The organism is Streptacidiphilus carbonis (assembly GCF_000787775.1).
In the GTDB taxonomy this organism is placed as follows: Bacteria; Actinomycetota; Actinomycetes; order Streptomycetales; family Streptomycetaceae; genus Streptacidiphilus; species Streptacidiphilus carbonis.
Genome location: NZ_BBPM01000001.1, coordinates 100,207 through 157,877, shown reverse-complemented (window position 1 = coordinate 157,877; position 57,671 = coordinate 100,207). Strand labels below are relative to the sequence as shown.

The window sequence follows — 57,671 nt, the reverse complement described above, 5'->3', positions numbered from 1 at the left end:
CCCGTAGGAGCCGCCGGGGTAGCGCAGCATGCCGACGCCTGCCTGGCCCAGCAGCCCGGCCACCGCCGGGGTGTTCATCTGGGCGTCCCACACGGCGCTGTTCAGACCGTAGGCGGTGCTCGGGATGGTGCCCAGACCCTCCTGCGCGTTGACGGCGACGTTCACGCCGGGCGTGGTGGCGGCGGCGTGGGCACTGGGCGCGGTCGCGGCGAACGCCGCCGCCAGGGCCACCGCGCAGGCCGCCGCGGCGCGTCCCAGCCGCGCGCGGGCCGATCGGTTTCTCACTCTCATGCGGTCCGGTCTCCCCTTCGGAGTCGGTGCGCCGAGCGCACCGCGGATACCACGGGCACCGCATCGTGGCAGCAGCCGGTAAGTGGCGTCAAAGGGCTGTGTAACTTACATGCCCACTGCCGCGCGCGCGGCGGTGCGGGCACGCGGAGAATGGCCGGACCACACGTGATGAAAACACGTGACGAAAAGCGGACGTGACCGGAAAGCTGCCTGAACGAAGAGGAGCCCGCCATGGCGACCGCCCTGCGCCTCGCCCAGAACCCGGAGGCCGACGCGCTGCTCAGCCGCAGCCCGCTGGCGGCGCTGATCGGCATGCTGCTGGACCAGCAGGTGCCGATGGAGTGGGCGTTCAGCGGCCCCTACACCCTGCTGGAACGGCTCGGCGGGGACGATCTGGACGCGCATACGATCGCGACCCGGGATCCCGACGCGTTCGCGGCGCTCTGCGCCCGGAAGCCCGCGGTGCACCGCTATCCCGGCGCGATGGCCAAGCGGATCCAGCAGCTCTGCGCCTACCTCGACGAGCACTACGACGCCGACGCCACCGCGGTCTGGCGGGACGCCGCGAGCGGCTCCGAACTGCTGGACCGGCTGGAGGAGCTGCCGGGCTTCGGCAGGCAGAAGGCGCAGATCTTCCTGGCCCTGCTCGGCAAGCAGTTGGGGGTGCGGCCCGAGGGCTGGCGCGAGGCGGCCGGACCGTACGGCGAGAAGAGCAGCTTCCGCTCGGTCGCGGACATCACCGGTCCCGAGTCGCTGGACCAGGTGCGCGCCTTCAAGCAGGAGGCCAAGGCGGCCGCGAAGGCGGCCAAGGCCGCCAAGGCCGCGAAGGGCTGAGGGGCTGAGGGGCTGAGGGGCTGAGGGGCTGAGGGGCTGAGGCTCACAGCCCCCAGAGCCCCTTGGCCAGCGTGGTCACTCCGCCGGCCAGCGAGAGCAGCATCACGACCAGCTTGGCCCGCTGCTCGGGCACCCGCTCCGCGAGCGCCTTACCGATCACCGCGCCCGCCGCGATCGCCACCGCGAACAGCAGCCAGGCCGGCCCGGCCAGCCTCGGGAAACCCTTGGCCGCGATCGAGAAGGCGTTCACCACCACCCCGTAGAACTGCGCGTTCGGTACGAACTCCAGGACGGTCCACTCCGCGTTCACCGCATACAGCGACAGCGCCGGGCCGCCCACCCCCGCCGCGGCGTTCATGAAGCCGCTCGCTGCACCGGCAGCCACCGCGCCGCCGGAGCCCCGCAGCGCGGACACCCGGACGCCGCCCATCACCACCAGCACGGCGCAGCTCACCAGCAGGCCCATACCCACCATCAGCTCCGGTCCGGGCAGCCGGGAGGCCACCCAGGCCCCGGCCGGCACGGTGCAGGCGGCGGCGACCACCAGCGGCAGCATCGCCGCGGGCCGGACCCGGCGCCAGGCTCCCGCCAGACCGACCGCGCTGATCGCACCGGCCGCGCAGTTGGACAGCACCACCCCCTGCCCGGGCCCCAGCAGCAGCACCAGTGCGGGCGCCGCCACCAGCGCGAAGCCGATCCCGGCCATCCGCTGTACGGAGGCGCCGACCAGTATGACGCATCCCAGCAGCACTTCACCGACCGACAGCTGGCTCATGCCCCCATTCCATCCCAGCCCGGCTCGGTGACCGCGGCCGGGGTCAGCCGGTGAGGTGCCGGTCGCGCAGTTGCAGGGCGAAGCGGCCGGTGCAGCCGGCGATCTGGTCGGCGTCGGCGGCGGTGGCGAGGCCGGCGAACGCGCCCCAGGTGCGGACCCAGTACTCCAGGGTGACCAGGGTGGTGATCACCGCCTGGACGGTGGTGGAGGGTTGGGACTCCAGCCGGCCCCAGCCCCCTCCCGGACCGCCCCCCGGCGTACCGCCCGGTCCGGCCGCGTCTGACGAGGCGGCGACGGCGGCGGCCCAGGTGCGGGTGTGCGCGGCGCCGGACAGCACCGTGTAGACGCCCAGGCTGGCGTTGGCCGGCAGCAGCCGGCCGATGGTCCGCGGCAGGTCCACGCCGGTCTCGTCCAGGGTGGTCCGTTCGAGGCGGAGCGCCAGCGGATGGCCGCGGCGGTCCTCCAGCATGCTGATCCCGGCCTGTTCGAAGGTCTGCACCATCTCCTGTCTGCGGGCGAGCGCGCCGGTCGCGTCCTGGGGCGAGACCGCCGTGGTCAGGTCCAGTTCATAGGCCGTCTCGGTGGCCCACAGCCCGGCGGCGCGGGCCAGTCTGACGGTCAGCGGCTCGGAGCCGTCCTGCAAGTGGAAGGCCAGCGCCGCGGCCTCCAAGACGGCCCGGGTCAGCGTCACCGGGGAGAAGGCGGGCGGCTGCCGGGTCAGCAGTGCCGCCAGCGCCTCCACATGTCCGCGCGCGTCCTCCCAGGCGAAGTGGGTGCGGACGGTCCCGGTGCGGTAGACGAGTTTCCGCGCCTCGACCGTCCCGGGCGGCATCCGCCCGATCTCGTCGAGGTCTACCTGGAAGGCCGACCGGTCGTCACTTCCGCGGTGCAGCACCGCATCGGCCGTGCCCAGTGCCCCGGCCAGCGCGGACCGTGCGTCGGCCAACAATTCCTCCGACCACACCAGATTCGAGACGGCGGACTTCGGTTGCGGAGAAGCTGTGTCCATGCCACGTCACGCTAGGGCGTCCGACCAGGTCCGCGCAGCCCTTTCGACCCACCGACCGGCGGTGGGTGACGAGGGGTCAGCTGTCTCAGCGGGCGGTCGGCGTCGCCGCCGGCGTGGAGGAGGGTGCGGCCGTCGCCGACGGGGGCGCCGAGGGCGAGGCACAGGCTGTGGTTCCCGGAGCCGGCGAACCGGAGGCCTGGGCCGACGGCGCGACCGACGGCGAGGCGGAGGCCCCCGCGGTCGTCGCGGTCCGCGAAGGGCTCGCGGAGGGCGACGGGCAGCCGGTCGGCGAGGCGGAAGGGGAAACGCTGGGGGAAGAGCTCGGAGCGGCGGGCACCGTCGGGCCGACGGGAACGCTCGGCGACGGCGAGCTGCCGGCGGTCGCGGTCGGCGCTGCGGATGCCGAGGCACGCGGAGCGGAGGGCGAGGCGGACGGAAGGGCCCGCTGCGTGGGGGACGCGGAGGGCGGCGCCGAGGGCGCCGAGGGCGCGGACGACCTGGACGGCTTGGCAGCCGGGGCCGTTGTCGGCGAGGACCCGCCGGAGCTGCCGGCCGGGCTGTCCGCCACCGGAGTCACACCGCGCTCGAAGTACGCCATCCAGCTCTTGACGGTGTCCAGGTAGACCGTCGAGTGGTTGTAGCCCAGGATCGCCGCGTCGAGCTGCGCCGGGTCGGCGAGGTCGCGGCCGCCCGCGCACAGGTAGCGCCCCGCGGCCAGGGCCGCGTCCTGGATGTTCTCGGGGTCCGCGCGCCCGTCGCCGTTGGCGTCGACGCCCCAGGTCTTCCAGGTCTCGGGGATGAACTGCATCGGGCCCACGGCCCGGTCCCAGACGGTGCTCCCGTCGTACACGCCGTGGTCGGTGTCGCGGATCGCCGCGGTGCCGTTCCCGTCCAGCAGCGGGCCGAGGATGGGGGTGTAGGCGGTTCCGGTCGCGTCGACCCTGCCGCCGTCCGCCTGGTCGGACTCCACCTGGCCGATCCCGGCCAGCAGTTGCCAGCGCAGGCGGCAGCCCGGGTCGGAGACGGCCAGCGAGGCCTGCGCGCTCCGGTAGGCCGCGAAGACCGTGGCCGGAAGAGCGGCCCCATGGCCCGTTGGCACGGTCAGCGACGGGCCCGACGGAGCCGACGGAGCCGACGGGATCGCGGATCCGCCGCCCAGGACGGGAGGTTGCGGCAGCGTGACGGTCCCGCCACCGTCGACCGGCGCAGCGCCCGAGGGGTCGACCCCGGCAGCGGAGGACGAGGCCGAAGGGTTCGACGCCGACAGCGCGGATGCCCCCTTCGGGGCCAGGCCGCTTGCCGGAGTCACTCCCTGAGACGCCGTCAGCGCCGCCGACGCGGCCACCGCGGCCGCGGCCACCGCTGTCCGCCTCAACCTGGTCCCTCGCACCCGCACGGTCATCCGCAGGAGTCCTTCCGATGGCTTGTCCGGCCCTGTGCACGAACAGACTGCCAGTCGAACCCGCACTTGTGGAGCCCCGGGCGGCACAGGTGGCCGGATCTGCCCCACCGGCCCGTCAGCGGAACCGGATCCCGGCGGCCGCCGTCAGCGGCTCTGGCGCAGCGCGGCCGGGGTCGTCCCGAGGTGGGCCCTGATCACCCGGGTGAGGTGCTCCTGGTGGGAGAAGCCGCAGTCCACCGCCACCTGGGCGATGGGCGCGGTGCCGGCCCGCAGCATGCCCGCGGCCCGCTCCACCCGCAGCCGGAGCAGGTACCGGTGCGGTGAGCAGCCGGTCCTGGCCTTGAAGCGGCGGGCGAACTGGCTGACGCTCAGTCCCGTAGCCAGCGCCAGATCGTCCAGCGACAGCGGTTCGGCCAGCCGTTCGTCCAGCAGCTCGCGGACCGCCCGGAACTGCCGGTCGCTGAGCCCGGCGGGCCCGCGCGGCGGCGCCTCGGGGCGCCGGACGCTGTGGTGGCGCGCCAGGTGGGCGGCGGTCATCAGGGCGAGCTGGTCGACATAGGCGCGCCCGCTGGGCTCCCACCTCCGGACGGCGCCGTCCAGGGCCAGCACCAGTTGCCGCAGCAGCGGATCCGTACCGCCGACCTCCTCCTTGAGCCGGACCGGGCCGCCGCTGTCCGCCGTGGCCTGCAGGGTCGCGTCCGAGACATAGACGTGCACGGTGTTCAGCCGGTCGCCGAGCTCCACGTCCAGTTCGAGGCCGGCCGGATGCAGGAACAGGCCGCCCGCGGACACCCGGCAGGCCTCGGTCAGCCCGCGCCGTCCGCGCCGGACCGTGACCGGGCCGTCCAGGTGCAGGATCACCAGGTGGCTGCCGGCCCCCTGGAAGGACTCGCGGTAGGGCAGCTCACGCTGGGCCGACACATAGACCCGGTCCCAGCCGAACCCGGCGCTGGTGCGCCTGGGGCGCACCCACGGCTGGGCGAGGATCCCCTGGGTGTCGGTCAGTCCGAGTTCGCGCATGCGGCCACCTTCCGGTTTCCGCTCCAAGTCTCGCCACGCCCGGGCGGGTGGGCAAGTGTCTCCCGCTCCGGGCCCGGCAATGCGCGTTCTGTGCAGGTCGGCGCCCGTTCTGTGCAGGACAGGCCGCGGCGCGGCGTTGGACACTACGTCACAGTCGCACCAGGACCCCACAGGTCCTGAACACCACAGCTTGGAGAGCAGCTCGATGAGGAGCTTCGTTCGCACGGTCGGCCCGAGCCGGGTGCTGTTCGGCGCCGGCACACTGCAGCAGGTACGCGCCGAGGCGGAGCGGCTGGGCGGCACCCGGGTGCTGCTGCTGTCCGGTCCGTCGCTGCGCAAGCACGCGGACCGGGTCCGTGCGGCCCTGGGCGACCTGCTGGTGGCCGAGTTCGACGGGGCCGCGATGCACACCCCGGTCGAGGTGACCGCGCGGGCCCTGGCCGTCCTGCACGAGCAGCGGGCGGACTGCCTGGTGGCGCTCGGCGGCGGCTCGACGACCGGCCTGGCCAAGGCCCTGGCACTGCGCACGGACCTGCCGCAGGTCATCCTGCCGACCACCTACGCGGGCTCCGAGGTCACCCCGGTGCTCGGCGAGACGGCCAAGGGCGAGAAGGTCACCCGGTCCTCGCCCGCGATCCTGCCGGAGACGGTCGTCTACGACGTGGAGCTCACCCTCGACCTCCCGGTCGCGATGTCGGTCACCAGCGGCGTCAACGCGCTGGCACACGCCGTCGAGGCGCTGTACTCGCCGGACGCCGACCCGGTCACCGACGCCATCGCCCTGGAGGCCGTGTCCGCGATCGCCCGTGCCCTCCCCGCCCTCGGTGACGACCCGTCGGACCTGGAGGCGCGGGCCGACCTGCTGCGGGCGGCCTGGCTGGCCGGGACCTGCCTGGGCACGGTCGGCATGGGCCTGCACCACAAGCTCTGCCACACCCTGGGCGGCAGCTTCGGCCTCCCCCACGCCGAGACCCACACCGTGGTCCTCCCGCACGCCATGGCGTACAACGCCCCCGCCGCCCCGGAGGCGATGGCCCGCATCGCGGCGGCCCTCGGCGTCCCCGAGGCGCCGGGCGGCGTCTTCGACCTGATCCGCGCGGCCGGCGGCCCGACGTCCCTGCGGGAACTGGGCATGGCCGAGGGCGACCTGGACCGGGCCGCGGAACTGGCCGCCTCCAAGCCCTACCCGAACCCGCGGGAGCTGACCCGCGACGGCATCGCGGGCCTGCTTCGGGAGGCCTGGGAGGGCCGCCGTCCCACCGGTGCGCCCGCTCCGGCCGCCGCAGCGGCCGCGCCGGACCTGAGCGCCCTGACCGGCGAGGTCGTGGCGAGCTTCGACAACTGCCCGGACCCACGGGCCAAGGAGCTGCTCACCGACCTGGTCCGCACGCTGCACGGATACGCGGTCCGCAACGACGTGACCCAGGCCGAGTGGCAGCGGGCCATCGGCTTCCTCACCGAGGCCGGGCACATCACCAGCGACACCCGGCAGGAGTTCATCCTGCTGTCCGACACCCTCGGGGTGTCCAGCGTGGTCGACGCCCTGTCCAACTCCCGCACCCCCGGCACCACGCCCTCGGCCGTCCTGGGCCCCTTCTACGTCCCCGGTCCGCCGGCCGCGGAACACGGGAGCGACATCGCCCTGGGGCTGGCGGGCACCCCGCTGTGGTCGGACGTCCGGATCACCGACCCGCAGGGAGCCCCGGTCGCCGGGGCGGTGGTGGACGTCTGGCAGTCCGACGCCGACGGCTTCTACGACATCCAGCTCCCCGACCTGGACGGCCCGGTGCTGCGGGCCCGGTTCCACACGGACGACGACGGCCGGGTGACGTTCTGGTCGATCCTCCCGTCCCCGTACCCGATCCCGGACGACGGTCCGGTGGGCCGGATGCTCGAAGCCGTGGGACGCCACCCCTACCGCGCGGCGCATCTGCACTTCCTGATCAAGGCCCCCGGCTACCGGCCGCTGACCACCCAGCTGTTCGTCAAGGGCGGCGCCTACCTGGACGGCCCCCCGGGACAGCGGGACACGGTCTTCGGCGTCAAGGAGGAGCTGGTCACCGAGTTCGCGCCGCGCACCGGACCGACCCCGGACGGGCGGCCGGTCGAAGGCGAGTGGCGGCTGCTCGAGTTCGCCTTCCGCATCGCACGCACAGTTCCGACGGATCCGACGGAGACAGCATGAACGGGCCGGAGACCACAGCAGGCGACACCGGGTACGACACCGACGTCCTGGTCGCCGGCAGCGGACCGGCGGGCGGCGCCGCGGCCCTGCTGCTGGCCACCTACGGCGTGCGGACCCGGCTGGTCACCAAGTACGGATGGCTCGCGGACACCCCGCGCGCCCACATCACCAACCAGCGCACCATGGAGGTCCTCCGCGACCTCGGCATCGAGCAGCAGGCGCTGGAGCAGGGCACGCCCAGCTCGCTGATGGGCGACACGGTGTTCGCCACCTCGCTGCTCGGCGAGGAGATCGGCCGGATCCGCACCTGGGGCACCGGCGACGAGAGCCTGACCGAGTACGCCGCGCAGAGCCCCTGCGGAATGATCGACCTCCCGCAGACCTACCTGGAGCCGATCCTGCTGCAGAACGCCGCCAGGCGCGGCGCCGTCGTCGACTTCAACACCGAGCTGACCGGTTTCGAGCAGGACCCCGACGGGGTGACGGCCGTGCTGCGGGACCGGGTGGGCGGACGCGAGTACACCGTCCGGGCCCGGTACCTGATCGGTGCCGACGGCGGCCGCAGCATCGTCGCGGAGCGGCTCGGCCTGCCGATGGAAGGGCAGATGGGCAAGGCCGGCAGCATGAACATCGTCTTCCGGGCCGACCTCGCCCGGTACTGCGCGCACCGTCCCAGCGTCCTGTACTGGATCATGCGGCCGGGGGCCGACGTCGGCGGCATCGGCATGGGCCTGCTGCGCATGGTCCGGCCGTGGAACGAGTGGCTGATCGTCTGGGGCTACGACATCGAGAAGCCCCCGCCGGAGGTGACCGACGAGGCGGCCGTCGCGATCGTCCGCGACCTGGTCGGCGACGACGGCCTCGACGTGCGGATCGACAGCGCCTCGCTGTGGACGGTCAACCACGCCTACGCGACCCGGCTGTCGCACGGCCGGGTCTTCTGCGCCGGGGACGCCGTGCACCGGCATCCGCCGTCCAACGGGCTGGGCTCCAACACCTCGATCCAGGACTCCTACAACCTGGCCTGGAAACTGGCGGCGGTCGTCAAGGGACACGCCGGCGCCGAACTGCTGGAGACCTACTCGCAGGAGCGGGCCCCGGTGGCCAAGCAGATCGTCGAGCGGGCCAACCTGTCCCGGGACCAGTTCCTGCCGCTGTTCGAGGCGTTGGGCGTGGTCGGCGGGGACGACGACGGCATCACCAAGGCCCTGCTCGCGGCCCGCCGGCCGGACGCCGAGGGGGCCAAGAAGCGGCAGGCCATCCATGACGCCGTCGAGTTGAAGCACTACGAGTTCAACGCCCATGGCGTGGAGCACAACCAGCGCTACCGGTCGACGGCCGTGGTCCCCGACGGCACCGTCGAGGACACCTCCCGCGACCAGGAGCTGTTCGGGCACCCGACCTCACGCCCGGGCGCCAAGCTGCCGCACGCCTGGCTGGTCGACCCCCGGGGCCACCGGGTCTCGACCCTGGACCTGGTCGGCGGCGGCCGGTTCTCCGTCCTCACCGGCCTGTCCGGAACCCAGTGGGCCGACGCCGCCGCAGCCCTGTCCCAGGAACTCGGCCTCGACCTGCGCACCGTCGTCGTCGACCGCGACGCCCGCGACGCCTACGGCGAGTGGCACCGCCGCGCCGAGGTCGCCGAGGACGGCGTACTCCTGGTCCGCCCGGACGGCTACGTCGCCTGGCGCCGCCCGACCGGCGCCGTCAGCACCGACGAGGCGACCCGGCTGCTGCGCCAGGCACTGACCGCGGTGCTGTCCAGGGAGTGACCGGGAGCGAACCGGGTCACCCGCACCCAGTCCTACCTCGCCGACCCGACCCGACTCCCCTGAGCCGTCCTGCGGTTCCGCGCCGTGCCGCCCGTCCCCGCGGGCCGGCGGCACGGTGTGCAGCGGGCCGCCAGCCGATTCCTTCAGCAACTGAACGCGGACACGTCACCCGGTGCTTACCTGCCTACAGACCATTGACGGTCCATGAGCCAAGTGCTTCACTTCCCCCTGAGAGCGCTCTCTGATCGCTCCCGCAGCACCCGCACCTCCCTCCCCACCCACCATGCCAGGGAGAGCCATGCCCGTCAGCCCCAACCGCCGTTCCGTCCTCCGCGGGGCGGCCGTCGCCGCCGCATTGCCGCTGGTCGGCACCCTCGCCGGTGGACCGGCGTTCGCCTCGTCCTCCGACCAGGGCCCCTCCCCGGCTCACGGCGGAGGAGCCGGCCTCGGCCCCAATGTCCTGGTCTTCGACCCGTCCATGGGCGACGCGGCGATCCAGGCCCAGGTCGACGCCGTGTTCAACACTCAGCAGTCGAACCAGTTCGGCACCGAGCGCTACGCCCTGGCCTTCCGGCCCGGGACGTACAACGTCGATGTCAATGTCGGCTTCTACACCCATGTGCTCGGCCTCGGCGACAGCCCCGACGACGTGGTGATCAACGGTCATGTCACCGTCGACGCCCAGTGGTTGCAGGGCAACGGCACCCAGAACTTCTGGCGCGCCGCCGAGAACCTGTGCATCGTGCCGCCGGACGGCCTGGAGCGCTGGGCGGTGGCCCAGGCCGGGCCGATGCGCCGCGCCCACATCAAGGGCGACATGACCCTGTGGCCCAGCCCGCCCGGCAACCGGTGGTCCAGTGGCGGCTTCCTGGCCGACAGCGTGGTGGACGGCCAGGTCGACTCCGGGTCGCAGCAGCAGTGGCTGTCCCGCAACGACAGCTTCGGCAGCTGGGTCGGCTCCAACTGGAACATGGTCTTCGTCGGCACCGAGGGCGCCCCGGCGCAGCACTTCCCCAACCCGGCCTGGACCGTGGCCGACCGGACCCCGACCGTGCGTGAGAAGCCGTTCCTCACCGTGGCCCGCGACGGCTCCTACAGCGTCTTCGTCCCCTCACTGCACAGCAACTCCGCCGGGACCACCTGGGCCTCCGGCCACACCGCCGGACACAGCATCCCGCTGTCCCACTTCCATGTGGCCCGCCCCGGCGACTCCGCCGACACCCTGAACCAGGCCCTGGACCGCGGGCACCACCTGCTGTTCACCCCGGGCGTCTACGCGCTCTCCTCCGCCCTGCGGGTGAACCGGCCCGGCACCGTGGTACTCGGCATCGGCCTGGCCACCCTGCAGGCCACGCACGGCAATTCGCTGATCGAGGTCGCCGACGTCGGCGGAGTCACCGTGGCCGGCGTGCTGCTGGAGGCCGCCTCCGCCAACTCCCCGGTGCTGCTCCGGGTCGGCCACGGCCGCAGCCGGACCCGGCACAGCGCGGACCCCACCGTCCTGTTCGACGTCTACGCCCGTATCGGCGGCGCGCTGGCCGGCGGCGCCACCGTCAGTATCCAGCTCGACAGCAACGACGTGATCTGCGACAACCTCTGGCTGTGGCGCGCGGACCACGGCGACGACGGCACCGTCGGCTGGGCGGTCAACCCGGCCGACACCGGCTTCCTCGTCAACGGCGACCGGGTCACCGCCTACGGCCTCGCCGTCGAGCACTACCAGAAGTACGAGGTGCTCTGGAACGGCGAGGAGGGTCGCACCTACTTCTTCCAGAACGAGCATCCCTACGACGTGCCCACCCAGTCCGCGTGGGTGCACGGCAGCACCAACGGCTACGCCGCCTACAAGGTCGGCGACCACGTCCGGCACCACCAGGCCTGGGGCCTGGGCAGCTACTGCTTCTTCGACCTGAACGCCGACATCTACACCGACCGGGCCTACGAGGTCCCGGACGCCCCCGGTGTGGTCTTCACCGACCTGATGACCGTCTGCCTGAACGGCCCGGGCGGCGGCGGCATCCTGCACTGCATCAACAACACCGGCAACCCGGTGCAGAACGGCTTCGGCACCTTCAACATGACCGGCTACTCGAACGGGGTCGGCAGCGTCTGACCCCGGGCGGCGGAACAGCAGGCAGGGCCTCCGGTGGCACCCACCGGAGGCCCTGCCTTGTGCCTCAGCCGACGGCCCCGTCGCGGAACTCGTCGCGCCAGCTGTGCTTCGGGTCGTAGCCCAGCAGCCTGCGGGCCTTGTCGATCGACAGCAGGGTCTCGTGCGGACCCACCTCGCGGCGCACCGGCACGTCCGGGAACACCTCGGCGATCAACTCGCTGGTGGGGCGCGACATCACCGTGTCCGGACTGGCGATCACGAACACCTCGACCCCGGTGGCCCGGTACTCCAGCGCCCGGCGCACCGCCTGGGCGCCGTCGCGGGCGTCGATGTAGGACCACAGGTTCCAGCTCCGCAGCCGGGCGTCCGCGTCGAAGCCGGGGAACTCCGCATAGTCGGCCGGATCCATGACATTGGAGAAGCGCAGCCCGACCATCTTCAACTCGGGGTCCCAGCGGCAGAACTGACCCGCCATCATCTCTTCGAGGTGCTTGCCCAGCGAGTAGACGCTCTCCGGGCTGGGCGGGTACTCCTCGTCGGCCGGGATGTAGGGCGGCGGGGTCTCGAAGGGCAGCCCGAGCACCGTCTCGCTGGACGCCCACACCACATTGCGGATGCCGGCCTGCTTCGCGGCGGCGAAGACGTTGTAGCTGGCCGGCACGTTGTTGCGGAAGGTCGCGGCGTTGGGCACCAGACCGGGTGCCGGGATCGCCGCCAGGTGCACCACCGCGTCGACCCCGTGGTAGCGGTCGTCGATGCCGGTGAGCGCCTCGACCGTCTGTCCGAAGTCGGTGAGGTCCACCCGCACGAACGGGCACAACGGCTCGGCGGGCGCCGTGCTGTCGGCGTTCACCACGTCCCAGCCGTGCTCGACCAGGTCTCGGACACAGGCCCGCCCCAGTTTGCCGCTTCCGCCGGTGACGACGACACGCTGCGCCATCCGCACACGCTCCTCTCGATCGCGCCCCACCGCTCGGGGCCCTGGCCAGCCTATCCGGACGAACCGGAAGGTCGGCCCTCCGCACCCCCCGCGTCGTCGGCCGACGCGGCATCAGCCAGAGGGGCGGTGCGGCCCGACGGTCCCGGGCGACGCTGCGGCGAGCGGCCGCCGACCGACCGGCGAATGCCCGACCGCCCGCCGGCGCGGACTGTCGGGCATTCGGTCAGGAGGCCGATCGTTCAGGCGGGCGATCGCCGGACCGGCTCAGGTGTTCCAGACCTGGAACTCCGAGAGCTGGCCGGCCGGCCAGCCCGTGTTGGCCGTGATGTTCACCCGGAAGTAGCGCTGGGTGGTCGCCGGGAAGGTGATGGTGACGGTGTTGGCGGCGGCCGGGTCGAAGGTGTAGGCCGCCGACGCCTTCACCGTGCTGAAGGTGGAGCCGTCGGTGCCCGCCAGCAGCGACAGCGTCTGGGTACGGGCGCCCCAACCGGCCGTCGGCAGTTGGAGGACGACCCGGGACACACTCTGCGCGGAGCCCAGATCCACCTGGACCCACTGCGGGAAGGCGTTGTTGGCGCTCTCCCAGTAGCTCGACCGGTTGCCGTCGGTCACGTTCGACGACGCATAGCCCTGGGTGTGGCTGGACTCGCTGGTCGTCCTGCCCGCCGCGAGGTCGGTACTGGGCGGGGTGCCGCCACCGCTCGCCGCGAAGGCGAGGCTGTTGAGGTTCCAGCCGCCGGCGTCCTGGTTGACCGTCAGCACCTGCTGCCCGGCCGGCAGTGTGACACCGGCCGTCACGGTGGTCCAGGTCTGGAACCCGCCGGTGGCCGGTACGGCCACCGCGCCGCTCAGATCGGCGCCTGACGCGTTGGAGATGTGCAGCGCGCCGGACACCGCGCTGGGAGCGGCGAGCCGCAGGCTGACGGCGTAGGTCCCGGCCGTGGCGACGTTCACCGTGTAGCGGAACCACTGGCCTCCGGTGGTCCAGCCGAGGTCGTAGCCGCCGCCGGTGTCCGAAGTCGTCTCCAGGTCGACGCCGTCGGCCCGGTAGGCGTTCCCGGATCCGTTGACCGAGGTGACGTTGTAGGCGAGGCCCTGGCCGCCGGTGTCGTAGTTCTCGGCCTGGACGGTGCCAGGAACGGCGGCCGGGGTCCCGCCGTAGGGCGCCTCGACCGGTCCGGTGCCGCCCTGCCAGCTGTTGTTGCTCTGGGTGGCGGTGAAGCCGCTGGAGTTGTCGACGAAGCCCGAAGCGCCGGCCTTCAACCCGGTGACGGTGTTGCCGGTGACGGTCGCCGACCCCGTGGGCGCCGGGTAGAACGGCGGCGCGATCACCACGCCGTTGCGGCCGGGGGACGTGACCGTGTTGTTCTGCAGCAGCGTGTTGGTCGAGGTCGAGAAGCCGATCCCGTCGTACAGCGAATCGACCACGGTGTTGCCGGTCTCGGTGACATGGTCGACCACGCCCACGTTCTGGCCGTCGCCGCCGTTGCCGATCTGCATCGCGGGCTGGCCCTGGCTGTAGGCGTTGCCGCCGGACCGGACCACGACGTTTCCGGACACCGTGGCCGACAGCAGGTCGCTGCCGTTGACCCCGAACCGGCCCGCGCCCAGGCCGATGTAGCGCGCGGTGTCGCTGATGTAGTTGTCGCTGACCAGATGGCCGCTGCCGCCGTAGATCCCGATGCCCTTGCCGCCCCAGGGGGCGATCGTGGTGTTGTTGGTCATGGTGATGTCGGTCATCGGGTTGTAGTAGGTCGTGGTGCTGCCGTTGGTGTTGTAGTTGACCGAGTTGATCGCCATCGCGTCGTCGCCGGTGCCGCGCACGAAGTTGCCGGTGGCGGTCAGGTTGTTGCCGGTGTCCGCGTTGAGCGAGACGTTGTTGAGGTTGATCCCGTCGGCCCAGATCGAGGTCAGCCGGCTGTTCTCGACCTTGCCGCCGGTGCCGGAGGCCCAGAAGCCGGACTCGGTGTGCTGGGACCAGATCCCGTCGGCCACCCAGTTGGTACCGGTGGTGTCCATGGCGCCGCCGTCGCCGCCCGCCGTGCCGCGGCTGGTTGCGTTGGCGTCGATGTGGAAGTCCTCGACCGCGCACGAGGTCACCGAGAACAGCGCGGCCAGCGGAGTGCTGTTGGGCAGCGGAACGTCACGGTAGACGGTCGTGTACCACATCCCGGCACCCGCGATGGTGATGCCCTGGGCCTGCAGACCCGTCGTCCCCTTCACATAGAAGGTGCCCTGCGGCAGCCAGAGCGTCTTCCGCTGCGACTGCGCCTGGTTGATGCAGTTCTGGATGGCGGCGGTGCTGTCCACCGCCTGGCTGTCGGCGGCCCCGTTGGTCGGGTTGTCGTCCGCCACCGCGCCGCAGCTGGTGATGGAGATCGAGTTCGCGGGCTGGGCGATCGGCGCCGGCGGGTTCTCCACGTCGATGGAGTCGATGTCGTAGGAGGAGGCGCTGTTGGCGGCGTCCTTCTGCAGCGAGAAGGTGCTGCCGGCCGGGATGGGCGTGCCGGTGACGAAGGTGTGCGACTCGTCGAAGAACACCCGCGGGTCGCCGTCCGCCGGGGTCTGGTCGTCGCTGTTGTTGTAGTTGGTGCCCTCGTAGACCCAGGTCTGCCTGGAGTTGAGGTTCAGCGCCTGCCGGAAGGTGCCGTCGACATAGAGGTCCAGCGTGCCGGTGATGCCGCCGCCCGAGGCGGAGTCCGGGATGCTGGCACGGACGTTGATGAAGCTGATGGGCTGACCGGTGTTGTTGGTCCACCGCACCGACTGCCCGGTGGCGCCCAGATGGACGTAGGCGTGGCCGGACGCCTCAAGTGCGGCGCTGGAGTACTGCGTCGTCGGCGCCGCGGTCAGCGACACCGCGGCGGCGCCACCGCCCAGGGTCCCGGCCTCGGCCTCGTAGGTGGCGAACGGCGTGGTGGCACCCGCGGCGGTGCTCGCAGCGGTGCTCACTGCGGGCGCCGCCCCGGCGGCGGCGGTGCGGGAGGCGGCTTCGGCCGGTGCGGAGGCGGTCCACACCAGGCCGAGCACGGCGACAAGGGCCACCAGCAGGCGCGGGAGGAACCCCGTGCCGAGTAAGCGTCCTCTGGTCTCACGCATCTGGCACTCCTTCAGGGAACTCAGGTGGCGGGCGCCCCGACCGTACAGAGCACACTGAAATGCCGCAAGGTTCTCATCAGGAATGGAAAATCTTACGCAGCACCTTGGAAGAGAGCGTGCTGCTGGCGCCTCAGGACGATCCGGTGTGCCTCCAGAGGTAGTCCAGCACCAGTGCCCACTTGAAGGCGGTCTGCTCGTTGTTGGACGCGCCGCCGTGACCGCCCTCGGTGTTCTCGTAGTAGTCGACGGAGTGGCCCAGCTCCAGCATCCGGGCCGCCATCTTGCGGGCGTGGCCCGGGTGGACCCGGTCGTCCCGGGTGGAGGTGGCGAACAGGACGGGCGGATAGCCGGGCTGCGCACGGAGGTTGTGGTACGGCGAGTACGCGCTGATGTAGGTCCACTCGGCCGGGTCGTCCGGGTCGCCGTACTCCGCCGTCCAGGAGGCCCCGGCGAGCAGCCGGTGGTAGCGCTTCATGTCCAGCAGCGGGACCTGGGCGGCGATGGCCGCGAACAGCTCCGGGTAGCGGGTGAGCATCACGCCCATCAGCAGCCCGCCGTTGCTGCCGCCCTGGACCGCCAGCCGCTCCGGGGTGGTGACGCCCCGTCGGACCAGGTCCCGGGCCACGGCCGCGAAGTCCTCGTAGACCTTGTGCCGTCCGGCCTTGACCGCCTGGGTGTGCCACTCCGGGCCGTACTCGCCGCCGCCGCGGATGTTGGCCAGCACATAGGTGCCGCCGCGCGCCACCCACCCCCGGCCCTCGACGGTCAGGTAGTCGGGGGTCAGCGCCACCTCGAAGCCGCCGTAGCCGGTCAGCAGCGTCCGCCCGCCGGCCCCGGCCCCGCCGGCCCCGGCCCCACCGCCCCCGGCCCCGCCGCGGGGGCGGACCACGAAGTAGGGGATCCGGGTGCCGTCCTCCGAAATGGCGAAGTACTGCTCGACGTCCGTCCCCTCGGCGTCGAAGAAGGCCGGGTTCTGCTTGAGCACCTCGACACCTCCGCCGACCACGCCGCGGCTGAGCACCGGCGGCGTGGTGAAGCCGCTGGTGACGGTCAGGTACTCGTCGTCCTCGTCCGGACTGGTGTCGATGATCCCGGCAGTGCCCAGCGGCACCGCCCCGGTCAGCGGCGCGGACGCCCAGGGGCCCGCGGCGTCCGGGGTGAGCACCCGCAGCTCACTGGTCACATCGCGCAGCACGGTCAGCAGCAGGTGGTTCCGGGTCCACCGGTAGTCCTCCAGCGAGGTGCGGGCGTCCGGGGTGAAGACGGTGGTGAAGTCCCGTCCCCCGGCCAGGAACTCCTCGAAGCCGATGGCCAGCAGCGCGCCCGCCGGATGCTCCCGGCCGCCGACCCGCCACGGCGAGCGGGTCCGCACCAGCAGCCACTCGCGCCGCACCGACGCCAGCGCGTCCTCGGGCACCTCGATCCGCACCAGGTCGCCGCCCCCGGCCGGACGCAGATGGAACTCGGTGCGGTAGAAGTCGATCGACCGGTGCACGAAGTCGCGCTCGAAGCCGGGCGTCGGGTCGTGGTGGGCGCTGACCGACACGTCCTCGGGCCCGCCCTCGAACACCGTCACCGCCTGGTCCGGCGGGGTGCCGCGGCGCCACTCCTTCGCGAACCGCGGATAGCCGGAGTCCGTGAGCGAGCCCTCGCCGAAGTCCGTCCCGAGGTAGACCCGGTCGGCGTCGATCCAACCGACCGTGCTCTTGGCCTCGGGGAGCACGAAGCCGTCCTTGACGAAGCGGCGCTCCTCCAGGTCGAACTCCCGCACCACGGAGGCGTCCGCACCGCCGCGGGAGAGGTGGACCAGGGCCAGCCGGTGGTCCGGGCGCAGCACCGCGGCGCCGTGCCAGACCCAGTTCTCGTCCTCGTCCCGGGCGAGCGCGTCGACGTCCAGGAGCACGTCCCAGGCCGGGGCGTCGGTGCGGTACTCCGCCAGGGTGGTGCGCCGCCACAGCCCGCGCGGGTGGTCGGCGTCCTGCCAGAAGTTGTAGAGGTGCGCGCCGCGGCGCGTCACGTAGGGGATCCTCTCGTCCGCGTCCAGCACGGCCCGGAGGCTGTCACGCAGCTCGTCGAACGCCTGGCCGGTGGCGAACCGGCCGGTCGACTCCGCGTTGCGGGCGCGCACCCAGTCCAGGGCCTGCTCGCCGGTCACGTCCTCGAGCCACAGATACGGGTCCTCTTCGGTCATGCCCAAGTGTTTCATCCCGCGCAGCGTCCAGATCGATGTGATCCGGGTCACAATGCGTCACAGCCGAGGGGGGCGTCCTGTCCCAGAGGGCATGACGGACACGGAGCAGACCTCGGATTCGGACATGAGGGCAGGGAAATGAGCACCGGCATGCGCGTTGACGACAGGGAACCCGCTTCCGAGGCGGCTGACGACGACACCCTCGGGGCCGGCTACCGACCGCTGCTGTTCTCCATCGCCTACGGGATGACCGGCTCCGTCGGCGACGCCGAGGACGTCGTCCAGGACGCGTTCCTGGGCATGACCCGTGCGCGCCGGGCCGGGACCGTGATCAACGATCCGAAGGCGTACCTGACCACGTCGGTGACCCGACTCGGCATCAACCACCTGCGTTCGGCACGGGTGCGGCGGGAGACCTACGTGGGGGACTGGCTGCCCGAACCCGTCGTCGTGCCGTCGGACGGGCAGGGCCCGGCCGAGCACGCCGAGCTGGCCGACTCGCTGTCGATGGCGTTCCTGGTGCTGCTGGAGTCGCTCTCCCCGGTGGAGCGGGCGGTCTTCATGCTGCGCGAGGTGTTCGGGTACGGCTACCCGGACGTGGCCAGGATCACCGGCAAGACCGAGGTGAACTGCCGGCAGGTCTTCGCGCGGGCCCGGCAGCGCATCGGCACCGCAGAGCAGGGGCGCGACAGCGCCCCTCGCCCGGAGCGGCGGGCGGCAGGCGAGGAGCTGGCCCGCCGGTTCTTCGAGGCCGCCGCCGGCGGCGACATGGACTCGCTGCTCGGCATGCTCGCCCCCGACGTGGTCTTCCACGGGGACGGCGGCGGCAAGGCCCGGGCGGTCAGGAAGCCGGTGGTCGACCCGCAGCACGTCGCACAACTGCTGGTCGGCGGGCTGCGCCGAGTCCGGATGATGGAGATCTCACTGCGGCCGGCCTGGGTCAACGGCCGCCCCGGCGCCGTGCTGTGCGACGCCGGGGGACGGGTGGCCAGTGTGGTCGAGCTGGAGATCGCCGACGGAGCGGTCCGGGCGATCCACTCGGTGTCCAACCCCGACAAGCTCGCCCACCTGGGGCCGGTGTCGGACGTGGCACGACGGAAGGAGCCGCGACCCAAGGGGCAGTGACCCCGCCCCCACCGCGGCGGCATGAGCAGTACGGCGGAGACGCCTGTGCAGGGCGCCACCAACACGCGTCCTATGCTGCTGATCGTGATCACGGAGACAGTGCGCAGGGTGCGGCGGGCGACGGCGCTGCCGTTCTGGGGGGCGCTGCTGGCGGCATCGGTGCTGCTCCCCTACGCGGGGGTGGCCAGGGACGGCAGCGCGAGCAGCGTGGTGTCCCTGGCCGCTGTGCTGATCGTTTTCGTGCTGTTCTGGGTGCGCTTCGTGCCCACGCACCGCTTCCTGGCCGGGTTGCGCCAGGGCCATGGGCTGGACGAACGACCGAGGGCGCTGCCGGGCGAGCGGCTGCCGCAGGTGCTGCTGGCCGGGCTGGTGCTCGCGCTGTCACCCATGCTGTGGAGCGGCCCGGTCAACGCCTTCGCGCAGTACCTGGTGGCGACCCGCCCGGCCACCGCGACCGTGACCGACTGCTCCGGAGGCACCAAGGACCCCTCCTGCGAGGGTTGGTGGGTGGTCGACGGCCACACCTACCGGGGCGTCCTGCCGACGACCGCCCCGCCCGGACACCGGTTGGCTCTGCAGGTGCGCCGGGACGAGCCGGCCAAGGCCTTCCGGGCCCCGGACTCGCGGAACACCGCGGGATGGGCGGCCATGGGCGTGGTGCTCGTCGCCGCGGACGCCGCGGCGGCGGTCGAACTGTTCCGCCGCGGCCGCTGGCTGGGCGCCCTTGTCGATGACCGCGCGGCGCCGACGAACCGACCGGCGGCCCGCACCGGCCCGGGTGAACGGGTCTGAACGGGGCTGAACGGGTCTGAACGGGGCCGACGTCGGGATCCGGATCCGCGCCTTGCGTGCACACCACGCCGTACCGCCGTGCCGCACCTGTCGCCACATATTCGCTCGCTTGTTCTATTCTGGGGTTCGAGAAGGCGGCGAACCACACCCCAGGAGGCGGCATGCGCTGGCAGAACCTCAGCGCCGGGAACGGCGAGAGCGCCGAGAACACCGCGGCACCCGGGCTCTTCGGCCTCGACGCGGTGACCCGCACCTTCGACACCCCGGAGTTCCGCGGCATCACCTTCCACGAGGTCCGGGCCCGGTCGATCGTCAACAAGGTGCCGGGCGCGTCCCGGATGCCGTTCGCCTGGACCGTCAACCCGTACCGGGGCTGCAGCCACGCCTGCGTCTACTGCTTCGCCCGCAACACCCACCGCTATCTGGACCTGGACACCGGTCATGACTTCGACAGCCAGATCGTGGTCAAGGTCAACGCCCCCGAACTGCTGCGCCGCGAACTGGCCGCGCCGCGCTGGGAGGGTGCGCACATCGCCATGGGCACCAACGTCGACTGCTACCAACGCGCCGAGGGCCGCTACCAGTTGATGCCCGGCATCCTGGGCGCACTGCGCGACCGGGAGAACCCCTTCTCCATCCTGACCAAGGGCTCGCTGATCCTGCGCGACCTGCCGATCCTCGAACAGGCCGCCCAGGTCACCGAGGTCTCCGTCGCCGTCTCGGTCGGATTCACCGACCGCGAGCTGTGGCGCCGCGTCGAGCCCGGCACCCCCTCCCCCGGCAAGCGCCTGGAGGTCTGCCGGACGCTGAACGACCACGGCATACCCTGCGGCGTACTGATGGCACCGGTCCTGCCCTTCCTCTCCGACTCCCCCGAACAACTGCGCGCCACCGTCCAGGCGATCGCCGCCGCAGGCGCCACCTCGGTCACCCCGCTGGTACTGCACCTGCGCACGGGCGCCCGCGAGTGGTACTTCCACTGGCTCGCCGAACACCGCCCCGACCTGGTCCCCCGCTACCAGGCCCTCTACTACGACAACGCCTACGCCCCCACCTGGTACCAGCGCCGCATCACCCGCCAGGTACACGCCCTCGCCACCGAATACGGCATCGGCCCCACCCCCCGGCCCCACCCGGAGCCGACGCCGCAGCCAACCCCGGATCGGCACGCCGAGGAGCCCCCGGCCCCGACCCAGCTCAGGCTGATCTGAGCCGGGCCACCGACGGCCGGCCGAAGCATCTCTCGCCAGCGCCCGGGCCGACGTGTCCGTCACGCTGCAGACGGCCGTGGTCTGCTCCGGCGCCACTCCGGCCGACGCGTTGGAGGCGTGCGCAGCGTTCGTACGCGAGTCCCCGCGGGTCGAGGTCCACGCCGTCGCCCGGGCCCGCGTGCCCGGACCCGTGGACGGCAGTGAGGAGTTCCAGGCCGCCATGACGCTCTCGTACCCCGACCGGAACGGCGAGTACTCCGGCACCACCGACCAGGCACCGCCGCGGAACCGCCTGAGTGCGACCCGGCCCCCGCACTCGGGGCCGGGTCGCACTGGCGCGCCATGCTCGCGGTCGCCGTTCGCGGCCCGGGTGCGCTGCCTTCGACAGTACGAGGAGGGACTGACAGCGAGGCCCCGAGACCGCGGGCAACGGCGCGCATCCGACCATGCCCGCGGCCCCGCACGGGGGTGCAGTGGCGCTATGTACTTAGGTATGGCTAACCTAACTACATCTGCTCCCTCTGCACAGCGAGGTCGGCCACCCATGCCCCTTACCCTGGTTCCCCCTGCCCTGCCGCAGTTCGCGGCGGCCGCACCCTCGACACCGCTGGGCCCCTTCGCCGACAGTGCTGTCACCTGGACCGCCTGGGTCACCCTGATGGGCTTCGTCGGGCTGAGCGCCCTCGCCCTCCTGGCCGTCGGCCCCGCGGCCGCCCGCACCGCGCCCGGCGCGATTCCCGCCCTCACCGCGCGGCTCGCCCGGGCCGCGGTCGTCGTCGGCCTGCTCGCCGTTCCCGCCGTGCTCACCGACCTCGCCCACGGCGCGGCGAAGAGCGGGGGCTACGACTACGCGGCGGCCTGGGGCTCCCTCTACGACGGCAGCAACGACGGCCGGCTGTCCGGTCTTGAAGTGACCTTCTCCCTGCTGGGGGCGGCGCTGCTGGCTCCGCTGACGGTTCGCCGGATCGCCGCCGGACGCGGGCGCGGGACGCTGCTCGGCGCCGGCCTGGCGGCGGGTGCGATCGCACTCGGCACCACCAAGTTCCCCGACAAGGCACCGGACGACTGGGGCCGCACCGTCTTCAACACCTTGATGTGGCTGCTGCACCTGATCGGCGGCGGCGTCTGGCTCGGCGGGCTGGCGGGCCTGCTGCTCATCGCCCTGCCCGGCGGCGGACTCCCCAGCGGACTCGGCGCCGCGGAACGCACCGCCTTCTGGTCGGCGACCGTCCGGCGCTTCTCCGCCTGGGCCATGGGCTGCGTCGCCGCCATCACCCTGTCCGGCCTATTCCTGTACTGGGAGCACGTCGACGGCCCCACCCAACTGGTCACCACCATGTACGGACGGGTGCTCGGCGTGAAGATCCTGATCTTCGGCGCGCTGCTGCTGCTCGGCATGTTCAACCAGTTCCGGTTGCACCCCCGGATCGAGGCCCTGCGCGCCGCCGGCGACCAGCGCCCGCTTGCCACCGTGCTGCTGCGCACCTTCCCGGCCGTGGTCGGCGTCGAGGTCCTGCTCGCACTCGCGGTGCTGTTCGTCGCCCCCTTCCTGCACGGTTCCGCCCGCAACCAGGCCTACCAGGCCGACCTGGCCAAGCACGCCGCGACCAGCCCCACCGCGGGCGAGGCCGAGCAGTTGCCCAAACTCGCCGCCAAGCAGCCCACCGCGTCCACCTGGGTCTGGGGCACCACCGAGACCATCGCCGTGATCGCCCTGATGGTCGGCGGCTACCGCGTCTCCGGCACCCTCGCCGCCCGCCGCACCTCAGCCGCCGCCCCGGCCCCGAAACCCGCGTCGGAGCCGGTGCGCGACGCCGGCTGAGCCGTTGTCAAGGACTACTCGGACTGCTCGGTGATGCTGTCCACCCGGTCCGGGTAGAAGGCGACATGGCCCTTGATCTCGGCGACGGCCGGGTACGGGGACTCGTAGACCCACACCGAGTCGACCGAACGCTCGCCGCCGACGGGGATGCTGTAGTAGGTCGCCTCGCCCTTGAAAGGGCAGTAGCTCTCGTTGTCGCTCGGCTCCAGCAGGGCGAGGTCCACGTCGGCGCGCGGGATGTACTGGACGGCGGGGTACTGCGCCTCGCGCAGGATCAGCGCGTTGCGTGTGTCGGCCACGGTGCGGCCGGCCACCGTGACGACGACGCGGGCCGGGTTGGCCGAGACGGTGATCGGGTGGCTGGCGCTGGGCTGCAGGACAGGACGGTCGGTCATGGCTGGGCTTCTCTCTCAGGAGTGGCATGCGGACCTGGTCCGTTAGGACGCTACCCGGATCCAACACTCCCGCCGACCGCTTCCTTCCCCTGCGGCGGAAGGAACCCGCCCCGCCTCACCCGGCCGGCGCAACCCCGGAATCCCGCGTGCTCGGGCGCCGTTGCTACCGGCATGACCGATGACGCAGGCAAGACCGAGCAGTCCCTGCTCCAGCTCCTCGCAGACACCGACGGTGGCGTACTGGTGACGCTCAAGCGCGACGGCCGACCCCAGATTTCGAACGTCACCCACCATTTCGACGCCGAGCAGCGCCTGATCCGGGTCTCCCTCACCGACGACCGCGCCAAGACCCGCAACCTGCGCCGCGACCCGCGCGCGAGCTACCACGTCACCAGCACCGACCGCTGGTCCTGGACCGTCGCCGAGGGCACCGCCGAGCTGACCCCGGTGGCCGCCGACCCCCACGACGCCGCCGTCGAGGAACTCATCGACCTCTACCGCTCCGTACGCGGCGAGGACCACCCCGACTGGGACGACTACCGCCGCGCCATGGTCGCCGACGGCCGCCTGGTCCTGAAGCTCCACGTCGACCACGTCTACGGCCAACCCGGCCGCGGCTGAGCCGACCGGTCGGGCATCAGGACCACCACCACGACTCCGCCGCGGGCCCGTCAGGGGCCCCGCGGCGGAGTCTGCGGTCACTGCAGGCTGTCCCGCTGGCGGCGGAGCGCTGCGGCTGCCTCCGGGAGGCCCGCCTTGTCGGCCTCGGCGGCGGCGCGGTCCAGGCGGTCCCGTGCTGCCGGGGTCCGGTCCATCAGCCGGGCCTCCACCAGCGCGGCCCTGCGCAGCGCCTCGAACCGGGGCGACGCCTCGGCATAGCCCGCCCGGTCGTACTCGGCGGCTGTCTGCTCGAACGCTGCCAGCGCCTGGTCCGGGTTGCCCACGGAGGCATGCACCTGGCCGCGGATGAAGAGGCACTGCGCCCTGTCGACGTCCACGCTGACGAACTGCTCAGCCGCTGCCTCCGCGAACTCCTCGCGCAGGCGGTCGGCCTGGTCCAGGTAGCCGAGCGCCTCCTCGGCCGCCTCCGCGCCCCGGGCGTCGATCGCCTCGCCGGCGAGGGTGCGCAGGGTGTCGGTCAGGTCGGGGATGCACGGCGCCTCGGCGTTGGAGGCCAGCGCGCGCTCCAGCGCCGCCCGGGCGCCGTCCCAGTTGCCAGCCTGCGCCAGGGCGCCGGCCGCGCCTGAGGCGGCGGAGGTCAGCGGCCCCTTCTCGGGCCAACGGCTGACGGCGTCGGCCAGTTGCAGGAACTCCTTCGCGGCGTCAAGCGGCTCCCCCAACTGCAGCAGCGCATTGGCCAGGTCGACCCGGATCTGAGCCGTCAACTGCTCTGCCTCAGAGGGCTCAGCGGGTTCAGCGCCCCGGTCCGGCGCCGCCGGACCCACCGGGTCCAGCAGCGTCTCCAGCACGGCCACCGCGTCGCCGGTCGAGCCCTGGGCGCGCAGCGCCCGGCTCAACTGCCAGCGTGCCTCCAGCGCTTGCAGCGCATGACCCTCGCGGTCCAGCCGCGCGGCCGCCTCGGAGTAGGCGCGCACAGCGGTCGGGTACTGCTTCGCCCGCAGCGCCATATTGCCGAGCATCCGGTGAAGCGGCGTCAACTCCACGTCAGGGACGTCCGACGTGGCCTCCGCGAGGCCGCGCTCCAGCTCTCCCACGGCCTCGTCGTACCGCCCCTGGGCGCCGAGGGCGAGGCCCAGCAGCAGCCGGCCCCGGTGCAGCCGCCAGGGCCAGCCCTGCTCGGTGAAGACGGCGACGGCGCGGCGCGCGGAGGCCTCGCCCTCCACCGGTGCGCCGTGGGTGGCCTGGAACTCAGCGAGGATCTCGTGGGCCATCGACACGTGCGTCGGCGGGTCCACGGCCGCACCCTCGGCGATCAGCGTCTGCGCCTCCGCGGTGAACACCTCGGCCCAACGGGTGTGCTGCTCCGGCCCATCGGTCCGCAGCAGCGCATGACGCGCCGTCAGCACGCGGCTCTGCCGAACCACAAGCCTGCGGAGCAGCGCCTCGCGCTCCTCCTCCGCGGTGTCGAACCCAGCGTCGATCAGGGCGCCGATCCGCGCCAGCAGCCCGTCGAGGACCGGCCAGGCCGCCGCAGCCGCGGCTGCGGCGACGTCCTTGCCGGTGGCCTCGCACCAGGCCAGTCGCGACTCGGAGGCGATGCTCCGAGCCGGGCGACCGGCCCGGGTGTAGTGCTCCACGGCCTCGCGCAGCCGGGCCGCGCAGCCGTTCCAGTCCTCGTCCTTGGACGCCCGCTGCGCCAGCTCCGAGGCGATCTCGCCGCGCAGCAACGCGTCCAGCGCATCCGCGTCCGGCTCCGCATCCGCAGCGGCAACCCGGTCCAGCAGCGCGTCCCACAGCGTCCGCGCACGGGGGTCGCCGGTCCGGTCCAGCCGCCTGATCTCGGCGACGAGTTCGGCGAAGTCCTGTGGCACCTCGACCGGGACGGCCGAAGCCGCCGGCACCGCCGGCCTCGCGGACGCTGCGTCCGCGGACGCCTGCGCCGGCGCCGACGTCTGCACACCCAGGTTGAGCTGCGCCGTCAGCGGCCGGACGGCCAGTCGCTCCCGTCGACGCGCGGACACCGCGTCGTTCCCGTTGCGGGCGTCGAAGCGCGACGCCAGCTCATCGGCCTCCCTGGTCACCTCCTCCCGGATCTGGGCGACCGTCCACTCCGGCCGCGCCAGCGGTCCGGCACACGGCAGCTGGCCGTGCCCGGTCTCCGCCAGCCGGGCCAGCAGCACCTCGACGCCGGTGAGGAAACGCAACCGGCTGGACGGAGCAGCGGTGAAGTCGAACAACGCCCGGTTCTGCGCCAGCAGTTCGAGGCCGCGGGCCTCGTTCCCGGTCAGCGCGCAGAACTCCAGGTGCTGGCCGACCGCGCTGAGTTCCGCCTCCTGACCGCGCACCTTGCGGTAGCCGGTGAGGTGGGCGGCGCGCGCCCGGTCGAACTCTCCGAGCCGCAGCAGCGGCAGCAGTGCCAGCGCCTGGCTGTTGTGCGGCTCCTCGTCGCAGCCCTGCCGGCCGTCCAGGGTCGGCTCCAGCTCCGCCAGCGCCTGCCGGTCCGCGCCGTTCCGGATGTGGTGGTCCGCGCGGTCCCGCGCCTCGCAGGCGGCGCAGTCGCTGAACCGGCTCCGCCCCCGGGTGGCCCACAGCTCGTAGGCCAGCTCCTCGCCCTGGTCCAGGTGCCGGGCCAGCGAGTACTCCTGGGCGTACACGGGCTGCAGGTCATGGCCCGCCTCCGTGTAGCGGCGGCGCATCTCGGTGATCCAGCCGCGGATCGACGCCAGCGGCACGTCCGGCGTGGACAGCAGCCCGGCGCCGACCCACTTGAAGAACCAGAACAGCCGATGGGTCTCGTGCTCGTCGAACGCCTGCGGGTTCTCGTCCCACAACCGCAGCAGCCGGGCGAAGGCGACCGGGTACTTCACCGACTCTCCACTGCCGTGGTAGGCGCCCATCAGCTCCACCAGCGCCGACACGGTGACCTCGGGGTCGCCGAACGCCTCGGCGGCCTCGACCAGTTCCTCGGCGATCGCGGCGGTGGCCCGCCCCTTGGGGCGGTCGCGGTTCTCGCCCAGGGCCTGGAAGAACTCTTCCTTCGTGGTGGGTGCGGTCATGACGGCACGTTCCCCTGTCCGTTGCTCGGCCCATTGCTCGGCCCACTGCCTGGCCCATTGCCCGGCCCACCGACCGGCCCGTTGCCGGCGGCCTGGGTCGCGAATTCGAGCAGCCCCAGGAAGGAGCGGTTGAGCAGCGCGTGGTCGCTCGGCCGCAGCGGCCGCCGGGAGAGCAGCAGCGCCTGACCGTAGAGCGCCTCGATCGCCGTCTCGGACAGCTGGGCGTCGGCCGTCCCGGCCAGCTCGACCAACTTCCTTATCAGCGGGTTGAGGTGATTGAGGATCAGCTGAGCCCGCGGCGCCGACGAGCTGAGCGAGCCGAGGATCCCGGCCCACAACTCATCGGCGTCGGACGACAGTTCGGCACGCCGCCGCTGGTGGCGGGCCTCCCGGTTGTCCACCAGCATCGCGGGCACGCCCACCGGCTGGAAGGAGCGCAGCGCCACATCGGTGTCCATCCGGTCCGCGACCGCGCGGGCCCGGGCCAGGAACGGGGCGGCAGCGAGCTCGGCCCCGGGGTCGACGCTGTCCAGGTGCGCGCTGACGGTCTCCGGGTCCAGGTCGGTGACGGTGACCCCGGGCCGGACCTGCGGGAGCTGGTGCACCAGCTCCCGGTCGTAGACGTAACCGCCGTTGACCACGCCGAGCCCGGCCGCTGCCGCGATCGGCGCGACCTGCCGGAACTCCTCGACGGTCTGCGTGACCAGCACCACCGGGTGCGCACGGGCGAACTCGTCCAGGCTGACGGTGCCGTCCGTGGTCTCGAACGGCAGCCACGGCAGCAGCAGCGCCAGCAGCTGGTCGTCGTACCGGGCCAGCGCCTTCACCGCGAGGTGGTGCACGTCCAGGAAGCGTCGCAGCAGGGCCAGGTCCGAGGCGGCCAGTCCGGTCAGCCACTGCCGTATCCGCTCGCCGATCGCGTCGCGGACCGCGGCCAGGGTCTCGTCCTCGTACAGCGCCTCGCGCGAGGCGGTGGGGCGCAGGCCGGTGGTGTCCACCACGCAGGAGACGAAGAAGGCCCAGTCCGGGACGAGTTCGGTGGCCTGGTCGGACAGCAGCATGCCCTTGAGGTGCACCCGGTTGCCGGACCGCTTGGTCGGGTGGGCCGGTGTCGGCAGCACGAAGGCCACGCCCTTGAGCCCGACCAGCGGGATGTCCAGGTCGATGGTGTCCAGCGGGGTGAAGTCGAAGACGGACTTCCCGTAGGCGGCCAGCGCCTCGCGGCGGGCGAAGGGTGAGCCGTACTGCCGCTCCCACACCGGCGGGGTGTCGTTCACCTGGACCACATCGCCGTGCCGGTCCACCACCTCGACCTGGTAGCGGAGCAACGAGCCGAAGTGGCGCGCCAGTTGGACCACCCGGCCCGGCTCCAGCCACTCGCTGCCGTCGCCGCGCGGGGTCAGCGTCACGGTGGTGCCGGGCTGGGCGACCGAGCCGGCCGGCAGGGTGCGGATGCTATAGGTGCCGTCGCTGCGGCCGTGCCACTCGACGGCCGGCGCACCGGGCTCGCGGGCGCTGCGGGACACCACGGTGATCTCGTCGGCGACCACGAAGCAGGCGAGCAGCCCGATGCCGAACTGGCCGATGAAGTCGGCCCGCGCGGCGGACAGGTCGATGCCGCCGTCCTCGGTGCGCTTGGAGGAGCGGCCGATGGTGGCCAGGAAGGTGTGCACGTCCGACTCGGTGAGCCCGACGCCGGAGTCCTCGACGACGATGCCGCCGTCCGTCCCGGTGCGGATGGTGATCCGGGCCGGGGCGGCGGGGTCCAGCAGCCGGCGCGCGGTGATCGCGTCAACGGCGTTCTGCATCAACTCGCGCAGATAGACCTTGGGTGAGGAGTAGAGGTGGTGCGAGAGCAGGTCGACGAGGCCGCGCAGATCGACCTGGAACGTGTGGCCCGGCTGGTTGGTGGTCACTGGAGTGGTACCTATTTCCCCTTCTTGCATTCCTGCCGTGCCCTGGCGAACACTTTGCCGGCGTTCCCGGCGTAGCCCCATGGGAGGCTGGTCGGACGGTCGCCGAGACGCCGGAACAGCTCCGCGGCGGTGGCCGGATCGCCGGCCAGCCAGAGCGCCATCGCGAAGGTGTTCAGCGCGAGGCAGGGCGTTTCGGTGGGCGCGTACGCCGGGTGCAGCACCGAGGCGTCGGCGGCCGCCTTGAGTTCGGCCCTGACCTCGCCCCGACGGATGAAGCCGGCCCGCTCGCCCTGCGGCAGATCCAGCCAGTGCTCCAGGTACGCGTACGGGACCAGGGCGCCCAGGTTGCTGCCGAGCGGGGCCTTGGCGAGTGACTCCCGGGCGAAGTCGTGCATCTGCTCGTGCGAGCCGCTCCACTTGGCGCACAACTGCTGCATCATGGCCAGGTGCAGGGCGAAGTGGTGCGGCGCCCGGCGGACGCCGGCCTCGAACCGGCGCCGGGTCACCTCGTGGCCGTGCTGCAGGCCCCGCGCGGAGTTCGTGAGCGAGTGCCAGGGGGTGGCCGTCCCCGGGTCGGCCTCGACGGCGGCGTAGAGGTGCTTCTCAGCGGTGCGGAGCCGCTCGTGGAAGGTCTGGAACTGCTCCTGGGACACCTGGGCGGCACGGGCGCCGGTGCGCGCCTCCCAGGCCCAGGCCACATGCCGGGCACCGGCGGCGGTCAGGGCCAGCGGATCGTCCGGTCGCCGGTCGGGCAGCCCGAGCAGGAAGTCGCCGCCGATCTCCACGACCCCGCTGATCAGCCAGGTCAGCCGGGCGTGGTCGCCCCGGTCCCGGCAGGGCTGCAGGATCGCCTCGGTCGCGGGCCAGTCCGCCGCGGTCACCGCCTTGCGGAGCGCGGCGAGCTCCGGATCCCCGTAGCTGGGGTCGATCGGCACCGGCCGCGGTCCGCCGACAGCGGCAGCGGCAGGTCCGGACGGACTGCGCGGGCTGCGCTTCGCGAAGACGCGGACGGCGGCGGAGCCCACGAGCACAGCAGGCACCAGCAGCGAAAGGCTTGACACGTGTTCCCCTCCAACGGCCGACCCGGCGGTACGCGTGATCGGCAGCCGTAGGCTAGCCGACTCCCGGCACGCCGCAACACCGTCTTTCCCAGGCTCCACCGCAGGTAGGAGCGCCGGGCCGAGGGAACGCGGTCCGAATGCCCGGATCTGCCGGCGTCCGTCTGAATCGTCCTCGACGACGCGGACCGGCGCGCAGCCGGCCGGGATGCAAGACTTCGGGCAGCGGATCAACGGGGCGGGTGGGGATGGGCGACGGAGCGGTACGACTACGGGCACTGGCGATCACGGGGATCGTCACGGTGCTGATCACCCGGGCGTTCCTCGCCGCGACCGGATATCCGCAGGTGGGCGGCGGCGGGCTGCACATCGCGCATGTGCTGTGGGGCGGCCTGCTGATGCTGGCCGGTCTCGGGGTCGCGCTGACCCGCGGCGGCGCCGGGGCCCGGACCTGGACCGTGCTCCTCGGCGGCGTCGGCGCCGGGCTGTTCGCGGACGAGATCGGCAAATACCTGACGCAGACCAACGACTACTTCTACCGTCCGGCCGCCGCGCTGATCTACTTCCTCTTCGCCTCGCTGCTGGTACTCGCCGCACTGCTGCAACGGCAGGGACCGGGCGATCCCGAGGCACGCATCACCGCGGCCGCCCGGATCGCCGCCGAATCCCTGCACGGCGGCCTGACCGACCGTCAACGGCACTGTGCCGCTGAGCTGCTGGACGGACTCCCCGTCGGACCGGGTCCCGACGACGAGCGGGCCGCTGCCGTACACGCCCTGCTGGCGCTCGCGCCGTCGCGCCCGCCCGGGCGGGCGGAGCGGCTCGGCGAGTCCGCCACCGCGCTGGCGGCCCGGGTCACCGCATGGCGCTGGACCGAGCCGGTAGCCGTCTCCACCATGACGGTCAGTCATGTCGTGGTGGCCATCGTCTTCCTGACGCAGATCGGCAACGGCGGGACGGTGATCCCCACCGAGGCCGCCGTGCGGGTCGTCACGGCGCTGCTGGTGCTGGCCGGCCTTCGGCTCCGGTTCGCCGGCTCTCCGCAGGCGCGCCGGCTGTGGCGGGCCGCCGTGCTGATCGACCTGCTCATCGTCCAGGTGCTGAACTTCGACGACAGCCAGTTCCGGGCCGTGGGCGAACTCCCCTACCAGCTCCTGCTGCTCGGCTGGCTCAGTGTCGGGAGGTCTGCGGCCTCGGGCAGGTCCCGGTCACCACAAGGACGTTCCCCTCTCATCGAAAACCGGTCGGGCGAGGGGACCGCGACTTAGACCGCCTCGGGGGTATGCGCTCGAAGGACCAACGGGGAAGCGGGGAACCGTGCGGAGCAGCAGGACGAGTCGACGGATCCGTACGGCCGCCGCGGGCGCGGTGGCAGCCGCGGCGATGGTCGCGGCGCTGTGCGGAGCCGCACCGACCGCCACCGTCACCGGGCCCGGGGGCGGCGGCCCGCAGGCCACCCCGCAGTCGCCCGCCGCGGCCGCGGCGGTGGACAGCGGGAACCCGGCCGAGGTGCTCTCCGTCCTCTTCCCCGCCGACCAGCTCGCCGCCGCCCGCGCCTACGGGCTGGCGATCACCCGGTACCCCGGCTACTACCAGGCCCCGGTCGCCGTCAGGACCGCCGAGGAGTCCGCGATCCAGCAGTGGATGACCGGAGCGGACCCGGCGGGCCGGGCACCCGGGGCGGATCCACGTACCGGCGCTGGTCGCTGACGGTGCGTCGGACGCGCTCGACCCCGCGCCCAACGCGACGGTCCTGGCCCACAGCCTGCGCCACGCCCACGCCCACGCCCAGGCCCTGCTGTACCCGGACGCGGGCCACGCCTTCCTGTTCCAGGACGCGCCCGACTTCACCGCGGCGGTCGAGCACTTCATCGGGTAGCGCCGCGCCAGGACTCCGGACAGGACCTAGCATCGGCGGCATGGGCGCGAAGGACGCAGAGGGTGCGAAGGACGGGGCGACCGACCCGATCGACGGCGTGCAGGTCCTCGCCTTCGCGGACGCGGACGCGTTCGACGACTGGCTGACCCGGAACTGGACCCGGCAGGAGGGTGTCTGGGTCAAGGTGGCCAAGAAGGCCTCCGGGATCCCGTCGATCACCGCCGACGAGCTGGTCGATGTCGGCCTGTGCCACGGCTGGATCTCCGGTCAGCGGCGCAGCCTGGATGCCGACCACTACCTGCAGCGGTATCTGCCGCGGCGTCCCAGGAGCCTGTGGTCCCAGGTCAATGTGGACAAGGTCGCCGCACTCGTCGAGGCGGGCCGGATGCGCGAGACCGGACTGGCCGAGGTACGCCGTGCCCGGGCCGACGGCCGCTGGGAGGCTGCCTACGCGTCGCAGCGGGCGGCCGAGGTCCCGGACGACCTGGCCGCGGCGCTCGCGGCCGACCCGGCAGCCGACCGTGCCTTCAAGGCGCTCGACGGGACAGCCCGCTACCAGCTGATCCTTCCGCTGCTCCAGGCACGGACCCCGGAGACCCGGTCGGCACGCCTGCGCAAGGCGGTCGACGCCCTGACCGCTAACCCGGCCCGCCCGACCCATCCGACTGACCCGACCGGCCCGACCGTTCCGACTGGTCCGACCGACCCGACCGCAGAGTGATCAGCGTGATCTCGCTCGGCGCGAAGACCCGGAAAGGCGGTCCCCAGAAGCCGGTGCCGCGGCTGGTGTAGAGCTGGGTCCGCTCGCCGTGCCGACTCAGGCCGTGGACCACCGGCTGGTCGATCCGGACCAGGAAGTTGAACGGCCAGATCTGGCCGCCGTGGGTGTGCCCGGAGACCTGCAGGTCGATTCCGGCGTTCGCGGCCTGGCCGACGTACTTGGGCTGGTGGGCGACGAGCAGCACCGGCAGTTCCAGATCCGCGCCGGCCAGCGCGCCGTCCAGGTTGGCCCAGTGTCCGGCCAACCCGGAGGAGGCCGCGGTCACGTCGTCCACACCCGCGAGGACGAGGCGGTCGCCGCCCCGCTCGACCACCACATGGCGGTTGTGCAGCGGCTCCCAGCCCAGCTCGGCCATGTGGTCGAGCCAGCCCTGGGCCTCGCCGAAGTACTCGTGGTTCCCGGTGACGTACACCTTGGCCAGCCGCGACCGCATCGTCCCGAGCGGCGATGCCTGTGTCCGACGCTGTTCCACGGTGCCGTCGGCGATGTCGCCCGCGTGGACGACGACGTCGGCGTCCAGCTGGTTCACCGCCTCGCCGACCCGTGCCGACCAACCCGCGCGGTCGATCGGGCCGTAGTGGGTGTCGGCCAGCACAACGACCCGGGTGCCGTCCAGGCCGGGGCCGAGCCGCGGCAGGGTGATGTCCAACCGGGCCACCCTGGGCACCCGCATGGCCTCGCCGTACCCCCACGCCAGCAGCACGGCCGCGACCACCGCGACGGCGACCGCCACGATCCTGGACCGGTCCGGGTCGCCCACCCCGAGCAGGAAAAGGACCAGCCGCAGCAGCAGGCTCAGCACCGACCAGGCGAACAGCACCCAGACCACCCCGAGCGTGGTGTCCGCAACCCGCGCGGCCCCGTCCAGCCGCCTGGCCCCGTGGCCCCGGCCCATCAGCACCGGAAAGGCGATCAGGGCGGCGGCGAAGACGACCGTGCCGACCACGACCACCGGGAGCGGCCAGTCGGTGCCGCCGGAGAACAGCGTCCACCAGGGCAGCACGAACAGCAGCACCAGCACCGCGAACACCACGACGGTGCCCAGCCGCCGACGCCCGCGCCGGCCGCCCCCGGTCCCGGCCTCGGTCCTGGCCCCGGCCCCCGCTTCCACCCCCGCCTCAACCGGCGAGGGCTCCACTACAACCCGCTCCGAACCCTGGGTCTCGCTGTCCGTCACTGCGCTGCCCTACCCTCACATCCGCCGCTGCCCCGCCGACTCCCATCATCCGGCATCCGCGGCGGCGAATCAGGCGGCGGCGGCATCCCCGGCCGCCAGCCACAGCGCCTGCGCCCGGGTGGCCTCGTCCGCCGGGAAGAAGCACTCGATGCGCAATTCCTGGAGGGTGACGTCCTGCGGTGTGCCGAGCGTCGTCACGGTGGAGAAGTAGTCGAAGCGTCGGTCGTCGCGGGCGTACCGGACCGGCACGATCGGGAGCAACGGCGTGGTGCCGGTGTCCGCCGAGGCGAGCGAGGCGGGAACGCCGGGGTAGGCCAGCACCTCGTCCAGGATCCGCGCGGCCCTTTCGTCCGCGACGCCGCCGATCGCCTCCCGGCGCGCGCGTCGGACCAGGGCCTCGGCGACCTCCGGCCAGTTGGTGACATGGCGGCGCAGGCCGTCGGGGTGGAACATCCGGCGCAGCACATTGGCCGGTCCGGGTGGCGCGGCGGTGCGTCCGGCCTGCAGGAAGGCGGCGAACCGGGCGGCGGCGGCGTTGCCGTGGCGGATGTTCCAGTCCCGGTCCATCACCAGTGCCGGATAGGGCTCCTGCTGCACGAGGATCGCTTCGAGCGCGTCGCGCACGACGGCCAGCTCGGGCGCGTCGAGTGAGGACTCCTTGTACACCGGCGCGAAGCCGGCCGCCAGCAGCATCGCATTGCGTTCGCGCAGCGGGACGTCGAGCACCTCGGCGAGCCTGAGCACCATGGTCCGGCTCGGGTTCGCCCGTCCGGTCTCCAGGAAGGACATGTGCCGGATCGACGCGTCGGCCCGCCCGGCCAGCGAGAGCTGGCTCAGCCGCCGGGCGTGGCGCCAGTGGCGCAGCAGCGGACCGAAGTCGGACATGGCGCTCAGTATGCCCCGACCGCGTTCCCGTTCCCGCTCCCGCTCCCCTTCGCGCTCCCGCTCCCGTTCCCGTCCCAGGCCTGCGCCTGGAAGGGCGCTTCCAGCGGCGGCCGGGTGACATGGGCGGTGTAGTTGGCCATCGCCGAGATCGCCACGCCGGTGATCACCTCCAGGATCTGGTCGTCCTCGAAGCCGGCCGCGGTGAAGGCTTTCGCGTCGGCCTCGTCGAGCCGTCCCCGCTTGTCGATGAGCGTTCGGGTGAGCGCGGACAGCGCGGACAGCCCGGGGTCCTCGGGCAGTTCGCGTCGGCGGATCGCGTCGACCTCCTCCTGCGGGATCCCGTCCTCCAGGGCGAGCGTCGAGTGGAACGCCACCGCCCACGGGCAGTCGTTCGCCACCGCATTGGAGAGCAGCAGCACCTGCCGCTCGCCGGCACTGAAGGTGCCGAGCCCACGGAATTGGCCGAACGCGGCGAAGAACGCGTTCACCAGCGCCGGGGAGTTCGCCATGGCGCCAACGGCGTTCGGCACGAACCCGAACGCGGCGGACAGGCCGGCGACGGACTGCCGCGCGGATTCGGGTGCGGTTTCCGCAGTATGGATCGTGTAGGTGTTCATGACCCCAACCATTCACCCGACCGCGCACCGAACCAATTCCCTCACAGGTAAACAGGCCGCGTCGCGGCTGACACCCGGTCCGAGCCGGGCCTGGCTCAGTGACACGGATCACTGTGGACGCACTCGTCTAGGGTGAAAGCCGGGCCGTGTCGACCTGGTCGTCCGTCCCGGCTGCACGACTGCCCGCTGTCGAGAGGGAATCCAAGGATGACGAGGCCTGAGCCGCTGGTCGGTACCGCCGTACGCAGGGCGAACCTGGTGGACGTACCGGCGGTGGTGCGGCTCTTCGCCCCGACTGCGGCGGCGCTCCGGCTGCCGCCGGTCGAGGTGGCGGGCGAGGGCAGGGGCCAGGACGGGCCCGGTGTGGACTGGGAGCAGGCTCAGAGCGCCATGCGGCTGATGATGGCGCACCACGCGCTGGAGGACGGCCAGGTCTGGGTGGTCGAGCGGCCCGACGGCACGTTCCTTGCGGCCGGAGTCTGGCTGCCGCCGGACGACGGTACCGAAGCCGCCCACTCCCGCCTCGGCAGCCTGCTCTCCCGGGAACTCGCCACCGACTCCCCCGAGCTTCCCGAGCCGCCGGAGGCCCTTCAGGCGGCCTACCCCGACGAGCCGCACTGGAAGTGCGTCCTGGTCTTCGCGCCTGACGACGCCGGGACCTGGGACCTCGGCCTGGCCACCCGGCTGCTCACCCCGGGCCTGCACACGGTGGACGAGGACGGCGTCACCGCCGTCGCGATCACCCGCTCCGCCGACCGACTGGCCCCGCTGCAGCCGCTCGGCTTCGCCGGGCCCCACGAGGTCCCCCTGGCCCCGGACTCCTGCGTCTGGCTGGCGACACGCGCCCCGAAAGGCCGGCCCGCCACCGCGCACAACGCCTGACGCGCGCCGTTACCGTGATCCCATGAGCGACCCCCAGCAGAACAAGGCCACGGCCAAGGCGTTCTACGACCTGATGTTCAACCGGTGCCGCCCGGCCGAGGCCATCGACCGCTACGCCGGCGACACCTACATCCAGCACAACCCCGAGGTCGGCGACGGCAAGCAGGCGTTCATCGCCTACTTCGAGCAGATGGCCGCCGAGTACCCGGGCAAGCACGTCGCCTTCGAACGCGCCTTCGCCGAGGGCGACCACGTCGTCCTGCACTGCCGCCAGACCTGGCCCGCCGAGGAGTACGCAGACATCGACATCTTCCGTTTCGACGAGAACGGCAGGATCGTCGAACACTGGGACGTCCTCCAGGTCGTCCCACCCACCTCCAAGAACGACAACACCATGTTCTGACCCCCGGCGCCCCTACCGGGTTCCCGTCGGTCCGCAGCCATGGGACGGACAGCGGCCGAGCCCCGCCTGTGGTGAAGGTCTCGCGTGCTGACGGCAGTTCAGTGGGCTCGGCCCGCTTATCATTGAGTGAACAGTCCACCTCGCGCTCCCGCGAGGTGATGCCGGGTCAGCCGTTCGTGCGTCGAGACGTGTGGGCGGCTCCCGTGCTGTGTGCCAGTGTCGGCCTGCAGCGGTTTCCACCGTGCCAGCAACGACCTGACGGAGCATTCCATGCCCCTGATCAATCCCACCGAGCTGCGTCGCCTCGTCACCGAACTCGAAGCCCTGGACAACGCTCAGGCCGGCCCGGAGACCGAGCGCCGCCGTGAGGACCTCCACTACACCATCTGCGTGTCCACCGGCATCCGCGAGCCCGCTCGTGCGGTGGAGCAGGCCCGCAGGCTCATCGCCCCGCGCCGCGAGGCGCTCACCTCGGCAGCCTGAGGCTGCGGTGTCCGCGCCTGGTATCCGCTCCGGTCACGGTGCCTGTACGGACGCGGGCCCGCGAGCGGGCGCGGACGCGCGCACGGTGAGCAGCAGGGAGCGGTGGTGCCGCATGACCGGCCTGGCCTGGCGCGCCTCGATGAGCACCTGCTCGGTGGCCTCGTCGCCGATCTCGACGCGCAGCTCGGCCTCGTGCTGCTCCCACAGCTCGTAGAGCCTGAGCCAGAGCGCGGCTTCCTCGGGCCGTTCCAGCTCGGCCTCGACCAGGAGGCCGGCCCGGGCGGCCCGTTCCGCCCAGCCCGGTTCGGCCGGGTCGTAACGGGGATGGCCGGGCAGCCTCTCGCCGACGGTGAACACCGCTCGCGCGCCGGGGCGCAGGATCCGGGCCAGCTCGCGCAGCGCCGCCTCCCGGTCCGGGGCGAAGGGCAGGGCGTCCATGCTGACCACGCCGTCCGCGCAGGCGTCCGGCAGGCCGGTGCTCTCGAAGGTGCCCACCTGGAACCGGGCCCGGCCCTCAGGCAGGAAGTCCGTCGCACGGGCGGCCGCGAGCTTCACCCCCACGGGGGACAGGTCCACCCCGATCAACCGCGTGGCCAGTGCGCGGGCGAGCCACAGCCCGGTGCCGCCCCGGCCGCATCCGAGATCGACCAGCAGCTCGCCCGGAGCCAACCGCAGCCGCCGGACCATCTCCGCCAGCACCGACCAGGTGCAGGAGCTGGAAGGCTCCACCTGCGCCGGGTACTCCTCGCCGAAAGCCTGTTCCACCAGGCGTAGTTGCAGTCCGCCCGAGGCCCGCGCGGCGTGGAAGCGGTCGGCGTCCTCACGCAGCGACAGGTCGAAGTCGCCCATGCATCCTCCCGTGGCCGGTTCCCGCCGTACCGTTCAGACTAGTACCTGACGCGGACCGGACAGGTCGTCCCCTAGGGAGATCCCTGGTCGAAACGCCGGGGATCTTCCCGATGGTGCGGGCGGCTCACGGTCCCGCACCCTGAACGATATGACGAGAGATCAGTCGACGAAGCAGCGCACCGACCGACACCGCGGCCTGCGGGCCGCAGCCGCCTGCGCGGGCGTGGCCATCGCGTTCGCCACCCTGACCGCCGTCTCCCCCGCGGTCTCCCCTTCCGAGGCGGTCACCGCCCCCGCGTCGAACGGCCACCCCGGCCACCCGACCCGGCTCAGCCTGCCCGTCCCGTCCGGCCGCCAGCAGGTCGGCGAAGTTGACCTGCACCTGGTCGACAGCTCCCGGCCCGACCCCTGGCAGACCGACCAGGACCACCGCGAGCTGATGGTCAGCGTGTACTACCCGGCGACGCACACCGCCGGCGGCTCCCCGGCGCCGTACATGCTGCCCCGCGCGGCGGCGCACTTCGACTCGGTGACCGCCAACGGCTACCTGCAGATGGGCGTGCCGACCGGTCAGTTCGACTGGGCGTCCACGCTCACCCACGCGGTGCAGGGCGCCCCGGTCGCCGACCGGAACCGGCAGCGGCCGGTGCTGATCTACTCCCCCGGCCTCGGCGAACCCCGGACCTGGGGCACCACACTGGTGACGGACCTGGCAAGCCGCGGCTATGTGGTGGTCACCGTCGACAACACCTACGAGTCCCCCGAAGTCCAGTTCCCGGACGGTTCGCTGGCCACCCTCTCCATGCCGGCCGACCCCGAGACGTTCATCGACAAGGCCCTGGCCGTCCGGGTCACCGACACCGGGTTCGTACTGGACCAGCTGACCCGGCTGAACGCCGGCCAGAACCCCGACGCGGACGGCCGCCGGCTGCCGAGCGGTCTCCCCGGAGCACTCGACCTGTCCGAGGTGGGCATGTTCGGCCACTCGATGGGCGGCACAGCCGCCGCCCTGGCCATGGACGCCGACCCGCGGATCAGCGCGGGCATCGACATGGACGGCAATCTCACCGACTACAACGGCGCCCTCATGCCGGTGGCAGAGCACGGGCTCGCCGGGCCGCTCCTGCTGCTGGGCAAGGACGGCAGCACCGACACCGGCCCCGGCTGGGACGCGTTCCGGGCCCACACTCCCGGCTGGACCCGCCAGCTCACGCTGCGCGGTTCGGAGCACGCGTCGTTCACCGACGCGGAAGCCCTCGTCCCGCAGCTCCACCTGCCCGTGGCCACCCGTACCGACGACATCGGCACCATCGACCCGGCCACCGCGATCCGCACCGACGAGGCCTACGTCTCCGCCTACTTCGACCACTGGCTCCGGGGCCGCAGCGGACGACTCCTGGACGGACCGTCGCCCCGGTACCCGGCCATGGAGTTCGTGGACCGACGCCAACGACCGCTGGATTCGGGGACGGCTGGTCTCAGGGATGCATCCTGGCTCCCTTGACGACCCGGTCCACCGCGTTGCGGGGGCCGTGCAGCGCCAGTCCGACGATGTCCAGCTGGTCGCGCGGCACGGCCCGCACCGCGGCGCGGTTGTCCTGGTCGTTGCCGGTGGCGAACAGGTCCGAGGTGAAGACGGACCGCGGCAGATTACGGCTGAGGACCCGGCCGTGGGCGAGGGTGATCATCTCCTTGGAGCCCTCGAACACCAGCACCGGCTGGCGGAACATCGGCAGGTAGGGCGTCCCGTCGGCGTCCGCGTACGGCTCGCCGATGAGCTCGGGCAGGGCCGCCGCGATCCCGCTCACCAGGAACGAGGTCACATTGAGGCGCTGCCACGGCAGCAGGTCGTCGCGCAGCAGAACGGCGATCTTGGTGTCGAAGCCGGTCCGCGCAGGAGCCTCGGCGGCGGCGGAGTCGTCGGGGACGGCAGGGGTGGAGGCGGCAGGGGTGGTGGTGTCCATGGACCGATTGTGTTCGCCGGTCCGAGCGGCGGTCTTGTACGTTCTTTGCATGGTCGCCGCCGAAGAGGTCACCGCATGGCATCCGGAGGTCCCCGGGATCTCCGAGGTGTTCCATGCGCACTTCGTCGAGCACGCCTACCCCATGCACGCCCACGCCAATTGGACGCTGCTGATCGTCGACGACGGCGCGGTGCGCTACGACCTGGACCGGCACGAGCGCGGTGTGCTCAGCGACCTGGTCAGCCTGCTGCCGCCGCAGGTCCCGCACAACGGCCGGGCCGCGACCGCGCTGGGCTTCCGCAAGCGGGTGCTCTATCTCGAACCGGAGTGCCTCGGCACCGACCTGATCGGCGCCGCCGTCGACACCCCGGCGGTCGACGACCCGCTGCTGCGCCGACGGGTGCACCAGCTCCACCACGCCCTGCAGCTGCCCGGGGACGAACTGGAGGCGGAGAGCCGGCTGGCGCTGATCTGCGGACGGCTGCGCGGGCATCTGCTGCGCCGCACCGGTTCCGCGCCGCAGCCACCCCGCGACCGCACCGTCGCCCACCGGCTGCGGGACCTGATCGACGCGCGCGTCGTCGAGGGCCTGACCCTGGAGCAGGCGGCGGAGCAGCTCCACGCCAACCCCGCCCACCTGGTCCGCGCCTTCACCAGCGAGTTCGACATGCCCCCGCACCAGTACCTGACCTCCCGTCGGGTGGATCGGGCCCGCGGTCTGCTCCTGGACGGCGTCCCGGCCCGCACGGTCGCCGTCGACGCCGGCTTCTACGACCAGTCCCACCTGACCCGCCACTTCCGCCGCATCGTGGGCACCAGCCCAGGCCGCTTCGCCCGCCGCCCCCGCTGAGCCGTTCGGACCCGCCGACACCGCGCCCAGCTCAGAGCTGCTGCGCACCCGCGCGGCCGTGTTCCTGGTCGGCGGCGCGGTATTCGGCCGCGGCTGCCGCCGCCGTCGGTCCGCCGGGCCCGCGAGGTCACCGAAACCGTCCGGCGCCTGCTGGAACGCTGACCCGGAGCACTCGTGGCGGACAATCAGCGCCGTTCCCGGCAGGACACGGCCTAGGGTTGGCGGCATGGGCGACACACGGGCGACCTCGGCCTTCCACACCGGCAACATGTCCAGCGACCGCACGGAGGCTCTCGTCGCCGCACTGGACGCACAGGCGGCCAGCGCGGGCGTCCGGCGGCTGCGCGCATGGGCGCACCTGGGCCTCGCCGCGGCTCCCGGCGAGCGGGTGCTGGACATCGGCGCGGGCACCGGCTCGGAGACCCAGGCGCTGGCCGCGGTGGTGGCACCCGGCGGCAGCGCGGTGGGGGTCGAGCCGAACCCTGGGCTCCGGGCCGTCGCCGAGCAGCGTGCCGCCCAGGCCGGCAGCGCGGCCCGCTTCCTGGAGGGCGACGCGCTGGCGCTGCCGGTGAGCGACGCCGAGATCGACGTGGTCTGGTGCGAGCGGGTGTTCCAGCACCTCGACGAGCCGGCGGGAGCCGCTGCCGAGATCGCCCGGGTGCTGCGGCCGGGCGGACGGGTCGCCCTGCTCGACACCGACTGGGCGACCACCATCCTGTACCCCGGCGATCCCGAGGTGGTCACAGCGCTGGTCGGCCTGGCGCTGCGGGCGGCGGCCAACCCCTACGCGGGACGGAAACTGATGGGGGATCTGGCCGCGGCCGGACTGGTGGTCGACGACATCGGCTCGCAGGCACTGGTGCAGAACCACCGCGAGGTCAACTGGCCGCTCATCCGCGGAATCACGGAGTCAGCGGTGCAGGCCGCGCTGATCACCGCGGAACAGCGGGACGGGCTGTACCGCGACCTCTCCGCAGCGGCCGAGCAGGGCTCCCTGCACATGTCCGTGACCATGTTCGGCGTCCTCGCACACCGCCCCGGCTGAACCCGAGCACCTGGAGAGGCCCGAACACCTGAGGCCCGAGCACCTTCAGAGGAAGGACCGGTGGACATGAAGCGTGCCCAGGAGTTCCTGGCCGTCGACGGCCTGCCCTGGACGGACGTGGCAGGAGCACCCGGCATCTCGGAGCGCGTGCTCAGCTCGGCGCCGACCGGTGACGGCACCGAACTCACCCGCCTGGCACGCTGGGCCGCCGGCCTGGACACCTCCCCTGCGGGCGTGATCCGCCACGAGTACGTCGAGGAAGTCCTGCTCCTGGAGGGCGAACTGGAGGACCTCACCCTCGGCACCACCTTCACCGCCGGCCACTACGCCTGCCGACCGCCGGGCATGCCGCACGGCCCGTACCGCACCGGCACCGGGTGCGTGATGCTGGAGATCCGCTACCGCGCCCGGTGACGGCGCCCGCCGACCCGCCCCGCCACTCCGGGCAGCGGTCGGCGCGGCGCGCACCCGGCGGCGGCCGGACCGCCGTCGCCGCTACTCGCTTCTCTCCGCATCCGATATCCCGAAGTGGGGGTGCCACGCCGAAGGTATGTGCTAGAACTTCTGCTGCAGCCATCGAACGGACGACTGCAAAGGCTCCGGAATTCCGGCGGATTCCGGACGGGTGGCCACCGTCGCTGGGCGGCCGACCGCGAGGGGCACAGCCAGTGCGGTCGGCGGTTTGAGCGGCCTCCCGACCATGACTGTGCCCCACGGCCGAATGCCGGTCGACGGTGCTGGAGAATACCGCTGATCCCGACTCCGAAAACGCCTCAAGAGCCGCATCTGATTCCTCAGACAAAACTCTTGAACGGAACTGTCGAACGACCCGGCGAAACGTGTGCGAGTTCCACCATTCCGCTCGTTCAGGCCGGATGATTGATCGTCACCTCCAGCACCAGGAGCCGCCGAGGGTGGCAGGTGACGCACGGGCCCCATTGACATGTCCTCAGCATCAGCGTTCTACTCATGCCTCGTGCTGGTTGGCAACGTTGTCAGGCCCCTGGCACACCCAAGCGCAAGGCACAGAACGCGGAGGCGACCGATGGCCACACGGCGGTGCCCGGACGGGTCCCGTATCAGCAGCAGACTCCGTCAACGCCTGACCGTGGTGGCCCTGGTGGCCATCGCGGTCGTGCCGTTCCAGACCCTCGGCAGTGCGGTGGCCGCGTCCGGCCCGCAACTCGTCACGGACCCCGCAGCCCTGGTCAACCCCCTGATCGGCACCTCGGGCGCGGTGGACACCTTCCCCGGTCCGGACATGCCCAACGGCATGATCCAGTGGGGCCCGGACACCACGCCCTCCCGCACCGACGGCGGCGGCTACGAGTACAAGAACACCAAGATCTCCGGCTACAGCCTCACCCATGTCTCGGGTCCCGGCTGCCCCGTCGCGGGCGACATCCCGATCCTGCCGCTCACCGGGGCGCTGACGGGCAATCTCTCCAACACCACATCCACGTTCAGCCATGCCGACGAGCAGACCGGGATCGGCTACTACGGCCTGACCGACGCCTCGGGCGTCAGGACCGAGCTGACCGACACCACCAGGGCCGGCCTGGGCAGGTTCACCTTCCCCGCCGGCGCGCAGGCCGATCTGCTGCTCAAGCTCAGCGGCGGCGCCACGCAGGTGGACGGCACCCGGGCGAAGGTGGTCAGCGACACCGAGGTGAGCGGCGCCGTCGACAGCGGCCACTTCTGCGGCGCCGACAACCGCTACACGCTGCACTTCGACATCAAGTTCAACCAGCCGTTCACCCAGAGCGGCACCTGGGTCGGCAGCACCATCAACCCGGACGCGAAGTCGCTCAGCCTCGGCCGAGCGCAGCAGCCGCCGGCCGCGCCGCAGAGCACTCCACGCAAGCAGCAGCACTTCACCCTCCCGGCCACCCCCTCGCCGAAGATCCACCCGACCGGCGGCGCCAGGACGGCCTCCTCGGCCCCCGTCACCGGCGCCAACGGCATGTACCTCACCTTCGACACCTCCGCGTCGACCACGGTGACCGCGGCCGTCGGCATCTCCTACACCAGCGACGACAACGCCGCCGCCAACCGCTCCACCGAGGTCAAGGGCTGGGACTTCGACGCCGTGCGGCAGGCCAACCACGACGCCTGGAATACCGTCCTGAACCGGGTGCAGGTCGGCGGCGGCAGCAACGACCAGCAGGTGCAGTTCTACACCGCCCTCTACCACTCGCTGCTGCACCCCAATGTGCTCTCCGACGACAACGGCCAGTACATGGGCATGGACGACCAGGTCCACAAGCTCAGCAAGGGCCAGAAGGCGCAGTACGCCAACTACTCTGGCTGGGACACCTACCGCTCGCAGACCCAGCTGATCGCCATGATCGAGCCGAAGGTGACCGGCGACATCGTCACCTCGATGCTCAACGGCTACGACCAGACCGGTCTGCTGCCCAAGTGGGCCTCGAACAACGGCGAGAGCTATGTGATGGTCGGCGACCCGGGCGCCTCGATCATCGCCGACGCCTACGCGTTCGGGGTACGCAACTTCGACGCCGCGCACGCCCTGGACGCCATGGTGCACGAGGCCACCGCGCCCAACCAGGACCGTCCCGGCGAGTCGGTCCGCGATGCCAAGGGGTATCTGCCGCTGGACGAGACGGACTACGGCTGCTGCAACTTCTACGGCCCGGTCTCCACCCAGCTCGAGTACGACAGTGCGGACTACGCCCTGGCCTCCTTCGCGAAGGCGCTGGGCAACACGGCGGACTACCAGAAGTTCGCCACCCGCGCCCAGGACTGGATGAACGTCTTCAACCCGCAGACCGGCTACATCCAGGGCAAGGACCTGGACGGCCAGTTCGCCGGGAGCTTCACCCCCGGCACGTCCAACGGCTTCGTCGAGGGCACCTCCGCGCAGTACACGCCCATGGTGCCGTTCGACCTCCAGCAGCTGATCACCGCCCGTGGCGGGGCGGCGGCGTACTCGTCGTACCTGGACAGCCTGCTGAGCGACATCACCGACCCCGGTGGGACCAACGCCGACCTCAGCAACGAGCCGAGCCTGGAGATCCCCTGGGAGTACGACTACCTCGGGCAGCCCTGGAAGGCCCAGGCCGCCGTGCGCCAGGCCCAGCAGAAGCTCTACTTCAACGCGCCGGTCGGCTCGTTCGGCAACGACGACCTGGGTGCGATGAGCTCCTGGTACGTCTGGTCCTCGCTCGGGATGTACCCGGAGACGCCGGGCACCGACACGCTGGTGCTGGGCAGCCCGGCCTTCCCGGTCGCGAACGTGACGTTCGGCAACGGCAAGCAGGCCGCGATCAGCGCGCCGCAGGCGGCACCGGGCGCCCCCTACGTCCAGGCCCTGGACGTGAAGGGCAAGGAGTGGAACAGCTCATGGCTGACGTTCGGTCAGTTCGAGAGGGCCGGCACGCTCGACTACAGCCTCAACACCGTGCCGAACACCGCCTGGGCCGCGTCGGCCGCCGCGGTCCCGCCGTCCGACACCACCGGCGGCGGCCGGACGCTCGCGGCCACGGGACCGAGCAGTGACGGGCTGATCGTGGCGCCGGGCGGCTCGGCCGACGGCACTCTGCGGCTGACCAATCTGAGCACCCGACCGGTCACCGCCGACTGGGCCGCCACCGCCCCCTCGGGCGTGACTCTCGGCACCGACTCGGGTTCGTTGACCGTGCCCGCGTCGGGCAGCGCCGAAGCGGCGATACCGGTGACGGCCGGCAGCGCCGAAGGCGCGTACCCGGTGACGTTCGCGATCACCGACCACGGCAGCGGTGCCGCACTCGCCGCAGCCACGCTGCGGGTGTCGGTGGCCCGACCGGGCGAGCTGTGGCCCTACGAGTCCAACGAGGGCGTCTACCCCGACGGCACCCACTTCTCCGGCGGCTTCGACGACGAGGGATGGGCCTACTCGCAGAGCGCCCTGGCCACGGTCGGGGTGAGCAGCGACACCAAGGTCAGTGCGGACGGCATGTCCTACACCTGGCCGACCGTCGCCGCCGGCCGCCCGGACAACCTGGAAGTCGCGGGCCAGACCATCCCGCAACCCGCCGGCACCACCGGCGCCTACCTCGGCCTCCTCGGCGCCGCGACCGACGCACCCCTCGACGGGACCGGCGTCCCCGGCCGACTGACCGTCACCTACACCGACGGCACCACCGCGACGGCGACGGTGACGTTCTCGGACTGGACCCTCAACGGCGCCTCCAAGAAGCCGGTGGCAGGCGACACCACCGCGGTGACCACCGCCTACCGCAACACCGCGGACGGCTCGAAGGACACCGTGCAGGCCTACGTCTTCTCGGTGAAGGTGCCGCTGGACAGCACGAAGGCGGTGGCGTCCGTGACCCTGCCGGTGACCGGCGCCTCGGGAACGGTGCACCTGTTCGCGCTCGCCTTCGGCGGATAGCCCCACCGCCGCCCCACCCTTCACCACCCCCACAGTGCCGGGAGCGTCTTCCTCCGCAGAACCGGGAGGACGCTCCCGGCCTTGCGTCAATGACGTTGCCGGCAGGCGTTTCTGGCGAAGCGACAGGGGCAGCCGAGGTGTAGGAGGCAGACATGGACTGGACACTGTCCGGCAGACACCACGGCAGCACACCGCACAGGCGGAACCCGCGCTACGGCCGTACCCGGGTGAACCGAGGGGGCTTCCGGCGTGCCGGGGCGCGCGGCAGTTGGGGCGCACGGCGCACCGCGGGTTCGGGCACGGTCGACGGCCTGGCCCGGGCGGGCTTCGTCGCCCGGGGCGTCGTCTACATCGTGATCGGCGTCCTGGCGGTACTGGTCGCTCTCGGCTTCGGGCGCTACGACCTGGACCGGGCGGGTGTCCTGGTGGCGATCGCCGACGAGCCCTTCGGGGCGCTGCTGCTGTGGCTGCTGTTCATCGGATTCATCGGCCTGGCGCTGTGGCGCCTCGTGCGGGCGGCCCATTCCGCCGAGAGCGGCGGACACCGCGCCCTGGACGCGGTCCGCGCCGTGGTTTACGCCGTGATCGCCTGGAGCGTCTACCAGTTCCTCACCCACGGCCGCACGCCGATCGGCTCGGACGACTCCGCCCACGACGTCAGCGCCCGCCTGCTGCAGACCGACGGCGGTCGCGTCATCATGATCGTCCTGTCGCTGGTCGTGATCGCCGTAGGCGTCGTGGTGGTCGCCCGCGCGGTCGGCAAGCGCTTCGCCGCACGCCTGCGCACCGGCTGGATGACGTACCGCACCCGCGACCTGGTCCTGCGGCTGGGACAGGCCGGCCACATCGCCCGCGGAGTGGTCCTGGCCGCCGCCGGACTCCTCGCCCTGGACGCCGCCCTGTCGGACAACCCCGCCAAGGCCAAGGGCCTCGACGCCACCCTGCGCTCCTTCGCCCAGACGTCCTTCGGCCCCCTGGTCCTGATCCTGATCGCCCTGGGCCTGATCGCCTTCGGCCTCTACTCCTTCGCCGAGGCCCGCTGGCGCCGCACCCTGGGCGGCATCCCCCGCTGAACCCACCGGCACCGCTACCCCGACCGCCCGGGCCGTGCGTCGCGGCCGTTCTCCCGCGCATCGTTGGTCGACGCCTCGAAGCGGGGAGAACGGCCGTGCCATGGGCCCCTGAAAACCGGGGCATCTCAGCGAGTCGGGCGACCGGCGAGGTCGGGTGTCGGACGTCAGGCTGAGGACCTGTCGGGGTTCAGGGGAGGTGCCAGACCTGGGTGGACAGCTGGTTGCAGTCGTAGATCTGCAGCTGGGTCCCGTTGGCGGTGACGTCTGAGGGGTCGTCCAGGCAGCGGCCCGACTGCGGGTTGTACAGGGAGCCGTCCGCGCGCGGGACCCACTGCTGGCCGCCCACGCCGTTGCAGTCCCACAGTTCGACCTTGCTGTAGTTCGCGGTGGCGTCGCCGACGACGTCCAGGCACTTGCCGAACGCGCGCAGAGTCCCGTCCGCCGCGGCGGTCCACTGCTGCCCGGGGACCCGGTTGCAGTCCCAGAGCTGGACCTTGTTGCCGTTGGCGTTGCCGTTGGTGTCCACGTCGACGCACTTGCCGGTGGTGCCCGGACCGGTAGCGGCCGCGGAGGTGCGGACGGTGAGGTCGCGCCAGGCGGCGGTAGTGTTGAAGTCCCTTACGCCCACCGAGCCGTGGCTGAAGGTGCAGTCGTTGACGCTCAGGTAGGCGGGGTTGCTCCAGGACCCGGCGGGCCGGCCCTGGACGGAGACGGTGCAGCCGGAGACCTGGACCGTCAGGTGGTACCAGCTGCCCGAGGCCAACCCGCCGGGGATCGCTGTGGCGGCCAGCTGGGTCCAGCCGTACCCCTCGCGCCCGATCGTCAGGCTGGAGGTGCCCGCGCCGATGTAGTAGCCGTTGGAGCTGTCGGTGCCGGAGCTGGGGTCGGTGGTGCGCAGCAGGAAGCCGGCGTTGCCGTTGGCGCCGACGCTGCCCAGCTGGACGTCGCCCTCCAGGGTGTAGTCGGTCCAGCCGGTGGAACCGGTCACCGACTTGTTGCCGCCCGACCCGCCGGAGGTTTCGGTGTAGCTGCCGCCGGACGCGGACCAGCTGCCGCCGTACTGGGTCCAGCCGGGGTCGCTGGAGGACAGGGCGGCGGTGTAGGGCAGGACGCCGGCGTTGCCGGAGCCGGTCAGTTCCTGGCAGCCGTAGGGGCCGGCGACACCTGCGGCGCTGTAGCGCACCGTGCTGCCGTCACTGGAGGGCAGCAGGTCAGGGCTGTAGTCGGCGCCGCAGCTCGGAGCCGCGCCCGCGGTGGGGACGGCGATCGGGGACGGCATCCACGACCAGTTGCCGCTTCCACCGGAGGTGTTGGTGAAGACGATCTGGTGGTTCTCCGGGGCGCCCCCGGCCAGGCGGGACTCGTTCATCGCGGTGAGCAGGAGTTCGCCGTCGGCGCCGCCCGCGGGGCTCCAGGCGATGACGGGGGTGTTGTACAGCTGGCGGCCGTCGTCGGTCCGGGGCACGGTGCCGAGGTCGGCGGGGCCCGAGCCCCAGGTGTCGCCGTCGGTGGAGGTCTTCAGGTGGACCTGGCAGTTCAGGGGGCCGCAGACCTCGTAACTGGCCACGTACGAGCCGGTGGCGGGGACCTTGGCGATGGTGATCATGCCGGGGCGGTCGGCCTGGGTGGTGCTGGCGACGTCCTTGACCTCGCCGGGCGCGACCCGGGTCGAGCCGTCGGGGGCGGCGCTCCAGGTGTCGCCGCCGTCGGTGGACACGATGTGGCCCAGGAACTGGCTGTAGGTGGCGTTCTGCCGCTCGTCGGAGAAGTACATGAGCAGCTTCCCGGAGGAGTCCAGGCCGACGAACGGTTCCCAGATCCCGCTGCCGTCGGCCCCCGCCGAGGTCTGCGGTGCTCCGACGTAGGACCAGGTGGCGCCGTGGTCGGTGCTGCGCCACTCGCGGAAGGTGACCCCGGCGCGGTTGGCCGGGAGGGTGGCTCCGACCAGCAGCAGGGTCCCGGCCGGGTAGGCGCCGAGCTGCTGCGGGTACTCGAAGAGGAACGGCTGGTACGAGTACGTGTCGCCGAGCACGCTGGAGAGCGTGGACCAGGACGCCCCGTCGTCGGTGCTGCGCCGGATGTCGTAGTAGCTTGCGCTGCCGTCGGTGGTCCAGTGCTCGAAGCTCGCCAGCAGGGTGCCGTCGGCCGATCCGCTGTGCTGCAGGCGGACCATGCGGGTGTAGGCCATGCCCTCGTTGCCGGCCGAGGGGCTGTACAGGGCGGCGCCCGGGACGTTCGCCGTCGCGGTGGTGGGTATCGCGAACAGGCACAGCAGCCCCGCGAGGGCCGTGCTGAGCCACAGGCGGAGTGCTGGGCGACGGTGGCGCGGTGGTGCGAGCATTGCGGCTCCTTGCGCTGGTCGGGAGGTGCGTCCCTGACGTGCGACCGGGGGACGTCGTGGTCACGGCAGGCTTTGCATCGATGGCAAAGCCGCCGGAAGAGGAGTATGCGGGGCAGGGTCGCGGGCCGCAATGCCTCCGGCGCGACAAATTGCATCGATGCAATAGTTAGACTGGTTGCCTGCTGATCATCTGCCGCCCGCCACCGCCAGGAAGGCCCGCCCATGACGGCCCCCACGCTCCGAGACGTCGCCGAGCGCGCCGGAGTCTCCATCCGCACGGTCTCCAACGTCGTCAACGGCTACGCCAAGGTCACCGAGCCCATGAAGGTGCGGGTCCAGGCCGCGATCGACGACCTGGGGTACCGGCCCAACCTGATGGCCCGCAACCTCAAGCAGGGCCGCTCGCGGATCATCGCCCTGGTCGTGCCGGCTCTCGACGTGCCCTACTTCGCGGAACTGGTCCGGCTGATCATCGGGGAGGCCCAGGCCCACGGGTACGCCGTGCTGATCGACCAGACCGACGGCGACGTGGAGCGCGAGCGTGAACTGATCATGGAGGCCCCGCAGGCGGTCGGCTTCGACGGGGTGATCGTCAGCCCGCTCGCGCTGACCGCCGCCGACCTGGAGTCGCGGCGCAGCCCCGCGCCGATCCTGCTCCTCGGCGAGAAGATCTTCGACTCGGCCGCCGACCACGTGGCCATCGACAATGTGACCGCCGCCCGCGAGGCCACCGCCCACCTGATCGGCCTGGGCCGGCGGCGCATCGCGGCGATCGGCGTGGAGCAGGACCCCTCGGACGGCACCGCGGTGCTGCGCACCCGCGGCTACCGCGAGGCGTTCGCCGCGGCGGGTCTGCCGGTGGACGAGTCGCTGATGGTGCCCACCCCGCACTACGAGCGCCGCCACGGCGCGGCGGCCATGACCGCACTGCTGGACCGGGCGGACCCCCCGGACGCGGTCTTCTGCTTCAGCGACCTGCTGGCCCTGGGCGCGATGCGCGTCGCCCTGTCCCGGGGACTGCGCATCCCCGAGGACCTGGCCCTGGTCGGCTTCGACGACATCGAGGACGGCCGCTACAGCACTCCGACGCTGACCACGGTCGCCCCCGACAAGCAGGGGCTGGCGCGCTCGGCGGTGGAGACGATCCGGACCCGCATCGAGTCCGGCCAGGACGCCACGCCCCTGGAGATCACCACACCGCACCGCCTGGTGCTGCGCGAGAGCTCACTCGGCGGCGCGGGCGCCACCGCCTGAAGGCAGGCGTCCGGATTCCGCCGAGTCCGATTCGTTACCGCCGACACCATTGCATCGTTGCAAAGAATCGGCCGATACTCCCTGCCGTGAACGATTTTGCATCGATGCAAACAGCTGGCCGCGGTGACGGCACCCGGCAGGCCCCGGCCGCGGCCGAGGCCCCCACGGCCGACGCCGCCCCGGGCGACGCCGCCCCGGGCGACGCCGTCCCGGCACTGCCCAGGCCCGAGTACCCGAGACCGCAGTTCGTGCGCCGGGACTGGCTCTGCCTCAACGGCCCCTGGCAGTTCGAGGCCGACCCCGGCGACAGCGGCCTCGAACGCGGCCTGCTGCACCAGCGGCTCAGCGGCGCCATCACCGTCCCCTTCGCCCCCGAGGCTCCGCTCTCCGGCATCGGCTGCAAGGACTTCCTGGAGTCCGTCTGGTACCGCCGGACCCTGGAGATCCCGCAGGACTGGCAGGGGCAGCGGGTGCTGCTGCACTTCCAGGCGGTGGACCACGACACCACGGTGTGGGTCGACGGCCACGAGGTGGGCCGCCACCGCGGCGGGTTCAGCGGCTTCACTTTCGACATCACCGACGTGGCCGCCCCCGGCACCAGCCCCGAGCTGGTGGTGCGGGCGCGCGACAGCCGCCACGGGAGCCAGGCCCGCGGCAAGCAGTCCACCCGCTACGACGGCTACGAGGCCTTCTACCCGCGGGTCACCGGCATCTGGCAGACCGTGTGGCTGGAGCCGGTGCCGCAGACCCACCTGCGCCGGCCGCGGATCACCCCGGACCTGGCCGGCGGCCGCCTGCTGGTGGACCTGCCGGTGTCCGGCAACGTCCCTGGCCACGTCTGCTGGGCCGTGCTGTCCGACGGGCAGGGCCTGGTCGCCGAGGCGTCCGCCTCCGCGTCCGCGGACCGGACCCCGCACCTGGTGCTGGACATCCCCGCCGAGCGCCGCCGGCCCTGGTCGCCGCAGGATCCGCACCTGTACACGCTCCAGCTGGAACTGCGGAACCTGGACGGGGAACTGGTGGACAGCGCGCGGAGCTACGCCGGGCTGCGCTCGGTGACCGTGGACGGCACCGCGGTCCTGCTCAACGGCCGCCGGGTGTTCCAGCGCCTGGTGCTGGATCAGGGCTGGTACCCCGAGGGCCTGATGACCGCTCCCGGCGACCAGGACCTGGTGCGGGACATCGAGCTCGCGCTGGCCGCCGGCTTCAACGGCGCCCGGCTGCACCAGAAGGTCTTCGAGGAGCGCTTCCTCTACCACGCCGACCGCCTGGGCTACCTGGTCTGGGGCGAGTTCGGCGACTGGGGCGCCAAGGTCGGCGGCTGGCACGAACGCCAGGTGCCCACCGCCTCGTTCATCACCGAGTGGCTGGAGGTGGTCGAGCGCGACTACAACCACCCCTCGATCATCGGCTGGTGCCCGCTGAACGAGACCTTCCAGAAGCTCACCGACCGCATCACGGCCCTGGACGACGTCACCCGCGGCATGTTCCTGGCCACCAAGGCCGCCGACCGGACCCGCCCGGTGATCGACAGCTCCGGCTACTCCCACCGCGTGCCCGAGACCGACGTGTACGACTCGCACAACTACCAGCAGGACCCCGAGCGCTTCGCCCAGGACATGGCCGGACTGGCCGACGGCAAGCCGTACGTCAACACGGCCCCCGACGGCTCCGCCTGGTCCCTGCCTTACGCCGGCCAGCCCTACTTCTGCAGCGAGTTCGGCGGCATCCACTGGCCCACCGACCGCGCCGGGGAGCCCGACACCGGCTCATGGGGGTACGGCGACACCCCGGGCAGCGAGGAGGCCTGGTACCAGCGCTTCGCCGGCCTGGTCGACGTCCTGATCGCCGACCCGCTCATGTTCGGCTACTGCTTCACCCAGCTCACCGATGTCTTCCAGGAACAAAACGGCATATACCGCTTCGACCGGAGCCGAAAGCTCGACACCGACCGCATCCGGAAGATTCAATTCCGGGCGGCGGCGTACGAACTCGAGCAGCCCTGACCCGGCGAGGCCCTCCTCGCCGGCACCCCCGCCCGAACCCTCTCCAGGAGCCCGCTTTGCGCACCCGACCCCGCCTGCTGACCGCCGCCGCGGCAGCCTCCGCCCTCGTCCTCGGACTGGCCGCCTGCTCGTCCTCCTCCGGCTCCGCCACCGTCGGCGGCAGGACCACGCTGACCGTGGTCGGCTTCGAGGGCGGCGGCAACGAGATCGCCGACATCCCGGCCATCAACGCCGCCTTCGAGAAGGCCCATCCCGACGTCAAGGTCGACTACAAGTACGTCGCCAACACCGAGTACGACGCCTACAACAACACCCGCCTGGCCGCCGGCACAGCCGCGGACGTGCTGATGGTCAACAAGAGCCGCCTGACCACCTGGCAGCAGCAGGGCTTCCTGGCCGACCTCAGCGACCAGCCCTGGGTCAAGCGCACGATGCCGAGCCTGGCCCCGTACACCCAGGTGGGCGGCAAGACCTACGACTTCGTCCAGCAGAACATCCCCATCGGCCTGTACGCCAACATGAGCCTGCTCAAGCAGGCCGGCATCACCCAGGTGCCGCGGACCTGGCCCGAACTGCTCGCCGCGCTGCAGACGCTCAAGGCCAAGAACATCGGCGGCCTGGAGATCCCCAACCTCAAGGGCTGGGACGCCGAGCAGGTCTCGCTGGCGCTCGCCGCCAACCTGGTCGACCCCGCCTGGGGCAGCGGCTACGACAACGGCGGCTCCACCTGGGCCGCGAGCTGGTCCCCGGTCATCGACCACCTCAAGCAGTTGCTCACCGGCGGCCTGGTGGACGGCAAGACCATGAACGGCATCGACCCCTTCAGCCAGGGCGTCGCCGGCTTCACCGCCGGCAAGTGGGCCTTCTACGTCGACGGCGCCTGGGACCTGACGCACTACCAGCAGGCCGCCACGTTCGACTTCACCCTCAACCCCTTCCCCGGCGGGCCGGCCGGCAGCAAGCCCAAGACCTTCACCTTCATCGGCTCCGGCTGGTCGGTCAACGCCGCCTCCAAGCAGCAGCAGGCCGCCAAGGAGTACGTCGACTTCATGTCGCAGCCGGCGCAGGACAGCGCCTACCTCAAGGCCGAGAGCTGCTTCAGCACCCTGACCGACGTGCCCAGCCCGCAGGTGCCCCAGGCCGCCCCGGTGGCCGCCGCCTTCGCGGCCGGCGACACCAGCCCCTCCCAGGTCGAGGTGCCCAACTACCCCAACTCCGAGGACAAGTTCACCGCGCAGCTCAACTCCCTGTTCAACGACCCGGGCATGGACACCGGCTCGCTGCTCGCCCAGCTCGACAAGGACATCCCCAAGACCCCCGCCAAGTAGCCGCCGCGCACCGGTCCCGGCCGCCCCGGCGGCCGGGACCCCGACAGTCCGCACCGTGCGGGGCCGGACCCCGGCCCGGCCCCGCAGTCCCTCCGCCACCCGACGAGGTCGTCGCTGTGAGACTCACCACCCGCTCCGCCGCACTGCTGATGCTGCCCGCCACGGCGCTCTACGCGCTGTTCATCCTCTACCCCACCGCCAAGGGCCTGCTGCTCAGCCTCACCGACGCGCACGGCGTCATCGGCGGCTCCTTCATCGGACTCGACAACTACCGGCAGGCCTTCCAGGACCCCCAGGTCCTGGCCGCGCTGAAGAACACCCTCGTCTACACCGTGGTCGTGGTGGTCGTGCAGAACGTGCTCGGCCTGGCGGTCGCCTCCTGGCTGTACAACTCGCCCGCCGTGCGCACCATCGCCCGCACCGGTCTGCTGATGCCGGCCATGATGGCGCTGGTCGCGGTCTCTTACCTGTGGTCCTTCATCTACTCCCCGGTCGGCGGCCCGCTGGACGCCGTGATGAACGCCCTGGGCCTGCACCGCCTGGAGATGTCCTGGCTCGGCGACACCCACACCGCGCTGATGGCGATCGCCGTCTCCTACATGTGGATGTACCTGGGCTACACGGCCACCATCTACCTGTCCAACTACCTGTCCATCCCGCAGAGCCTGATGGAGGCGGCCGCCCTGGACGGCGCCCGCGGCCTGGCCCGGTTCCGCCACATCGACTGGCCGCTGCTGGCACCGTCGCTGACGGTGAACCTGACCCTGTCCACCATCGGCTCGCTGCGCGTGTTCGACCTGCCGTTCATCATGACCGACGGCGGCCCCGCCAATTCCACCCAGACCCTGAGCTACGTCGTCTTCCAGGACAGCTTCCACGACTTCCACTTCGCGTACGGCACCGCCGTCGCCGTCCTGCTGCTGGTCATCACCGTGGTCGTCGGCGTCCTGCTCACCACGTTCCTGCGCCGCCGGGAGGTCGCCGCATGACCCTCACCTTCCCCCGCACCCGGTCCCCGCTCCAGCCCGCCCCGGTCGACACCGCCCCACTGCGCCGCCGCCGGCTCCGCCGGGTGGCCTCCCAGTGCGGCCTGCTGCTGGTCACGCTGATCGTGGTCGCGCCGATCCTGCTGATGCTCAAGGTGTCCCTGGAGTCCGACACCGACGTGGCCTCCCATCCCCTCGCCCTGACCGGCCACCTGAGCCTGCACAACTACGTGGCCGCGATCAAGGACATGGACTACGGCCGCAGCCTGGGCAACACCGTCCTGATCACCGGCGGCGCCGCGGTACTCGTGATGTTCACCGGCTCGCTGGCGGCCTGGCCGATGGCCCGGATAGCACGGCGCTGGACCAGGCTGGTCTACCAGCTCTTTGTCGCCGGGTTGACCGTCCCCGTCTTTGTGATGATCACACCGCTCTACATGCTGATGCGCGACCTGAAACTGCTGGACAGCTACACCTCGGTGATCCTGTCCGAGGCCGCCCTCAGCCTGCCCTTCGCCGTGCTGTTCTTCACCAGCTTCCTGCGCTCGGTCCCCGCCGAACTGGAAGAGGCCGCCGCCATCGACGGCGCCGGCCCGCTGCGCACCTACTGGCACGTCATCGTGCCGCTGCTGCGCCCGGCCACCGCCACCCTGGTGATCACGCTGACCCTGTCGATCTGGAACGACCTGGTGATCCCGCTGGTGATGCTCACCTCCGACAGCAAGCAGACCATCACCCTGGACGTCTACTCGACCATCGGCACCCACGCCTACAGCACCGCCCAACTGCTGCCCACCGTCGTCCTGGGCACCGCGCCGCTGCTCGTGGTCTTCCTGGTGCTGCAGCGCTACATCGTCGCCGGCATCACCGCCGGGGTCGGCAAGAGCTGACGCCCGTCCGACCAGCGGGGTTGGGGTCTGTGGCAGCACGGGCGTAGGATGCGACCTGTTGTTTGGGACACCTCGTTCGGTGAGGCGTCTTCACGGACACAGGCCACTGATCCCACCCGTCGAGAGACGCTCCGGATCAGGACAGGTCTCCCCGACCTAAGGGGTGACCCCAAGTGGCTTCCCGCGCAGGGACACGCCGTGGAGTGCCAAAGCTCTGACGAGTTGGGGTGTGCCGGGTCTCCGCCCGGTCCTTCCCCTTGCGTGCCTTGAGAGACGCCCGCGGGCGTCACGGCCGGAAGGAGGCGAGTGTTGGACAGTAGTCCGGGCCATAGTCGGCCCCAGCCCACGTCGTCCTCGTCGTCCTTCCGCGGCGCACGGTAGCCACTCCCTTCCCTCTCGCACGTCCGTCGTCCGACTGCCTGTCACCGGGCCCGGGCGGACCTGCGGGGACGCGTGCTGCCTGCTGCCGCCCGTCGCCCTGCCCGTCGGGCGAAAGGGGTGTCCACCATGGCTGCCAACACCTTGCTCATGGCCACATCGGAGCGCCTGCGCAACCGCAGGGTGCAACTCGTCCGCCGCGCCACCGCCTCCCAGGCGGTGCGCGCCTCCCTGGTCTCCCTGGCCGGACTGGTCGGCCGACCGGTCACCAACCAGGCCGGCGAGGAGGTCGGCCGGATCGTCGACGTCGTCGCCCGCCTGTACGGGACCGAGCCGTACCCGCCGGTCACCGGCCTGGTGGTGCGCGTCGGGCGGCGCCGCGCCTTCATCGCCGCCGACTGCGTCGGCCGGCTGGCCGGGGACCGGGTGGAGCTGAGCACCGCCCGACTGGACCTGCGCGAGTTCGAGCGGCGACCCGGCGAGGTGCTGCTGTGCCGGGACGTGCTGGACCACCAACTCGTCGACGTCGACGGCGTCCAGGTCAGCCGCGCCGCCGACCTGTACCTGGCGCCGCAGGGCAGCCGCTCGGTACTGGTGGGCGTGGACGTGAGCCTGCCCACGCTGCTGCGGCGCCTGGGTCCGCGGCGCTGGCAGTCGCGCGCCACCCCCGAGCGCGTCGTGGACTGGCAGTCGGTGGCGCCCTTCGCGGAACAGGCGACCGACGGCCCGGCGCAGGTGCACCTGCGCGCCTCCCGTGCCGCCCTGCACCGGCTGCGCCCCGCCGAACTGGCCGACGTCCTGGAGGACTTGGGCCGGATCGAGCGCCAGCAGCTGCTGACCTGGCTGGCACCGGCCCATGTCGCCGACGCCCTGGAGGAGATGGAGCCCGCCGAGTTGGAGAACCTGCTGCGCGAGGCCGCGCCCGAGGACGCCGCACGGCTGGTGGAGGAGATGGAGCCGGACGAGGCCGTCGACGCCCTGCGCGACCTGCACTCCGGCGAGCGCGAGACGCTGCTGGGCCGCCTCCCGGATGCCGACGCGGCCGAGCTGCGCGGGCTGCTGGCCTATCGGGAGGGAACGGCCGGCGGCTGCATGACGCCGCGGGTGGTGGCCTTCCAGCACCGGGACACCGTCGCCGCCGTGCGCCGCACCCTGGCCGAACTGGCCGAGCACCGCGCCGAGATCGACGCCGTCGCCCTGGTGGACGATCGCGGCGTACTGCAGGCCGACATCGCCCTGTTCGACCTGGCCGTGGCCGAGGACTCCACCACGATGGGTGAACTGGCGCAGTGGCTGACCCAGTTCGGCCCCCCGGCCACCGTCCGCCCGCAGGCGCGCATCACCGAGGCCGCCGAACTCCTGGTCGCCTCCCGCGCCTCCTCGCTGCTGGTGGTCGACGACCAGGACCGTCCGATCGGCCGCATCCTGGCCGACGACGTCCTGGACACCCTGCTGCCCCAGCGCGGGCGCCTGCACTTCCGGAGGTTCCTGCAGTGACCCGTGACCACACCGCCGCGCCCGCCGCGCCCGCCGTCCCGCAGGACCCCGGCGCGCTGGCCCCCGCCGGCCCCCGGCCGCGC

Annotated in this window: 46 protein-coding genes and 1 riboswitch (1 of these 47 running past the window's edge); of the genes, 28 read left to right on the top strand and 18 right to left on the bottom strand. The window is 72.1% G+C overall.

The genetic code is table 11. The features are described from left to right. On the bottom strand, positions 1-291 hold the 5' end (the start) of the coding sequence (locus tag TR46_RS00715; protein WP_052432472.1) for a cellulose binding domain-containing protein. 1,800 nt of this gene lie to the left of the window's left edge; the window shows 291 of its 2,091 coding nt (coding positions 1-291); its start codon is at positions 289-291; its stop codon lies beyond the left edge, outside the window. Positions 292-522: 231 nt separating this feature from the next. Between TR46_RS00715 and TR46_RS00710 the strand changes: the two genes are divergently transcribed. Next, the gene (locus TR46_RS00710; RefSeq protein WP_042391872.1) at positions 523-1,125 is read left to right on the top strand and encodes an HhH-GPD-type base excision DNA repair protein; all 603 of its coding nucleotides are present in this window, start codon (positions 523-525) and stop codon (positions 1,123-1,125) included. A 43-nt stretch (positions 1,126-1,168) separates the two neighbouring features. Here TR46_RS00710 and TR46_RS00705 read toward each other — a convergent pair whose 3' ends face one another. The 4 genes from TR46_RS00705 to TR46_RS00690 all read right to left on the bottom strand — a co-directional run bounded on the left by TR46_RS00705 (position 1,169) and on the right by TR46_RS00690 (position 5,331). After that, positions 1,169-1,900, bottom strand: a complete 732-nt coding sequence (locus TR46_RS00705; RefSeq protein WP_042391869.1) for a sulfite exporter TauE/SafE family protein — start codon at positions 1,898-1,900, stop codon at positions 1,169-1,171. Between the two features lie 43 nt (positions 1,901-1,943). Next, entirely contained in the window at positions 1,944-2,846 is a 903-nt protein-coding gene (locus TR46_RS00700; RefSeq protein ID WP_042391867.1) for a hypothetical protein, read from the bottom strand. A gap of 148 nt (positions 2,847-2,994) precedes the next feature. Beyond that, positions 2,995-4,008, bottom strand: coding sequence for a lytic transglycosylase domain-containing protein (locus TR46_RS00695; RefSeq protein WP_236655157.1), 1,014 nt, complete (start codon positions 4,006-4,008; stop codon positions 2,995-2,997). A gap of 447 nt (positions 4,009-4,455) precedes the next feature. Then, positions 4,456-5,331 carry a helix-turn-helix domain-containing protein gene (locus TR46_RS00690; RefSeq protein ID WP_042391863.1) on the bottom strand — a complete coding sequence of 292 codons (876 nt, stop codon included), beginning with the start codon at positions 5,329-5,331 and terminating at the stop codon, positions 4,456-4,458. Between the two features lie 205 nt (positions 5,332-5,536). On the opposite strand from TR46_RS00690, the gene TR46_RS00685 reads away from it, so the two are divergent. From TR46_RS00685 to TR46_RS00675, 3 genes are all read left to right on the top strand, one after another. Next, a complete protein-coding gene (locus tag TR46_RS00685; protein WP_042391861.1) occupies positions 5,537-7,516 on the top strand; it encodes a maleylacetate reductase and hydroxyquinol 1,2-dioxygenase domain-containing protein in 1,980 nt (659 codons plus the stop codon). After that, the gene (locus TR46_RS00680) at positions 7,513-9,288 is read left to right on the top strand and encodes an FAD-dependent oxidoreductase (protein ID WP_042391857.1); all 1,776 of its coding nucleotides are present in this window, start codon (positions 7,513-7,515) and stop codon (positions 9,286-9,288) included. Before TR46_RS00685 ends, TR46_RS00680 begins: the two co-directional genes overlap by 4 nt. A 298-nt stretch (positions 9,289-9,586) precedes the next feature. Further along, positions 9,587-11,401: a pectate lyase-like domain-containing protein gene (locus tag TR46_RS00675; RefSeq protein WP_042391856.1), complete on the top strand. Its 1,815-nt coding sequence runs from the start codon at positions 9,587-9,589 to the stop codon at positions 11,399-11,401. Positions 11,402-11,465: 64 nt separating this feature from the next. Here TR46_RS00675 and TR46_RS00670 read toward each other — a convergent pair whose 3' ends face one another. From TR46_RS00670 to TR46_RS00660, 3 genes are all read right to left on the bottom strand, one after another. Continuing rightward, positions 11,466-12,341 (bottom strand): NAD-dependent epimerase/dehydratase family protein, encoded by an 876-nt coding sequence (locus tag TR46_RS00670; protein WP_042391854.1) that lies wholly within the window; start codon positions 12,339-12,341, stop codon positions 11,466-11,468. Positions 12,342-12,605: 264 nt separating this feature from the next. Continuing rightward, entirely contained in the window at positions 12,606-15,440 is a 2,835-nt protein-coding gene (locus TR46_RS00665) for a galactose-binding domain-containing protein (protein ID WP_042391852.1), read from the bottom strand. A 130-nt stretch (positions 15,441-15,570) separates the two neighbouring features. After that, positions 15,571-17,631, bottom strand: a complete 2,061-nt coding sequence (locus TR46_RS00660; RefSeq protein WP_042391849.1) for a prolyl oligopeptidase family serine peptidase — start codon at positions 17,629-17,631, stop codon at positions 15,571-15,573. 150 nt (positions 17,632-17,781) lie between these two features. Between TR46_RS00660 and sigJ the strand changes: the two genes are divergently transcribed. From sigJ to TR46_RS44965, 4 genes are all read left to right on the top strand, one after another. After that, a complete protein-coding gene (sigJ, locus tag TR46_RS00655) occupies positions 17,782-18,756 on the top strand; it encodes an RNA polymerase sigma factor SigJ (RefSeq protein WP_042392197.1) in 975 nt (324 codons plus the stop codon). Between the two features lie 84 nt (positions 18,757-18,840). Continuing rightward, positions 18,841-19,548, top strand: a complete 708-nt coding sequence (locus TR46_RS00650) for a hypothetical protein (RefSeq protein WP_152626238.1) — start codon at positions 18,841-18,843, stop codon at positions 19,546-19,548. Positions 19,549-19,709: 161 nt separating this feature from the next. Further along, positions 19,710-20,759: an Rv2578c family radical SAM protein gene (locus TR46_RS00645; RefSeq protein WP_042391844.1), complete on the top strand. Its 1,050-nt coding sequence runs from the start codon at positions 19,710-19,712 to the stop codon at positions 20,757-20,759. 544 nt (positions 20,760-21,303) lie between these two features. Beyond that, positions 21,304-22,581: a CopD family protein gene (locus TR46_RS44965; protein WP_042391842.1), complete on the top strand. Its 1,278-nt coding sequence runs from the start codon at positions 21,304-21,306 to the stop codon at positions 22,579-22,581. Between the two features lie 14 nt (positions 22,582-22,595). On the opposite strand, the gene TR46_RS00635 is transcribed toward TR46_RS44965, so the two are convergent. Further along, complete coding sequence (locus TR46_RS00635; protein WP_042391840.1) at positions 22,596-22,976, bottom strand: DUF427 domain-containing protein; 381 nt, start codon at positions 22,974-22,976, stop codon at positions 22,596-22,598. Positions 22,977-23,147: 171 nt separating this feature from the next. Here TR46_RS00635 and TR46_RS00630 point away from each other — a divergent pair, with 171 nt between their 5' ends. Further along, positions 23,148-23,597, top strand: a complete 450-nt coding sequence (locus TR46_RS00630) for a PPOX class F420-dependent oxidoreductase (protein WP_042391838.1) — start codon at positions 23,148-23,150, stop codon at positions 23,595-23,597. Between the two features lie 77 nt (positions 23,598-23,674). Here TR46_RS00630 and TR46_RS00625 read toward each other — a convergent pair whose 3' ends face one another. Genes TR46_RS00625 through TR46_RS00615 form a run of 3 tightly spaced genes read right to left on the bottom strand, consistent with a single transcriptional unit; the run spans position 23,675 to position 29,630 of the window. Further along, complete coding sequence (locus TR46_RS00625; protein WP_042391835.1) at positions 23,675-26,653, bottom strand: tetratricopeptide repeat protein; 2,979 nt, start codon at positions 26,651-26,653, stop codon at positions 23,675-23,677. Then, positions 26,650-28,569 carry an HSP90 family protein gene (locus tag TR46_RS00620; protein WP_236655156.1) on the bottom strand — a complete coding sequence of 640 codons (1,920 nt, stop codon included), beginning with the start codon at positions 28,567-28,569 and terminating at the stop codon, positions 26,650-26,652. The genes TR46_RS00625 and TR46_RS00620 overlap by 4 nt, the downstream gene beginning before the upstream one ends. An 11-nt stretch (positions 28,570-28,580) precedes the next feature. Next, positions 28,581-29,630 (bottom strand): hypothetical protein, encoded by a 1,050-nt coding sequence (locus TR46_RS00615; RefSeq protein ID WP_152626237.1) that lies wholly within the window; start codon positions 29,628-29,630, stop codon positions 28,581-28,583. A 245-nt stretch (positions 29,631-29,875) separates the two neighbouring features. Here TR46_RS00615 and TR46_RS00610 point away from each other — a divergent pair, with 245 nt between their 5' ends. From TR46_RS00610 to TR46_RS00600, 4 genes are read left to right on the top strand one after another with little or no spacing between them, the layout of a single operon-like run. Then, positions 29,876-30,895: a hypothetical protein gene (locus TR46_RS00610; RefSeq protein WP_052432470.1), complete on the top strand. Its 1,020-nt coding sequence runs from the start codon at positions 29,876-29,878 to the stop codon at positions 30,893-30,895. A gap of 49 nt (positions 30,896-30,944) precedes the next feature. Next, entirely contained in the window at positions 30,945-31,337 is a 393-nt protein-coding gene (locus TR46_RS00605; protein ID WP_152626236.1) for a hypothetical protein, read from the top strand. Continuing rightward, complete coding sequence (locus tag TR46_RS45270; protein WP_152626251.1) at positions 31,312-31,506, top strand: dienelactone hydrolase family protein; 195 nt, start codon at positions 31,312-31,314, stop codon at positions 31,504-31,506. The genes TR46_RS00605 and TR46_RS45270 overlap by 26 nt, the downstream gene beginning before the upstream one ends. Before the next feature lie 40 nt (positions 31,507-31,546). Then, entirely contained in the window at positions 31,547-32,227 is a 681-nt protein-coding gene (locus TR46_RS00600; protein WP_084717674.1) for a YdeI/OmpD-associated family protein, read from the top strand. On the opposite strand, the gene TR46_RS00595 is transcribed toward TR46_RS00600, so the two are convergent. From TR46_RS00595 to TR46_RS00585, 3 genes are all read right to left on the bottom strand, one after another. Next, positions 32,145-33,332: a metallophosphoesterase gene (locus TR46_RS00595; RefSeq protein ID WP_236655164.1), complete on the bottom strand. Its 1,188-nt coding sequence runs from the start codon at positions 33,330-33,332 to the stop codon at positions 32,145-32,147. The genes TR46_RS00600 and TR46_RS00595 overlap by 83 nt on opposite strands. Before the next feature lie 201 nt (positions 33,333-33,533). Beyond that, positions 33,534-34,349, bottom strand: a complete 816-nt coding sequence (locus tag TR46_RS00590) for a helix-turn-helix domain-containing protein (protein WP_042391820.1) — start codon at positions 34,347-34,349, stop codon at positions 33,534-33,536. A 5-nt stretch (positions 34,350-34,354) separates the two neighbouring features. Further along, positions 34,355-34,966, bottom strand: a complete 612-nt coding sequence (locus tag TR46_RS00585; protein WP_042391819.1) for a carboxymuconolactone decarboxylase family protein — start codon at positions 34,964-34,966, stop codon at positions 34,355-34,357. Positions 34,967-35,173: 207 nt separating this feature from the next. Here TR46_RS00585 and TR46_RS00580 point away from each other — a divergent pair, with 207 nt between their 5' ends. The 3 genes from TR46_RS00580 to TR46_RS00570 all read left to right on the top strand — a co-directional run bounded on the left by TR46_RS00580 (position 35,174) and on the right by TR46_RS00570 (position 36,734). Continuing rightward, positions 35,174-35,848 (top strand): hypothetical protein, encoded by a 675-nt coding sequence (locus TR46_RS00580; RefSeq protein ID WP_042391817.1) that lies wholly within the window; start codon positions 35,174-35,176, stop codon positions 35,846-35,848. A gap of 22 nt (positions 35,849-35,870) precedes the next feature. Beyond that, complete coding sequence (locus TR46_RS00575) at positions 35,871-36,251, top strand: nuclear transport factor 2 family protein (protein WP_042391813.1); 381 nt, start codon at positions 35,871-35,873, stop codon at positions 36,249-36,251. 270 nt (positions 36,252-36,521) lie between these two features. Further along, positions 36,522-36,734 (top strand): DUF5133 domain-containing protein, encoded by a 213-nt coding sequence (locus TR46_RS00570; protein WP_052432469.1) that lies wholly within the window; start codon positions 36,522-36,524, stop codon positions 36,732-36,734. Positions 36,735-36,767: 33 nt separating this feature from the next. Here TR46_RS00570 and TR46_RS00565 read toward each other — a convergent pair whose 3' ends face one another. Continuing rightward, positions 36,768-37,583, bottom strand: a complete 816-nt coding sequence (locus TR46_RS00565; RefSeq protein WP_042391811.1) for a class I SAM-dependent methyltransferase — start codon at positions 37,581-37,583, stop codon at positions 36,768-36,770. Between the two features lie 148 nt (positions 37,584-37,731). Between TR46_RS00565 and TR46_RS00560 the strand changes: the two genes are divergently transcribed. After that, the gene (locus TR46_RS00560; RefSeq protein WP_084717672.1) at positions 37,732-39,087 is read left to right on the top strand and encodes an alpha/beta hydrolase family protein; all 1,356 of its coding nucleotides are present in this window, start codon (positions 37,732-37,734) and stop codon (positions 39,085-39,087) included. Here TR46_RS00560 and TR46_RS00555 read toward each other — a convergent pair. Beyond that, positions 39,062-39,547 (bottom strand): DUF2000 domain-containing protein, encoded by a 486-nt coding sequence (locus tag TR46_RS00555; RefSeq protein ID WP_042391808.1) that lies wholly within the window; start codon positions 39,545-39,547, stop codon positions 39,062-39,064. The two genes, TR46_RS00560 and TR46_RS00555, sit on opposite strands and share 26 nt — an antisense overlap. Positions 39,548-39,596: 49 nt before the next feature. Here TR46_RS00555 and TR46_RS00550 point away from each other — a divergent pair, with 49 nt between their 5' ends. The 5 genes from TR46_RS00550 to TR46_RS00530 all read left to right on the top strand — a co-directional run bounded on the left by TR46_RS00550 (position 39,597) and on the right by TR46_RS00530 (position 46,908). Then, positions 39,597-40,397, top strand: a complete 801-nt coding sequence (locus TR46_RS00550) for a helix-turn-helix transcriptional regulator (RefSeq protein ID WP_042391807.1) — start codon at positions 39,597-39,599, stop codon at positions 40,395-40,397. Positions 40,398-40,623: 226 nt separating this feature from the next. Next, on the top strand, positions 40,624-41,442 hold the full coding sequence (locus tag TR46_RS00545; protein WP_042391805.1) for a methyltransferase domain-containing protein: 819 nt from the start codon (positions 40,624-40,626) through the stop codon (positions 41,440-41,442). 66 nt (positions 41,443-41,508) lie between these two features. Beyond that, positions 41,509-41,856 carry a cupin domain-containing protein gene (locus tag TR46_RS00540; RefSeq protein ID WP_042391803.1) on the top strand — a complete coding sequence of 116 codons (348 nt, stop codon included), beginning with the start codon at positions 41,509-41,511 and terminating at the stop codon, positions 41,854-41,856. 631 nt (positions 41,857-42,487) lie between these two features. After that, positions 42,488-45,835 carry a GH92 family glycosyl hydrolase gene (locus TR46_RS00535; RefSeq protein ID WP_052432468.1) on the top strand — a complete coding sequence of 1,116 codons (3,348 nt, stop codon included), beginning with the start codon at positions 42,488-42,490 and terminating at the stop codon, positions 45,833-45,835. Positions 45,836-45,987: 152 nt separating this feature from the next. Next, positions 45,988-46,908: a DUF1206 domain-containing protein gene (locus TR46_RS00530; RefSeq protein ID WP_052432467.1), complete on the top strand. Its 921-nt coding sequence runs from the start codon at positions 45,988-45,990 to the stop codon at positions 46,906-46,908. A gap of 187 nt (positions 46,909-47,095) precedes the next feature. On the opposite strand, the gene TR46_RS00525 is transcribed toward TR46_RS00530, so the two are convergent. After that, on the bottom strand, positions 47,096-49,249 hold the full coding sequence (locus tag TR46_RS00525) for a ricin-type beta-trefoil lectin domain protein (protein ID WP_042391799.1): 2,154 nt from the start codon (positions 49,247-49,249) through the stop codon (positions 47,096-47,098). Positions 49,250-49,471: 222 nt separating this feature from the next. Between TR46_RS00525 and TR46_RS00520 the strand changes: the two genes are divergently transcribed. The 6 genes from TR46_RS00520 to TR46_RS00495 all read left to right on the top strand — a co-directional run bounded on the left by TR46_RS00520 (position 49,472) and on the right by TR46_RS00495 (position 57,588). Continuing rightward, positions 49,472-50,503, top strand: coding sequence for a LacI family DNA-binding transcriptional regulator (locus tag TR46_RS00520; RefSeq protein WP_042391796.1), 1,032 nt, complete (start codon positions 49,472-49,474; stop codon positions 50,501-50,503). 104 nt (positions 50,504-50,607) lie between these two features. Then, complete coding sequence (locus TR46_RS00515; protein WP_084717669.1) at positions 50,608-52,509, top strand: glycoside hydrolase family 2 protein; 1,902 nt, start codon at positions 50,608-50,610, stop codon at positions 52,507-52,509. A 56-nt stretch (positions 52,510-52,565) separates the two neighbouring features. Beyond that, positions 52,566-53,837, top strand: a complete 1,272-nt coding sequence (locus TR46_RS00510) for an ABC transporter substrate-binding protein (protein ID WP_052432466.1) — start codon at positions 52,566-52,568, stop codon at positions 53,835-53,837. Positions 53,838-53,953: 116 nt separating this feature from the next. Then, positions 53,954-54,826 (top strand): carbohydrate ABC transporter permease, encoded by an 873-nt coding sequence (locus TR46_RS00505; RefSeq protein ID WP_052432465.1) that lies wholly within the window; start codon positions 53,954-53,956, stop codon positions 54,824-54,826. After that, entirely contained in the window at positions 54,823-55,713 is an 891-nt protein-coding gene (locus tag TR46_RS00500; protein ID WP_052432464.1) for a carbohydrate ABC transporter permease, read from the top strand. The genes TR46_RS00505 and TR46_RS00500 overlap by 4 nt, the downstream gene beginning before the upstream one ends. A gap of 64 nt (positions 55,714-55,777) precedes the next feature. After that, a riboswitch (M-box (ykoK) riboswitch) is annotated at positions 55,778-55,947 on the top strand. 273 nt (positions 55,948-56,220) lie between these two features. Next, the gene (locus TR46_RS00495) at positions 56,221-57,588 is read left to right on the top strand and encodes a magnesium transporter MgtE N-terminal domain-containing protein (RefSeq protein ID WP_042391794.1); all 1,368 of its coding nucleotides are present in this window, start codon (positions 56,221-56,223) and stop codon (positions 57,586-57,588) included. Positions 57,589-57,671 lie beyond the last annotated feature (83 nt).

Coding starts and splice junctions, on each gene's coding strand:
- TR46_RS00710 (WP_042391872.1), top strand. CDS start 523: ATGGCGACCGCCCTGCGCCTCGCCCAGAACCCGGAGGCCGACGCGCTG.
- TR46_RS00705 (WP_042391869.1), bottom strand. CDS start 1,900: ATGAGCCAGCTGTCGGTCGGTGAAGTGCTGCTGGGATGCGTCATACTG.
- TR46_RS00690 (WP_042391863.1), bottom strand. CDS start 5,331: ATGCGCGAACTCGGACTGACCGACACCCAGGGGATCCTCGCCCAGCCG.
- TR46_RS00685 (WP_042391861.1), top strand. CDS start 5,537: ATGAGGAGCTTCGTTCGCACGGTCGGCCCGAGCCGGGTGCTGTTCGGC.
- TR46_RS00680 (WP_042391857.1), top strand. CDS start 7,513: ATGAACGGGCCGGAGACCACAGCAGGCGACACCGGGTACGACACCGAC.
- TR46_RS00675 (WP_042391856.1), top strand. CDS start 9,587: ATGCCCGTCAGCCCCAACCGCCGTTCCGTCCTCCGCGGGGCGGCCGTC.
- TR46_RS00670 (WP_042391854.1), bottom strand. CDS start 12,341: ATGGCGCAGCGTGTCGTCGTCACCGGCGGAAGCGGCAAACTGGGGCGG.
- TR46_RS00665 (WP_042391852.1), bottom strand. CDS start 15,440: ATGCGTGAGACCAGAGGACGCTTACTCGGCACGGGGTTCCTCCCGCGC.
- TR46_RS00660 (WP_042391849.1), bottom strand. CDS start 17,631: ATGACCGAAGAGGACCCGTATCTGTGGCTCGAGGACGTGACCGGCGAG.
- sigJ (WP_042392197.1), top strand. CDS start 17,782: ATGCGCGTTGACGACAGGGAACCCGCTTCCGAGGCGGCTGACGACGAC.
- TR46_RS00645 (WP_042391844.1), top strand. CDS start 19,710: ATGCGCTGGCAGAACCTCAGCGCCGGGAACGGCGAGAGCGCCGAGAAC.
- TR46_RS44965 (WP_042391842.1), top strand. CDS start 21,304: ATGCCCCTTACCCTGGTTCCCCCTGCCCTGCCGCAGTTCGCGGCGGCC.
- TR46_RS00635 (WP_042391840.1), bottom strand. CDS start 22,976: ATGACCGACCGTCCTGTCCTGCAGCCCAGCGCCAGCCACCCGATCACC.
- TR46_RS00630 (WP_042391838.1), top strand. CDS start 23,148: ATGACCGATGACGCAGGCAAGACCGAGCAGTCCCTGCTCCAGCTCCTC.
- TR46_RS00625 (WP_042391835.1), bottom strand. CDS start 26,653: ATGACCGCACCCACCACGAAGGAAGAGTTCTTCCAGGCCCTGGGCGAG.
- TR46_RS00610 (WP_052432470.1), top strand. CDS start 29,876: ATGGGCGACGGAGCGGTACGACTACGGGCACTGGCGATCACGGGGATC.
- TR46_RS00600 (WP_084717674.1), top strand. CDS start 31,547: ATGGGCGCGAAGGACGCAGAGGGTGCGAAGGACGGGGCGACCGACCCG.
- TR46_RS00590 (WP_042391820.1), bottom strand. CDS start 34,349: ATGTCCGACTTCGGTCCGCTGCTGCGCCACTGGCGCCACGCCCGGCGG.
- TR46_RS00585 (WP_042391819.1), bottom strand. CDS start 34,966: ATGAACACCTACACGATCCATACTGCGGAAACCGCACCCGAATCCGCG.
- TR46_RS00580 (WP_042391817.1), top strand. CDS start 35,174: ATGACGAGGCCTGAGCCGCTGGTCGGTACCGCCGTACGCAGGGCGAAC.
- TR46_RS00575 (WP_042391813.1), top strand. CDS start 35,871: ATGAGCGACCCCCAGCAGAACAAGGCCACGGCCAAGGCGTTCTACGAC.
- TR46_RS00570 (WP_052432469.1), top strand. CDS start 36,522: ATGCCCCTGATCAATCCCACCGAGCTGCGTCGCCTCGTCACCGAACTC.
- TR46_RS00565 (WP_042391811.1), bottom strand. CDS start 37,583: ATGGGCGACTTCGACCTGTCGCTGCGTGAGGACGCCGACCGCTTCCAC.
- TR46_RS00560 (WP_084717672.1), top strand. CDS start 37,732: ATGACGAGAGATCAGTCGACGAAGCAGCGCACCGACCGACACCGCGGC.
- TR46_RS00555 (WP_042391808.1), bottom strand. CDS start 39,547: ATGGACACCACCACCCCTGCCGCCTCCACCCCTGCCGTCCCCGACGAC.
- TR46_RS00550 (WP_042391807.1), top strand. CDS start 39,597: ATGGTCGCCGCCGAAGAGGTCACCGCATGGCATCCGGAGGTCCCCGGG.
- TR46_RS00545 (WP_042391805.1), top strand. CDS start 40,624: ATGGGCGACACACGGGCGACCTCGGCCTTCCACACCGGCAACATGTCC.
- TR46_RS00540 (WP_042391803.1), top strand. CDS start 41,509: ATGAAGCGTGCCCAGGAGTTCCTGGCCGTCGACGGCCTGCCCTGGACG.
- TR46_RS00535 (WP_052432468.1), top strand. CDS start 42,488: ATGGCCACACGGCGGTGCCCGGACGGGTCCCGTATCAGCAGCAGACTC.
- TR46_RS00530 (WP_052432467.1), top strand. CDS start 45,988: ATGGACTGGACACTGTCCGGCAGACACCACGGCAGCACACCGCACAGG.
- TR46_RS00525 (WP_042391799.1), bottom strand. CDS start 49,249: ATGCTCGCACCACCGCGCCACCGTCGCCCAGCACTCCGCCTGTGGCTC.
- TR46_RS00520 (WP_042391796.1), top strand. CDS start 49,472: ATGACGGCCCCCACGCTCCGAGACGTCGCCGAGCGCGCCGGAGTCTCC.
- TR46_RS00515 (WP_084717669.1), top strand. CDS start 50,608: ATGCAAACAGCTGGCCGCGGTGACGGCACCCGGCAGGCCCCGGCCGCG.
- TR46_RS00500 (WP_052432464.1), top strand. CDS start 54,823: ATGACCCTCACCTTCCCCCGCACCCGGTCCCCGCTCCAGCCCGCCCCG.
- TR46_RS00495 (WP_042391794.1), top strand. CDS start 56,221: ATGGCTGCCAACACCTTGCTCATGGCCACATCGGAGCGCCTGCGCAAC.